The sequence below is a fragment of the Saccharopolyspora spinosa NRRL 18395 genome (genome assembly GCF_000194155.1).
In the GTDB taxonomy this organism is placed as follows: Bacteria; Actinomycetota; Actinomycetes; order Mycobacteriales; family Pseudonocardiaceae; genus Saccharopolyspora; species Saccharopolyspora spinosa.
Genome location: NZ_GL877879.1, coordinates 2262520 through 2319026, shown reverse-complemented (window position 1 = coordinate 2319026; position 56507 = coordinate 2262520). Strand labels below are relative to the sequence as shown.

The following is a 56507-nucleotide window of genomic DNA, read 5'->3' as shown; positions in this document are numbered from 1 at the left end:
GCGCAGCACGACCGCGGCGTCGCTGTGCTTGAGCACGCTGTTCCGGTAGGTCAGCCCGAGCTCGCTGGCGGGGACCGTGCGCACGCGTCCGGTGCTGCGGTCCAGCAGATCGACCGAGACCAGCAGCTCGGAGACCTCGACGCCGTAGGCGCCGACGTTCTGCACCGGCGTCGCACCGGTCAGGCCGGGGATGCCGGACAGGCATTCGAGCCCGCCCAGGCCGTGGCGGACCGTGTCGGCCACGACCTCGTCCCAGTCCTCGCCGGCCTCCGCGGTGAGCTGCACCAGCCCGTCGCCGACGCTGTCGTACTGGCGTCCCTTGGTCGCGATCCGCACCGCGTGCCCGGCGAAACCTTCGTCCGCCACCACGACGTTCGAACCTCCGCCGAGCACCAGCAGCCGCTGCCCGGCCGAATCGGCGGCCCGCACCGCGGCGGTCAGCTCTTCGGGGCGGCGGGCGATCACCAGTTCCGTCGCCGGGCCGCCCAGCCGCAGTGTGGTGTAGTCGGCCAGCGGCAGGTCACCACCGCGTTCACCGGCGTGCGCGCCCGACAACAGAGTGTCGTCGCGCACTTCTTCGGCACCGGAAGTGGAGGGTTTCACGGTTGCCAACGGTAACCTCCGCTGCATGGCACGCCGCATCGAGCACCGGAGCACCTCCGAGTGGCCCGCCGCCCGGGTGTACGAGGCGCTGATCGACATCGATTACCTCACCGACCGGCTGGCGGAGATCGGCGGGGCGAACGCGGCGCTGCTCCAGCACGTCGCCACCGAGGACGGCGCCCGGTTCCAGGTGCGCCAGGGGGTGCATGCCGACGCGTTGCCGTCGGTGGCCCGCACCGTCGTCGGTGGTGATCTGAAGATCGACCGCAGCGAGTCGTGGCGGCGGAAGGAGGACGGGCACTACACCGGCGAGATCGCCGCTGAGATCGCCGGGGCGCCCTGCTCGATCACCGGCTCGATGTGGCTGCGCGACCTGGCCGAACCGACCCGGTCGGCGGTCAGCGAGTTCGTGGTGTCCGGCAGTGTCCGGGTCAACGTGCCGTTCCTGGGCGGGAAGCTGGAGGACCTGATCGTCGACCAGGTGCAGAAGTTGCTGTCCGACGAGGAGAAGTTCACCACCGAGTGGCTGGCCCGCCGGGGATGAATTCGGCCCCGAAGAAGCGGGCGCCCCGGCTCGCGGCCGGTCGGGCCCGCGCCTTGGGCATGCCCACCCGGGGCACCACCAACCCGAACCGGCTGCGGCGCATCGACCGGTGGATCGCCGGCACCCCGTGGGTCGCTCGGGCGCTGCGCGAGGCCGCCGAGCCGGTCGTCATCGACCTCGGCTACGGCGCCACCCCGGTGACCACCGTGGAGCTGGCGGCCCGGCTCAGGCCGCTGCGCCCGGACGCGCGGGTGGTGGGGCTGGAGATCGACCCGGACCGGGTCGCGGCCGGCAAACTCGTCGCCGATCCTCCCGCGCTGGAGTTCCGCCGCGGCGGGTTCGAGCTGGCCGGGCTGGCCGCCGGGGTGCGCGACTTCCCGGGCCCCGCGCTGGTGCGGGCGCTGAACGTGCTGCGCCAGTACACCGAGCCCGAGGCGTGGAAGGCGTGGGACGAGCTGTGCTCCCGGCTCGCGCCGGACGGGTTGCTGGTGGAGGGCACCTGCGACGAGATCGGGCGGCGCTGCTGCTGGGTGACGTTGGACCGGGGCGGGCCGCGGACCCTGACGCTCGCCTGCCGGCCGGCCGACATCGAACGGCCTTCGGACCTCGCCGAGCGGCTGCCCAAGACCTTGATCCACCGCAACGTGCCGGGCGAGAAGGTGCACGCGATGCTGGGCGAGCTCGACGTGTGCTGGGCGAAGGCGGCCCCGATGGCCCCGTTCGGGCCGCGCGCCCGATGGGCGCACGCAGCGCAGTTGTTCGCCGAGCTGGGCTGGCCGGTGCTGGACCGGCGGCGGCGGTGGCGGTTGGGGGAGCTCACCGTCGGCTGGGCCGCGATCGCGCCCTGAAATTTCTCGATCCGATCACGCTCGGAGCTCTTACGGTTGGGGCATGGATAGCGACTTCCACATTCGCGCGTTCCAGGACCAGGCGGCCGCGTTCCGCAGCGCCGTCATGCAGGCCGGTCCCGACGCCGAGGTGCCGACCTGCCCGGGCTGGGACGTCCGGAAGCTCGTGCGGCACCTCGCCCGGCCGTACGCGATGGCGCGCCTCTCGCTGGCGCTGGGACCGGACAGCGACTGGCCGCAACCCCCACGTCCGCCCGCCGAGTTCGACGACGCGCTGGCCTGGTGGGAAGACCAGCTGGCGGCCCTGCTCCACGAACTGTCCACTTCGGACCCCGATCGCCCGGTGCGGGCGTTCTTCCCCGGCGGCACCCCCCGTGCCTGGGCCCGGCGGATGGCGCACGAGACGGCGATCCACCGGCTCGACGCGGAGCACGCGCTCGCCGGGCTCGGCCCGGACCACGTGCACGAGCTGATCTTCGATCCGGAGCTGGCCGCCGACGGCATCGACGAGCTGCTGACCGTGTTGCTGCAGGTGTCCAGCTGGGCGGAGCGGGAGAGCAAGGGGAGGGTGCTCTACCACGCTCCCGACGCTGGCCGCGCGTGGTTGGTCGAGTACCGGCCGGGCCTGCCGCCGCTGGCCGGGGCGCCGACGGACGCCGCACTGGAGGTCGACGCGACGGTGGCGGGCACCGCGGACGCGGTGTACCGGCGGGTCTGGGGCCGCCCGAGCACGGCCCTGGTCACCGGTGACGCCGCCCTCGCAGCCCTCACCACCGGTCTCTGACATCGGAGCACCATCTCCGCCGCTGGCGCCGCGAGTGCTGTCAAGTGCTCGGGCACCCGAACGCGCTCATAGCACCTGACCAGGTGAAACAGTGCATCCCAGTGGGTGTGCCACGGTTCGGCCGGTTGCCGGTACGGCCTTTGCTACCTGCGATAATGACCGACCGTGAGTCCTTCCGAGCGTCGTTTCGTCATCAGCCTGGGGTGCCCGGACCGCACCGGGATCGTCGCCCGCATCGCGACCTTCATCGCCGAGCACGGCGGTTGGATCGTCGAGGCCGGCTACCACACCGACATCAACACCGGCTGGTTCTTCACGCGGCAGGAGGTCTTGGCGAACTCGCTGCCGTTCGGCATCGACGAGCTGCGGCGCCGCTTCGCCACCGTCGCCGACGAACTCGGCAGCCGCACCGACTGGCGGGTCGCCGACACCGGCGAGCGGCGGCGCGTGGTGATCCTGGTGTCGAAGGAAGGCCACTGCCTGCACGACCTGCTCGGCCGCATCGGCTCCGGCGAGCTCGACGTTGACCTGCGCGCGGTGATCGGCAACCACCCGGACCTCGGCCCGATCACCGAGGCGCACGGCATCCCGTTCCACCACGTGCCGTTCCCCAAGGCCCCCGAGGCGAAGGTCGCGGCGTTCCAGGAGGTCCGGAAGCTGGTGGACGACCACGACCCGAACGCGATCGTGCTCGCCCGCTTCATGCAGGTGCTGCCGCCCGAGCTGTGCGGGGCGTGGGCCGGTCGGGCGCTGAACATCCACCACAGCTTCCTGCCGTCGTTCGCCGGAGCCCGCCCGTACCACCAGGCCTACGAGCGCGGCGTGAAGCTCATCGGCGCGACCTGCCACTACGTGACCGCAGAGCTCGACGCCGGGCCGATCGTCGAGCAGGACGTGATCCGCGTCGACCACACCGACGACGTGGCCGACATGGTCCGCAAGGGCCGCGACGCCGAAAAACTCGTGCTGGCCCGGGGTTTGCGCGCGCACCTCGAAGACCGGGTCCTGGTCCACGGCCGCCGCACCGTCGTCTTCTGATCCGGTGACCGGGCGCCCTGGGAGGGGAGGCCGGCGCCCGGCCACCGGGGTTGGGCCGCTACGGCGGGGTCGGGGGATGGGGCCGCCGTAGCGGCCCGGTCTGGGGGGGCGTTGGTCAGGTGCGCAGGTGGTGTCGGCCGGTGGGCTCGTCGGGGTCGCGCGTCAAGAACGCCGGTATGGGCGGAGGCTCCCGCTCGGCGCGGCGTTCGGCTTCGACGTCAGCGATCAGGTGCCAGACGGTGTACCCACCTTCGCCGCCTCCGGCGTGTTGGGCTGCGGACAGCGAGAACCTGGGCACCGGAACGCGACTGACCAGCCAGCATGGCCAGGATCAGCAGGTTGAAGAGGACGAAAGTGGCCAGCTGAAGCCAGAAAATGAGAGTTTTCTTCCGAAATCGATTGCGATATAAGGAAAATCCAGCCCTGTCGCGGTCGGCGAGGATTCGCCAGCAACGCATGCACGACTCCTCGCGTATCCAGTCCACTTCGGACCGATCGTGCAACTCCCCCGCGCCGGCTTCCACCCCGCAGTAGGCGGTGACGGCCACTCTCCGCGCATATAGCCTGGTTTTCGACCGGTTGCGCGGAACTGCGCTCAGTGACAGAGACACACTGGCCCTGGTCAACCGCGAGATCGAAGCACTTACCAAGGAGTGATCAAAGTTGCGTGGCTCGGACGAGATGATCTGGCGCGAAATCTAGCCGCAGCAACGGGGCCCAGGACTGCGTCGAAGTGGGCTGGCACAAGTCGAGCTGCTCGGCGGCGAACGGGAGCTGCGTCGAGGTCGGGCAGGTTGTCGTCGGAATGCGGGATTCGAAGCTTGGGGACGACAGTCCCGTGCTGACCGCTTCCCGGGCTCGGTGGGCCGACTTCGTCGCCGCCGTCAAGGGCGGGGCTTCCAGGGGGCGTGAGTGGTAATTCCGGTAAGAACCGGAATTACCACTCACGAGCGTCACCGCCCTAGGCCCACCAGGATCTCCGCTCCCGGGAGCCGGGCCAGGATCTCGCCCGGCGTGATGATCTTGCTGCGGCGCAGCCCGCTGCCGACGACCACCGCCGGGGCCTTGGCCACCTCGGGATCCACCAGGATCGGCCAGTCGGCGGGCAGCCCGAACGGCGTGATCCCGCCGTACTCCATGCCGCTGAGACGAACCGCGTCGTCCATCGACGCGAACGACGCCTTGCGCACGTCGAGCCGTCGCTTGACCACGCCGTTGACGTCGGCGCGGGTGGTGGCCAGCACGACGCACCCGGCGTAGCGCACCTCGCCGGCCCGCTTGCCCGCGACGACCACGCAGTTCGCCGACAGCTCCAGGGGCGAGCCGTACTGCTCGCAGAACGCGGCGGTGTCCGCCAGCTCCGGGTCGATCTCGGTGACCCCGACCCGTTCGTCGTCGAGCTCGCGCACCGCCGCCGCAACCGGCTCGGCGAGCAGTTCGAGGTGCTCCAGCGCCGAGCTCACGTCCAGCGTTCCGGCCGCCACAGACCAATCAACACCCATGCCCCGACAATACGAACCCGCCCGAACCCGTCGGACGCGGGTTCAGCGCAGGAAGTCCGCCAGCAGGCGGCGCAGCTCCCGGCGATGCGTGAGCATCGGCGCGGGCGAGGGCAGGATCTCCAGCCGGGCCCGGACGAAGGCCGCGGCTACCGCCTTGGCGACCTCGGCCGGGTGCAGCGGATCGTCGGTGGCGCCGATGACCAGCACCTCCGACCGGACGGCGGCCAGCGCGGCGGGGTCCGGGACCGGGACCTGCTCCGGCAGTTCGTGAAGCGCGTCTTCGAGCCGCAGCAACGCTTCGGCCCGGCGGTCGACGTAGTCGCCGACTTCAATACCTGCGGGGATGTCAGCGGCCACGATCTCGCGCAGCGCCTCAGGTCCATCGGCGACCGCGGCCGCAAGCCGCTCGAACGCCCAGGTCGCCGCCACTTCACGAGGCCGGTCCAACGCGGCGGGCAGCAGCAGCGCCAACCGCTCGAAACGGCCCGGATGATCCGCGGCGATGCGGGTCAATGCGCCCGCGCCGAGCGAGACACCGACGGCACGGGTCGCCTCGACCTCATTAGCCACGGCGAGGACGTCTGCCGCGACCGAGGCGTAGTTCCAGTAGCCCGGGGGCGCATCGGAAGCGTTGCCGTGGCCCGGCAGCGTGATCACGACGCGCGTCCCCGGAAGACCGGAGGCCGGGATGCGCGCTTCGCCTTCGGTCGCGCCCAGCCCGTGCACGACGAGCGTCACCGGGGCACCGCGGCCGTGCGCCGCCCAGCGAGCCCCCACTACCAGGACCGTCCCTGGATTTCCTTCACCTTGGGCCGGACGTCGACGAGGTAGACCAGTGAAGCGATTAGCCCAGCGATCCAGATGATCGTGTACGGGCCCTGCACGCTGAAGATCAGCACCAGCGCGGCGGCACCCGTGATGCCCATCCAGGCCAGCTTGTTCAGCTTGTCAACGGCGGTGAAAGCGTCCGCGCGCTGCAACGCCGCGTGCACGAAAGCGAATACCCCGACCGGGATGCCCGCAATCCAGATGATCGTCAGGATCCAAAGCGCCAGCTCCACGCCGTCTACCCTACGTGGTCGCCGGGGCCGCGGGCACCCGGTCGGACGGTCAGCTCTTGGTGGGCTCGCTGGTTGAGGACTTCTTCGCGGCGGTCGACTTGGTCGTGGTCTTGCGCGCAGTGGTCCTCGTGGCCGTGGTGCTCTTCGCCGCGGGCCCCTCCGCGGCCTTGGGGGCGGCGTTGGGCTCCTTGGCGGGCGCTTCCTCGGCCTTGCCGAATGGGCGGCTGACCTTGCCGAGCACGTCGTCGGCCAGGTCGCGGACCTCGTCGACGGTCTCCTCGACCTTGCCCTGCGCGGTCCCGACCTGGTCCCAGACCTTCTTGACCTGCGGCTGGTCCTGCAGCCGGTGCAGCGTCTCCTCGCCGCGCTCGGCCAGGTACTCGTAGAGCTGCTTCGCGGTCTGGCTGTAGGCGTCGACGCGCTTGCGCAACTCGGCCGGGTCGAGCTTGTCGCGCAGTTCGCCGAGGTCGCCCGGCAGTTCCTGGCGCGCGGCCTCGGCGCGATCGTTGAGCTGGCTGCGGACCTTGTTGACCGCCTCCAGCAGGGCGTGGGCGGCGAGGTCGCCGGCGCCGAGCGCGGCGAGCAGCGGGGTGCGGGCCTGCTCGACGGCTTCGCCGAGGGCCTGCGCGGCCTGCTCGCGCACCTTGGTCACGTCTTCGGTCTTCGGGAATGCCGGCATGGCGGTTACTCCTCGGGTTGCTCGGTGTCCCCGTCCGCCGCGGTTTCGTGTTCCCGCCGGAACGAGGCGTAGATGTCCAGAAGCACTTGTTTCTGCCGCTCGCTGAGCTCTTGGTCGGCGAGGATCGCGTCCACCACCGGCCCGCTCTCGCGGCGCTCCAAGATCCCGGCCTGCACGTAGAGCGCTTCGGCGGAGATCCGCAGCCCTTTGGCGATCTGCTGCAAGATCTCCGCGCTCGGCTTGCGCAGCCCGCGTTCCACCTGGCTCAGATACGGGTTCGACACGCCGGCGAGCTTCGCCAGCTGCCGCAACGAGATCTGAGCGTTGTTGCGTTGCGTCCGGATGTAGCTGCCGAGGTCGCTGACCGCTTGGTTCACGGCCTTGTTGACGGCTTTGTCCACACGTTCCATCGGGCTAGCACCTCTCCGGTCACCAACGACGATAACCACAAGTGCTAGCTCCTGCAAGCAGACTGCTTGCGCCCCTGACCGGAGAGCGCGCTCACTCCTCGCAGGCGCACATGCAGAACGGGTGACCATCGGGGTCGGCGTAGACGCGGAAGCTCGCGCCCTGCTGGTCGGGCGGCTGCGGCAGCGGCGTCGCACCCGCTGCGATCGCCCGCTCGTGCCCCTCCGCCAGCGCCTGCACCCTGATGTCCAGGTGCATCATCTGCGGCACATCCCGACTCGGCCAGGTCGGCGGGCGGTAGCCCGGGTCGCGCTGAAAGGCCAGTGCCGCGCCGCCGGCCGGATCCACGAGCTCGACCCAGTCGTCACCGGCCCCGGGGGCGAGCTCCCAGCCCAGCAACCGCCCGTAGAAGCCGGCCAGCGCCCGCGGGTCCGGGCAGTCGATCGCGAAGGCCGCCAATCGCAAGGTCGTCGTCATCGTCATCCCTCTCGTGATCAGTTGAAACAACCGCGCGGAGCCGGACCGGGGTCCACCGCAGCGCCGGACCGCAGCGCCTCCGTCGCCGAGGCCCACCGGTTGGCGAACGGTCGAGCCACTCCGGGCGGCGCCTGCCCCTTTCGCGCAGCGCCCGGTCGATCTCGGCACCCCGGACAGCCCTCGCGGTCAGCTCTCGGCTGCTCGCGGAATACCCGAACGGATCGACCTGGATCGGATTCATCGCCACATTGCTAACCTCTCAAACACGTTTACAGGTTACTAACCGGTGTCGTGATTATGTTGGTTATAGCGACCCGGCACAACCCCCTATTGGCTTACGATGGTGTTCGTGAACAGCAGAGCTGTCGCTCCGGAGGTGGATCGCCCGTCGTATCCGGACGGCGTCGAACTCGACTTCGACCACGACATCGCGCTGGTCCTGGCCTTCCTGAACACCTGCGACGCCGAGAAGTGCACCGAGATCCTCGACGATCCCGGGCAGTGGCAGCAGTGGTGCATCGACCAGGATCTCGGCAAAGCCCCCGGCGTAGATGCGGCGCGCGAGATCCGCAACGCTATGCGCACAGCGGTGTCCTGCGGCGTCCGACCGCATGCGGTGTTCGAAACGGCTTGGCCCGTGCAGGTCCGGTTGCACAACGGCATTCCGACGTTGACCGGCGGCGATGCAATCGGCAGCGTGCTCGTCGCGGCGGCCCGCCTGGTGCACACCGGGCGGTGGGATCGGATCAAGATCTGCCCGGCCGACGACTGCCTCTGGGCGTTCTACGACCGTTCCCGCAACCGCTCCCGGACCTGGTGCTCGATGCGCGTGTGCGGCAACCGCGAGAAGGCCCGCTCCTGGCGGGAACGCCACACCACCGCCTGAACAGCGAAAACGGCCCGCTCGCCGTAGGGCGAACGGGCCGTTTTCCTCGGCTGAGGTCGGTTCTCAGAGCATCAGCTGGGAGAAGGTGTAGATCAGCAGGCCGGCGAGGGCACCGACGACGGTGCCGTTGATGCGGATGAACTGCAGGTCCCGGCCGACCTGGAGCTCGATCTTGCGGGACGTCTCCTGCCCGTCCCAACGCTCCACGGTCTCCGTGATCAGCGTGGTCAGCTCGTCGCGGTAGTTGGACACCACATAGACCACGGCGCCCTCCAGCCAACCGTCGACCTTGGACTGCAGTTCCCGCTCCTCGACCAACCGGCGGCCGAGCGAGCGCAGTCCTTCGCGCACCCGGACCCGGAGCTCGCTCGACGGGTCCTCCGCGGCGTCCAACAGCATCTTCTTCGCCGTGCCCCACGCCGAGGAGACGAGGTTCTGCACCTCCGGGTGCTCCAGCACCTGCTGCTGGATCTGCTCGGCCTTGGCCATCGTCTTCGGGTCGTGCTGGAGGTCCGCCGCGAACTCCACCAGGAACCGGTCGACGGCCTTGCGCATCGAGTGCTCCGGGTCGGTCTTGACCGCCCACGCGAACGACAGCACCTCGGCGTAGATCTTGTCGGCCACGATGGTGTCGAAGAACTTCGGCGACCACGACGGCGCGCGCTGGCTGACCACCCGCAGCACCGTTTCGTGGTTGTCCCGCACCCAGTCGTAGGCCCGGTCGCAGATCAGGTCGACGAGCTTGTGGTGCGCGCCGTCGACGAAGACCTGCGAGAGGAGCCGGCCCAGCGGCGGCCCCCAGGGCTGCGAAAGCACCTTGCGCACGACCGCCTGTTCAAGCACGGCCTGCACGTCCTCGTCCCGCAGCACCTGCACGGCGCCGCGCACCGCGGTGGCCAGCTCCGAGGTGACCCGCTCCGCGTGGTCGGCGTCGTCGAGCCAGCCGCCGAGTCGACGGCTGACCTCCGCGCGGCGCAGCTTGTCCCGCACCACCTGCTCGGCCAGGAAGTTCGAGCCGACGAAGTCACCGAGACTGCGGCCGATCATGTCCTTGCGGGTCGGGATGATCGCGGTGTGCGGGATCGGCAGGCCCAGCGGCCGCCGGAACAGCGCGGTGACCGCGAACCAGTCCGCCAGCGCGCCGACCATGCCCGCCTCGGCGGCGGCCTGCACGTACCCCGCCCAGGCTCCGGCGCCGGCGCTCTCCTCCAGCAGGAATCCGCCGGCCACCGCCTTCATCCGCCGCAGACCACGGCGCTTGTCACTGTCGGAAACGGCTTGTCGGCTGCACATACCGATTGTGGCAGTGTCCGGAAACCACCGAAGCCGCCCGAACCGGACACGCCGGAAACCGTCCGCCCCGATCACCTCGCACCGGCACACGGAGACGAGCGATGCGCAGCTGGGAGGACGCGATCAGCAGTCCCTTCCAACACGCGCATGACCGCCACCGCGACGCGGAACGCGGCACGTCAGAGGCAGCCGCAAGCGGCACGGCCGCTTGGCCCGTCCTCGCAACTCGCACCGTCAGCGGGTTCTCAGAGGTCGCCTGGCGAGGACAGCCCCGGTCCACGCACAAGCCCGCGCTGTGAGGTTCCGCTACCGGCATCGGCCAAAGAGGTCTGGACATGGCCAAGAATCGACTACCCTCTGGAGGCGTGCGTAGTCCTGCCCTCACCAGCCGGTTGCGGCCCTTCACGTCCACGATCTTCGCCGAGATCACCGAGCTCGCCAGGCGGACCGGGGCGGTCAACCTCGGTCAAGGCTTCCCGGACACCGATGGCCCCGAGGGCATGCTGCGCGTCGCGCAGGAGGCGATCGCAAACGGCGTCAACCAGTACCCGCCGGGCGCCGGTGAACCGGATCTGCGGGCCGCGATCTCCGAGCACCGCCTGGCGCGCTACGGCGTCGAGCACCGGCCCGAGGACGAGGTGCTGGTCACCGTCGGTGCGACCGAGGCGCTGACCGCCGCGATGCTCGCCCTGGTCGAGCCCGGCGACGAGGTCGTGCTCATCGAGCCGTACTACGACTCCTATCCGGTCGCCGTCGCGATGGCCAGCGGCGTGCGCCGGACCGTCTCGCTGCGGCAAGGCCCCGACCACCGCTTCGAGCTCGACGTCGAGGCGCTGCGCGCCGCCGTCGGGCCGCAGACCCGCGCCCTGGTGCTGAACTCGCCGCACAACCCGACCGGCACCGTGTTCACCGATGCCGAGCTCGCCGTGATCGCCGAGGTTTGCCGCGAGAACGACGTGATCGCCATCACCGACGAGGTCTACGAACACCTGATCTTCGACGGCCGCGAGCACCACCCACTGGCCAACCTGCCCGGCATGGCCGAGCGGACGCTGTCGATCTCCAGCGTCGGCAAGAGCTTCAGCGCTACCGGCTGGAAGATCGGCTGGATCTGCGGTCCGGCCGAACTCGTCGCCGCCGTGCGCGCAGCGAAGCAGTTCATGACCTTCGTCGGCGGCGCACCGTTCCAACCTGCGGTCGCGCACGCCCTGCGCAACGAGCTCGACTGGGTCGAGCGGTTGCGCAAGGACCTGCAGCGCAAGCGGGACCGGCTCGCCGAGGGCTTGGCCGAGGCTGGCTTCGACGTGCTCGCCAGCGAGGGCACCTACTTCGTCTGCACCGACGTCCGGCCACTCGGCTTCGAGGACGGCGCGGAACTGTGCCGTTCGCTGCCGGAGCGGATCGGGCTCGCCGCGATCCCGGTGCAGGTCTTCTGCGACAACCCGGAAGACGCCAAGCACCTGGTGCGGTTCGCCTTCTGCAAGCGCGACGAGGTCCTGAACGAAGCGATCCGCCGCCTCCACAAGCTCCGTTGACGCGACCGAAGTACCTCCCGGCTCCCTGGGCCGTAGCCACGCGGCATGGGAGGGGTCGCCCGACGTCCTGGGGCGGTGCCGGGGCGCGGCTCCGATTCGCAGTGCGTAGCAGGCTTCCCGATCAGGCGAGTTGGGTGAGCGCCTCAGCTCAGGTGGTCGGTTGCTGTCATCGATCACCTCCGTATCCGAGGCAGACGAATCCGGCTTCGCCGTGTTCCGCTTGAGCCCCGGCCAGCGCAGCAGCCGCCGGGCGGCCCTCGCGGAGCGCTTGGTGCAGCGACACCATCACGCTGGCCGTGCGCTCGTCCGGGACCGGCACCACGCTGGCGATCACCGTCGCGGTGCCGCGCCCGAGGAAGGTCGTCGCCAGGCCGCTGAGCTGATCACCTCGGCTGACCGCCGACCGACCCACGTCGCAGGCCGAGAGCACCACCGTCGTCGGGCCGCGGTGCAGCCGGTCCAGGTCGTAGGCGTACAGCGGACCGTCGGCGAGGTCGAGGCAGGACAGCAGCGGTTGGTCGTCCCGGAACCGGCCGTGCGCGGCGATGTGCACGACCCCCGCCCCGTCCACAGTGGATAGCACTCGCTTCGAGATTGCGTCGGCGCCGACCAGCAGCCGCCCGCCCGCGACCGCGTGCAGCCCTTGGACCTCCCGCTCGGCGTGGTCCAGCCCGGGGCCTGCCACCCACACCGGTGCACCGACCCCATCCGCGGACCGGGCATCCGATGCACCGCGCAGCCAGCACCGCAGCGACGGGCTCACGGTCACGCTGCGCCCACGGCACGCGGGCAACGCCGCCCACGGCAGCACATGCAGGCACCCCGTCGGGATCACGACGAGCGACCGGCCTCGTTCGAGCGCCGGCAGCACCGGCGCAAGCAGCTGCGCCTGCAACTCCTCGGCCGCGCGGCGGACACCGGTCTCGAAGATCGGCACTGCGTGCCGCGCGACGCCCATCGCCTGCCGCGCGAGCAGGTGCCGAAGGCGGGCCGTGTGAGCCTCCGCGTTCGCCACCGGGCCCAGCACGTGCAGCCGAACATCACCGTCCACAATGGATATCGCGAACATTCGATCGCCGCGGGCGAAGAGGCTGAGCAGCACGGAATCGCCGAGCTCCGCTATGACGTCGTCGACGCCTCCCGGGACCCGCAGCCCGCTGGTGCGACCTCCCACCAGCATCGCGCGGTGGCGCACCTGCTCTTCCAGCTCGGCGATCGTCCCCAACGCCCGCTTCGGATCACGGCTGCCCTGCGCTTCCAGCACCGCAGCGCGCAGCCGCACCAATGCCGAGTTCAGCCTCGGATCCGCCGATGGCTGCAGCACCCGACGGTGCAGCGCGCTACACCGCGACCGCTCCGTCCAGCGCAGCACCAATCGCGGATCACCGATTCGCAGTGCGGCCCCAATCGCGGTGTCACCCAGTTCGCCCGCCAAACCGAGCGCATGCACGCGCAATTCGAAGGCCGCCATGCCAGCCGCCTGGCCGTCCACGGCCTGCAACCCGCCCCGGCACGCCTCGAACACCCGATCCGGATCCCCGTCATGATCGGCCAGCAAGGCCGCGGCCAACCACCCCAACGCACGGTGCTGCGGAGGCGCCGCGACCTCGTCGCGCAGCGGAACGCACAACGCGAGGAGCTTGCGGGACAACGTGCGCATCCCGGCTTGTGCAGCGCACCGACCAGCCGTGAGCCGCAACTCCGCCGCAGGCCCGATCCACCCGAACTCTTCGCACGCGGCAGCCGCTCGCCGCGCTGCTCCGAGCGCGTAGCGCGAGCACTGCCCCCCGCGCAGCTTCGCCTGCCACCCGATGGCCGTCGCCAACGCCGCCCATGCTGGCCGTCGCTGCACGCGGAACAGCTGCCGTGCGCTACCGGCGGCCTCCGCAGCGGCGACCACGTCGCCAGCCCGGAGCGCGCAACCGGCCAGCGCCAACCTGGTTTCGGCGAGCTGACCGGCCCGGCCGCAGGCGACCAGCCGGTCGGCCGCCTGCTCCATCGTCGCCCGCGCCTCGCCGATCAACCCGGCCGCCGCCAGTGCCTCCGCGCGGTCCACCAGCGCTTCCGGGTTCGACTTGACGTCCAGCCCGGCGGCAACCGCCTCCTCGAACAGCCGCAGCGCCCGCGGCAGATCACCGGCCCGGAACGCGACGCAACCGCGGTTGTGCCGACAGGCCGCCGCCCGCGCGGTTCGGCCGTCCGAGGCGAAAACCTCTTCTGCGGCGGCCAGATCCGCCTCCGCAGCGGTCAACCTGTTCGTGTACAGGTTCGCCAGCCCTCGCCCCAGCAAGGCGTTCGCCATCCAGCGCCGATCGTCATCCGCCGGCAGGCTCCGCAATGACCGGGTCAGCTCCGCTCGCGCCTCGCGGTGCTGACCGCCCTGGCAGTGCAGGAGTCCGCGCAGGCAAGCCGCCCGCGCCCGGTCCGCCGCGGGCAGCAGCGGCTCGGCAGCCACCAGGTGCGCCCAGCTCTCACCCGTCGCGCCTCGCTCCAACTCGATCCACGCGAGCGTCAGCCGCAGCTGCGCGGCCCGCTCCGGTTTCCCAGCGCGGTTCGCTGCGGCCAGCCCGAGGCGGGCGTGCCGCCGCGCCTGCCGGACCCGGCCGCGCTCCACCGATGCCACCGCCGCGATGTGCCGGGCAAGCACCCGGAGTTCGGCGTCACCGGTGTCCGACAGCAGTTGCTCTGCCTTGCGCATGGCCGTCTCCGGAGCTGCGTCGGCGTTATCCCGCCACCACAGCGCCGCAGTGATCGCATCCGGCGGTGCCACCGCCGTCCCGGCGCTCAACAGACCAACCAATCGGCAACGGCGGGCGCCGACCGAACCGGTCGGAACACCACGCTGAGCGGACCGCGAGGCACGTCGGCCACCCGGAAAGCGCCGTGCTCGTCCAGGGAACCCGCGCATTCCCCGGCGGGATGGCGAAGCGCGACCTCGCCTACCGGCGGTGCCTGACCCGCCCGGTTGAGCACCATCCCGGACGCCCGGTACAGACCGTCCACGGTCGGGACCAGGTCGACCTCCAGCACCCGTCCGGGCATCGCGAAGGTCAGCACCCGCGGCTCCGGCTGCCCGGACCGGACCCTGGCCAGCGACTCCGCCGAGTCGCCGACGAGCTTCAACACCACCGGGTCCTCGATCTGCGAGCGCCGGGCCACGGCCGCGTACGCGCCCGCAAGGGCCTGCTCAGGAATGGGGTCGCAGGACTCGAACAGGTCGCGCAACCCCCGCAGCTCCGCAGGAATCCGCTGGATCATCCCGCCACCTCCTCCGGCACCTCGGCGGCCAGCATGCGTCGCCGCAACTCCGCCAGGCAGCGGCTCTTCTTCGGCCCGATCGTCCCGCGCGGCATCCCCAGGGCCTGGCTGACCTGCGCATAACTCGCCTCCGGCGCGACCGCCAGCACCCGCAGCAACTGCTGGCAGCGCTGCGGCAACTGGGCGAACGACTGCGCCAGCCGCGAATTCGTCATCGCCCGCAGCACCTTGTGCTCCGGATCCTCGGCGTAGTCCGGCGGCCCGAGGTCACCGGAATCCAGCCCGACCGGCGATTCCCGTTGCCGCGCCCGGCGCAATCGCATCGACTCCCGCCGCGCGGTGGTCACCAGCCACCCGGACAACGACTCCGGTTCGCGCAGCCGCCCCAGGTTCTCCGCCAGCAGCAACCAGGTTGCCTGGTAGATGTCCTCGGCGTCCGCGGTGTTCGCGGTGAACGCCCGCGACACGCCCCAGACCACCGGCGCGTTGCGATCCACCAGTTCCCGCCACGCCCCCTGATCACCGGCCGCCGCACGGCGAAGCAGCACCGCGGACGTCCCGTCCTCCCCGATCTCGTGCACGACCAAGCACCTCTCACCGTTCGCGATCTTCGTCCTCCCGCGTAATAAGAGGAACGAGGGGTGCGAACAGATTCACTTCGCGCCAATTACCGCTCGAACGGGTAATGCCGACGGGCAAGATCGCGTGCCTCGTTCGGATCGCGGCCCTCGCGCAAAGCATTCGCAGCGGCGGCAGCCACCTGCGGCGCGGCGAAGGACGTTCCGCTCCAACGCGCATAGCCGAACCGACGCCCGCCGCCGGGTGCCAGCCGCACGAAGCTGCTCGTCACGTCCACCCCGGTCGCGGCGGCATCGACCCAAGTCCCGGAATTGGAGAACCCGGCGACCGCGCCGTCGTCACCGGTCGCCGCCACCGCGATCACCGACGGCAGCGCGGCAGGCCAGAAAGGCCTGGTCTGCGCGTGATTCCCGGCCGCCGCGACCACGACGGTGCCACGCCAGTTGCGCAGTTCGCCGCGCAAGATCGGAGGGCACTCGTCATCCGCGGTGTGGCATCCGGCCGTCAGCACGACGACACCGATGCGTTCGCCGCGGGCCTCGGCCGAACGTCGCAACGAACGCAGCCCTGCCGCGACGGTGTAGTCGTCGGTGAACCCGAGCGAAGAAAGCACCCGGCGCGCCCGGATCACCACACCCGGTGCATGTTGCAGCACAACGCCGCTGACGAACGTGCCGTGCCCCGCCTGGCGGTCCTGACCGGCGTCGCCGTCGGCGTCCAATTCCTCCGGCACGGCCTCGAACCAGGGCCGATCCCGGAACCACGGATGCGGATCGAACCCCGTGTCGAGCACGCCGACCACGACCGGCGGATCCCACTGCCGCACCGGCGGTTCCGGGAGCACCGGCGCGGGCAGCGCATCCGCCCCGGTCCCAAACATCACCGGCGTGCCAAACATGACCGGACAACCGAAGTGCACGTGGTTGACGGCGACGTTGGCCTCCCGGGCGAGCTCGACGCACCGGTCCCGCTCCGCGCCGCGCAGCCGAACCCTCGCCAGCAGCAACTCGTCGTCGTGCTGCACGTCGTCGACCCAACGGCGGTACCGGTCGAGCACCGGTTCCAGGACGCTCGCTGGCGCGATCAGCTCGCCCCGCCGCACCAGGCACTCGCCGCTCCCACCGGGATCGTGCAGCAGCAGATCATGCCCGTAGGCAGCCCACACCTGCTGGAGTTCGCCTACGCTGAGCCGAATTTCAGCTTCTTGATCCACAGCGGACACTGTGCCGGGCGGCCCGTCCGTCCACAGCGGACACGCCGCCGTCGGTAGCCGACTCACCCGTCCGACGGCGCGTGAGATCTTTCCCACTAGCCCGATTGCGTGGAGAATGCACGACCGACCACCGATCTCGTCGCTGTTGGTGGCCCGAAAAGGCCACCGCAGGTGGTTGAATGCCCATACAGCGCCGATCACCCCCGGCGCGCCCGACGCCGACGCCGCGCCCTGCCGCGCGGACCCGACCGACAGGCGGTGGTAACCGTGACGGGAACCTGCGCGAAGCGCGGTCCCTGGTCGCGGCTCAGCGCGCTCGCGGTTCGGGCCGCGTTCATCGGTGGCCTGAGCATCTCCGGATGGCTCGGTGCGGCTGCCGTGGCCGATGCCGTCGAACTGCCCGAGAACGACCACCTCCGGGTCGAGGTGGAGCAAATCGTCCTCGACCCGGTGGGCAGCCCCGCCCCCGCGAACCCCGTCCCCGCGTCGCCCGAACTCGCATCGCCCGAACTCGACCCGGTGCGGGCCCTGGTCGAGAAACCCGAGATCGAACCGCCCCGCATCGACGCCCCGGCGCAGCCGAACACCGACCCCGACCAGCCCGCCGCGGTCGCCGACGAAACCAACAGCGCCCCGCCGGTGCCGCCGCCACCCCCGCTGCCGGTCCAGCAGCGCACCGCCGCGCCGACCAGTGACGACCAGGCCGCGCCGCGGCCGAAGCAGTCCCCGGTCCCCGATGCGACCGTTCGGATCATCCCGAAGCCACGGGGCCCGGACGCGTCAGCCCCGTCCCACGTCACCCCGCCAACCGAACCGGCACCGGAGCCTCCGGTGTCCCCCGCACCGGCCACCACGCTGTCCGCAGGATCGACCTCCTGGGGCGGTGGGCTGCGCGGCCTGCTGGTGATCCTGCCGGCCGATCCGAGCCAGTCCGGACCGGTGTCCACCGGCGTCGACAACCGGCAAACCCGGCCGACGACCGGCATCTTGTCCTTCGAACCATCGAAGTCGCCCGACTGACGCTGCGCCGAGCCGCTGCGGCGGCAATCCTGGGAAACATCCGCACCCACCAGCTCCGAGCCGGCCGTCTGCGCCCGGCCGGATCGGAATCGGGGCGCCCCGGCCCATCCCGGCATCGTCAGTGACCAGACGCAACGCCGAGGACCGGGCCCGGTCCCCAAAGCCCCGGTGCCGCAATGCCCCTGCGGCACCGGGGCGGCGCCCGAAACCGCCCGTCGGCACGACGAGGGGCCGTGCCGACGGGCGGCTCGCCGTTCAGAGGTCGCGCAAATCATGTGGTGAGGTGGGCGTCAGGCAAGCGGCGAAGCCGCTTCCCGCCCCCTCACAACTTGCGCCGCCGCAGGTTCTCAGGCTGTGCCCACCCCGCGTCGCGGGGTTTTTGGCGAGGCCAATCCCCGATGCCGCGTATTGCACATTCATGAGTCGGGGATCCCGGAGTCCAGACAGCGTCCGAGGTTCCGCCACCCGCACCGCCACGCAAGCAAATTTGCCGCACACCTGTTCTCAGGCGATCGGCGCCGTCAGGATGGTGTTGCCGGGACCTTCGGGCACCGATGCCGTCGCCGCGGCGAGGCGGCGGACCGCCTCTTCCAGCTGATCGCCCGGCAACGTGTACGGCACTCGCATCCAGCGCTCCAGCGACCCGTACACCGAGAAACGCGCCCCCGGTGCCACCCGCACACCGTGCTGTTCCGCGGCCACCGAAAGCCGGCTGCTGACCGGTGCTCCGATGTCGCACCACAGGGCCAGTCCGCCGTCAGGGACGCGGTAGCGCCAGTGCGGCAGGTGCTCGCGCAATGCCGCGATGAGGCAGTCGCGGCGCTCGATCGACTCGACGCGCCGACGCTCCAGCACCTGGTCGGCGTCCTGCAGCAGCTCCGCCAGCGCCAGCTGTTCGAGGATCGGGCTGCCGAGGTCCACTGCGGCGCGGCCGATCACCATGCGCTGCACGAAGTCCTCGGACGCGCGGATCCAGCCGAGCCGGAGGCCACCCCAGAACGACTTGCTGGCCGACCCGACGAGGATCGCCCGATCGGTGAATCCGGCCATCGGTAGCGGCGCTTCGGCGCCGGTGAGGTCGATCTCGGCGAGCGTCTCGTCGATGACCGCTGTCGTGCAGGTGCGGGCCAGCGCCCTGGCGAGCTGGGCCCGGCCGCCCGCATCCAGCCGGACGCCGGTCGGGTTGTGGAAGTCCGGGATCAGGTACGCCAGCCGCGGTGATGTCTGCCGCAGGTTCGCGGCGAGCAGCTCCACGTCCCAGCCATCCTCGACCATCGGCACCGCGACGGGGGTCGCGTTGAGGCCGCGGATCGCCTCCAGCGCGTTCGGGTAAGTCGGGTGCTCGACGAGCACACGTTCGCCCGGCGACACCAGCATCCGCAGCAGGAGCGCGAAACCGTGCTGCGCTCCGTTGGTAACGAGGATCTGCTCCGGGCCGGTCGGTAGGCCCCGCTTCGCGTAGCGCTCGGCGATCCGCTCGCGCAGCATCGGCAGGCCTTGCGGCTGGTAGCCGTGACCGGACAGCTGCTCGACGAACCGCAAGCGCGCCCGATCCACCGCAGCGCACAGTTCCGGCGGCCCGCCCGGCGTGGCCTGCGCGAGGTTCAGCACCTCGGTGCCCGCGGTCGGGAACCAGCCGCCGTGGGATTCGTTGTCGCGCACCTGGTCCGGCAGCTTCACCCACGACCCGGCGCCGCGCCGACTGGCTGCGAAACCGTCTTCCCGGAGCCGGTCGAACGTCCGCGCGATCAGGGTCCGGCTGACCCCGAGAGCATCGGCGAGCTCGCGTTCCGCCGGAAGTCGAGTCCCCGGCGGCAGTCGGCCGTCCAACGCCAGCTGCCGCAGCGCCGCAGCCAACGCCTGGGACGACGGGCGTGCTGTTCCCTCCCAGGCCCCGAGCAGCTCGACGAGCTTGCGGCCGTGGATATGCGCAGACGGGGCGAAGACCATAAGGCCAATTGTAGGTCATTGGCTATCGACTTTAAGGCCAATCCTGTTCTAGAAAGTCGTCATGGCCTCGATCTCGACTCCTGTGGACCTGTCACCGCTCTCCATCCGGACCCGCCCGCTGCTCCGGCTCGGGCAGCTCATCGGCGGTCTGGTGCTCTACGGCGCCAGCATGGGATTCATGGTGCGGGCGCAACTCGGCCTGGACCCGTGGGACGTGCTGCACCAGGGCCTGGCACAACGCCTCGGCTGGAGCTTCGGGGCGGTCACCGCGCTGACCGGTGTCGCGGTCCTGCTCGCCTGGCTGCCGCTGCGACAGCGGCCCGGCATCGGGACGGTCGCCAACGTTGTCGTCATCGCCATCGCGGTGGACCTAACTCTGGCCCTCACCCCACCGATCGACGCGCTACCGGGGCAGATCTCGCTGATGATCGGCGCCATCGTGCTCAACGGCTTCGCGACGGCAGTTTACGTCGGCGCGCGGCTCGGCCCAGGCCCGAGGGACGGGCTGATGACCGGCCTGCACAACCGAACTGGCTGGTCGGTGCGCTCGGTCCGCACCTTGATCGAGCTCAGCGTCCTCGCTGCCGGGTGGCTGCTGGGCGGCACGGTGGGCGTCGGAACCGTGCTCTACGCGCTCACTATCGGGCCGCTGGCCCAGTTCTTCCTGCGATTCGCGGCGGTCCGGGAGAAAAAAGATCTCTGCCCCTAGAGACATCCGGGATACCACGAAGTAGCATGGACGCCGTCCACCTGACCCCCAGGGGTGGACCTTGACGCCCCCGCACTCCCGGTAACCCCCAGGCCGGTTGAGCGCGGGGGCGTCCCTAATTGGTATCCGCCTCGTCTTGCGCAGCGATGCAGGTGGCGGAACCTCAGACGCCGCCTGAACTCCAGGAACCCTTCCACGGTCGCGAACGCGACCGGCTCTCGGTCAGATCGCGGCGATCGTGCCGGGTGCGCGTTCGGCCCGGCTCAGCGCCCGCAGCACGGCCGTCTGCCCGTGCCGGCGCACGGCCAGCTGCGAAAGCAGCGCGAGCACCGGATCGTAGACCTCCGGCGGCAGCTCCGGTGTGGCGATGCCCACGCTCGTCGCCAGGTCGTCGGAGTGCACCGCCATCTCCATCATCCGGGTGATCAGGAAGTCGTCGACGAGCAGCGTCCGACCGGAGAAGCCCACCTCCCGATCCGCCGGCACAGCACGCAACGCGGAACGGAGCTCCCGCAGGGCCGAGTCGATCTCCTCGATCAGCGCCGGCGCGCCCTTGGCCGCGATACCCTCGCTGAACTCGCGGAGCCGGACGTTAACCTCCGCGTCGACGTCGGCACCGAGCCACGCGCTCTTGGCGTAGTAGTCGGCGAGGGCCGAGGGGGCTGCCTGCGGCGCGGCAGCGGCCAGCACCCGTGGAACGACGAGGACCTGGAAGGCCAGGTGCCCGGTCAGCCCGCGAACGCTGAACTCCGCCAACGCGCTGGGCCGGTCCCACGCCGCCGCGACCGCCGGATCGCGCACCAGCTCCGCAGTCGAAGCTGCCGCCTGTAGGTAAGCGTCTCGGATTGCGCTCATTCGGCCACCATCCCGTGTCGCTGCCGTCGATCAAGCTACCGCCTAGGCACGACAGGCATCAGGTCGGTCGAACGCCGTCTCGAGCCCGGTGACGGCGAACGTTTCCGGACCAGTGCTCCAACGTCGCAGGCTGCCGACGGGCGGGAGCACTCACAGCGAGGTCTCGGCGAGCTTGCCACCCGACATCTCCAGGCGGCGGGTGGTTCGCACCGCGTCGAGCATGCGGCGGTCGTGAGTCACCAGCAGGAGCGTGCCCGCATAGGAATCGAGGGCCGACTCCAGCTGTTCGATGGCGGGCAGGTCGAGGTGGTTCGTCGGCTCGTCCAGCACCAAGAGGTTGACCCCGCGCCCCTGGAGCAGGGCGAGTGCGGCCCGGGTGCGCTCGCCGGGCGACAGCGTGGCGGCCGAGCGCAGCACGTGGTCGGCCCTGAGGCCGAACTTGGCGAGCAGCGTGCGGACCTCAGCGGACTCGGTGTCGGGCACGGCTGCGCAGAACGCGTCGAGCAGCGACTCCGAACCGTGGAAGAGCGCGCGGGCCTGGTCGACCTCACCGACGACGACGCCGGAGCCGAGCGCCGCGGACCCCGCATCCAGCGGGACGCGCCCCAGCAGCGCCCCGAGCAGCGTCGACTTGCCTGAACCGTTGGCGCCGGTGATCGCCACGCGGTCGGCCCAGTCGACCTGCAGCGTCACCGGTCCGAAGGTGAAGTCGCCGCGCCGCACCTCCGCTTCGCGCAAGGTAGCGACGACCGCCCCGGAGCGGGGCGCCGCCGCGATCTCCATGCGCAGTTCCCACTCCTTGCGCGGCTCCTCGACGACCTCGAGCCGCTCGATGAGACGCTCGGTCTGCCGTGCTTTGGAGGCCTGCTTCTCGGTCGTCTCCGAACGGGCCTTGCGGCCGAGCTTGTCGTTGTCGGTGCCCTTGCGGCGGGCGTTCTTCACGCCCTTGTCCATCCAGGCGCGCTGCATGTGCGCACGCGCCTCCAGCCCGGACCGCTTGTCCGCGTACTCCTCGTACGCCTCCCGCGCGTGCCTGCGCGCGACCGCGCGCTCCTCCAGGTAAGCGTCGTAGCCGCCGCCGTAGAGGTTGATCTGCTGCTGGACCAGGTCGAGTTCGAGGACCTTGTTGACCGTGCGGGTGAGGAACTCGCGGTCGTGGCTGACGACGACGGTGCCAGCGCGCAGTCCGCGCACGAACCTTTCCAGGAGTTCGAGGCCCTCCAGGTCGAGGTCGTTGGTCGGCTCGTCCAGTAGGAACACGTCGTAGCGGGACAGCAGAAGCGAGGCGAGGCCCGCGCGGGCGGCCTGACCCCCCGAAAGCGAAGTCATGGCCTGGTCGAGCTCGACGAACAGGCCAAGCGAATCCACGACGCCTTCGGCGCGTTCCTCCAGGTCGGCACCGCCCAGGCTCAGCCAGCGATCCAGGCTCGCGGCGTACGCGTCGTCGGCCCCTGGCGTGCCCTCCGTGAGGGCCTGCGTCGCCTCGTCCATCGCGCGCTGCGCCGCAGCGACGCCGGTGCGGCGGGCGAGGAACTGGCTCACCGTCTCCCCGGGCCTGCGATCTGGCTCCTGCGGCAGGTAGCCGACGATCGCAGTGGCGGGGGAAAGGCGCAGCTCGCCGCGCTCCGGCGCGTCGAGCCCGGCCAGCAGTTTCAGCAGCGTGGACTTTCCGGCGCCGTTGGCGCCGACGAGCCCGATCACATCGCCGGGGGCGACGACGAGGTCGAGCCCGGTGAACAGGGAGCGGTCGCCGTGCCCGGCGGCGAGATCAGAGGCAACGAGAGTCGCAGACATCAGACCGCCGAGAATAACAACAGCCCCGGAAGCCCCCGCGGAAAGCAAACCGGCCCCTACCAGTCCCGGCAGGGGCCGAATTGACAGGTCTTCGCGGTGGCCAGGGGCGGAGTCGAAGCGCCGCCCCCCGCCTTTCCACGACACCTGTGCCGAACGCGCCGGAGACCGGGAGATCCACGTCTTCGTTCTCCCGCCCCGCTCCTGAGCGCGGGCCCGGTCGTTCGGCCGGGCCTAGGCTGGAATCGGGCAGCGGTGGGAGGAGCGTCGATGGGTTCCGGGGACAGATCACCGCGCGGCGGCTCGCGCAGGTGGCCCTATCCGCAGCGCAGCGCCATCGAGCAGCTCGGCGACATGGACCGCGACGACGCCCTCGCCTTCATGCGCCGGACCGGCGACCTGCTAATGGTGCACAAGTTCGGCGTCGACGAGCTCATGACCAAGCTGCGGATCTGGAGCGAGGAATTCGACTACGCCCACGAGCACGATCCGATCGAGCACATCACCTCGCGGATCAAGCGCCCCGAGGCCATCGCGGCCAAGCTCGCCCGGCGCGGGCTGCCGGTCGACCCGGTGTCGGCCCGCGAACACCTCACCGACATCGCCGGCGTGCGCGTCGTGTGCCCGTTCATCTCCGACGTCTACCTCGTCCGCGATCTCATCCGCCAGCACCAGATTGAGATCGTGCAAACCAAGGACTACATCGCCGCGCCGAAGCCGAACGGCTACCGAAGCCTGCACCTGATCATCAACGTGCCGGTGCACCTGTCCGACCGCACCGAGCAAGTGGCCGTCGAACTCCAGCTGCGAACCATCGCGATGGACTTCTGGGCCGCCGTAGAGCACGAGCTGCTCTACAAGAGCGGGGGCGAGGTGCCGGAGAGCTTCACCGCCGAGCTAAAAGCGGCGGCCGAGGCCGCTGCCGGACTCGACGCTCAGATGTCTTCGCTGCACGAACGCAGCGAGAGGGAGCCCGGCTAGAGCCGGGAGCTGGACCGCAGCGCCAGCATGTGACGGACACGAGCCCCGTTCGGGTCAGCGTGAAGACCGCCCCGCCAAGTTCAAGCGGGAGGTGTCTCGACACCTTGGATTTAGTCACCGGCCGCGGAGTTGATCGCGCGGTTCCTCGCCCTTCGGAGCACCGGGCCGGGGCGGGAGCACAAACCACTGTTCTCCCGCCCCGGATACCTGGCCCCGCTAGTCCAGCGCACCGCGTACCGCGGTGGCTACAACTCCCGGGGCACGTCACACATCGTAGGTCTTCCAAGGATTCCCATCATCGTAGTAGGAACCCTTGACCGCACCGTTGGCCACACACCAGATCTCCATACTCGTAGGAATACGCGAGAGTGCAGTAATCCCAGTCTCCACGTTGGCCGTTCCTAGAATGTGGTTATAGGTCGTCCAATCGTGGTCCTTCGGCTCTTGGTACCAGCAGGCACCTTTGACCGCACCGTCCGGCGCCACCCACCAGATCTCCATAGTATCGGGACGACGCGAGAGAGCAGCAATGTGCCCCTTCAGGGATGCGGATCCTACGGGCGCAATCTCGTAGAGTTTCCAAGGGGCCTTCGGCTCTTCGTACCAGTACGCACCCTTGACGGCACCGTCCGGCGTCACCCACCAGATCTCCATATGGTCGGGACGACGCGAGAGAGCAGCAATACCAGTCTCCGCGTTGGCCGAATTTGCGTCGGGTGCAATGTCATAGGTCTTCCAAAGCCCTCCACCATCATAGTGGTACGCACCCTTGACCGCACCGTTCGGCGTCACCCGCCAGATCTCCATATGGTCGGGACGACGCGAGAGAGCAGCAATGCCGCGCTGCGACGTTGCGCGGTTGTTGACCACTGGAGTCGTAGTAGTCATTGTTTCTCCTTATGAATGAGCTTAGGGACTTTAGCCGGGATTCCTGATCACAATATTTGCGCATGGCGAACGTCACGGATCCCGACAACTTAGACGGATCCCGGGCAGTAGCTGCGTAATCGAGATTAGGTACTATCAAATTACCCGCACAACTCGTGGGCACACCACAACCCCCGGCTGCCATTCGTGCACGGCCAGTAATTCGAATCGCCGTGATCCGGGGTTTCGCCCGTCAAACTGCGCAACGTGCATACGAACCAACCCTGCCAGGCGACAGGGTTCCTAAATATCTTGCGGTAACACCATCACCCCCTCGACGAGTACCGCAACCAAAAAACTATCAGGAGGCCACCCCGTACGAAATGGCCGAAAGACCCTTCTTGCCAACTCGCAGCATGCCCCCAGCCTCCGGCGCGCACCATCGCATTCGCAAATTCTTCAAAGCTTTCAACCGTCCGCAAGAGCGGGATACCTCGGACAATGAGCTCCCGGGGCGGTAGCTCGACGGCAACGGTTCCGACGGGTCGCCCCAACAGGCCGAATCACGTCGATCGAGCCCACAATGACCGTTGAAGCAACGCCGGATTGATGTCGATGGCGGGGTCATTCCTCCGGCTTGGCCCGCAGCTCGCGGATCTGCTCGCGAACCTGTTCGACATCCCAGCGGTAGTGTCCGCCAAGCGTCGTCTCCGTCGGCTTGAGCAGACCTTCGCGGACATAGCGGGCCACGGTGCGCGGGCTGATTCCAAGCTCCCGCGCCACCTCACCCGAGGCGACCAGCCGATTCCGCGTCACACGTTCGACTGTCGCAGTTGACGCGTTTGTCTTCCTGTCAGCAGACTCGTTCGCGTCGTACGACTTGATTAGCGCACTTGACCGGCACGGGGTCGGCCCGGCCGCCAGCAACCGGGACCGGAAGCTGGCCAAGGTGCTCGGCGAGCGGCAGATGACCGCCGATCGTAAGGCCGCCGAAAGCCACGGCTACAAGTCCGCCACCACCAACACCGCCCAGATCCGGCGGTGGTGGGTGCGGACGCCACGCGCCAACGACGGCATCGCCACCGTCCCGTCCGGGCTCGTGGTGCTCGAGCTTGATCGCAAGCCCAAACCCCGCGCCCGCCGCGCACGACGTGCCCGAGCTCGTCACCAACGGGTTGGGCGCCCTGCACGCCATCGCCACCGCCAAAGGTGTGCCGTGGCCGGACGCTTCGAGAAATTCTACCGGCGCAGGATTGAGTCAGGGCTGAAGCCCGCGACGGCTCACCAGGTGCACCGGACCGCACGAACGGCTTTCGGCGAGGCTTGAGCTTGTCCGCCGCAGTGCCTGCCGGACTGCACCGACCATGCCCGGTGGTGCCCGCGACGAACCGGCGGCTGATCATCAGGCACGAGAAGGCTCAGGCCGCCGAGCGGGAGCGTGCGGGCACGGAGTGGCACGACGGCGAGTGGATGTTCACCCAGCCCAACGGCAAGCCGATCGATCCACGTCAAGACCTCGACGAATGGAAGGCGATCCTTACGGAGGCCGGGGTCCGCAAGGCGCGGCTGCACGACGCACGGCACACCGCCGCCACCGTGCTATTGGTCCTCGGCGTGCCCGACCGCGTCGTGATGGAGCTGATGGGTTGGTCGTCCGTCACCATGAAGCAGCGGTACATGCACGTCATCGACTCCGTCCGGAACGACGTGGCTGACCGACTGAACACCTACTTCTGGGGCACCAACTGAGACCCAAAACGCCCCCGCCGATCTCGGCAGGGGCGTTTTGGCTGGTCTGAGCGGTGGCCAGGGGCGGGGTCGAACCGCCGACCTTCCGCTTTTCAGGCGGACGCTCGTACCAACTGAGCTACCTGGCCGATAGCGTCGGCTCAATGCCGTTCGCCTTGGCGACCCAGACGGGACTCGAACCCGCGACCTCCGCCGTGACAGGGCGGCGCGCTAACCAACTGCGCCACTGGGCCATGCTTCTATCTTCAGTTGTCGTACCCCCAACGGGATTCGAACCCGCGCTACCGCCTTGAAAGGGCGGCGTCCTAGGCCGCTAGACGATGGGGGCTTGGCCGATTCGAAACCGACCCGGCCTTGCCTCCAACCGGCTTTCCCCTTTTCGGAGCGCCCCGTTGGCAGTGATGAAAGCTTACGACATGCCTCCAGGGCCCCCAAGGCGGGGGGTCCTTTAAGTCGCACGGCACCCCCTCACGACGTCGATCCGACGCGGGCCCGCCGTCGATGATAGCCAGTTGACCTGCCGCTTTGTTAGATCTTGGCACGCCATCGCCCACGCGAGGCGACCAACACCCAGCACCCCGCGAGGCGAGGCTCGAACCCGAAAACCGAGCAAATCGGACAGATCGCGATTTTGTGATCCGCGCCTCAAGATCGATCCGTCGGTTCGGGGTTCGCGCGCCAGTCCTCCCGGGCAACCCCGGCGAGCACCACGCGCCAGATCTCGTCGAAGCGGTCGGCCAGCCCCACCGGTTCGTCGCCGACCGCGTACGCGCCCACCAACGCCGTGTAGAGCACCCTCGCCGCCTCGGCCGGATCGGTGCCGGGGCGCAGCTGCCCCGCCGCCGCGGATTTCCGCACCAGCTCGTCGAGCACCGCGTACCAGCCGTCGGACTCCGCCCCGATGCGCTGACCGGCCAGCCGCTGGCCGACGCGCAGGACCACGTCGTGCTCCAGCCTGCGGGCAGCCTCACCGCTCAGGCCGACCAGCGTCGACAGCGGGTCCAGGCTTCGGCCGAGCCACCGCTGCCGCATCTCGGCCAGGCTCACCAGGTACTGCCGGGCCAGCGCCTCAGCCACCGCCTCCTTGGCCGTGAAGTGGAAATAGAAGGCGCCCTTGGTGATGCCGGAGCGCCGCAGGATCGAGCTCAGCGTGGCGGCCCCGTAGCCGATCAGGTCGAACTCCTCCGCCGCGGCGGCCAGTATGGCGCGACGGGTGAGCTTGGCCCGGTGCTGCTGCGGCATGACACGACTCCGGCACGAAGAAGTCGTCCGCGATCCGCCGCCCGAGCGACGCGGTCCACGAACGGATGATCAACTACGCCACCGGAAGTTACCGCGAATCCGACCATCCCACCCACCGGGTTCGAGCCGGCGCCGACTTGCCGACACCGCTCGACGAACGCCCCGAAAGCGCACCTCGGCGGCACGGCGGACTCCCGGTCAGCGCGCGACCGGCGGCTGTCCGTCGTCGTCGGGCGCCAATCCCAGCATGTCCAGCAGGAGCTTGCAGTCCTCGGCGTTCTCCGCGCTGCGGGCGACCGCCATCCTGGCCCGGTGCACCTGCTCCGACGAGATCCGCGAGGGCTCGCCGGTGCGCGGCGCGGGCACCGCTGACGGCGGCCGCGAGGACCCGTCTTCTTGTTGCCACAAGAACTTCCGTACGTCCAGTGACCCGTACATGACGCCTCCCCGGCCTCGGGTTCCGGGCGCAATTTATCCACAGGTTGTCAACACCCGCAGCCCCCCAGAGAGTGATTTGACGTCGACGCAGAGTAATCACGTGGGGGAACTCGATCCACTTCGGATATTGCCCTGGTCACACCCCTCGGAGCCACCCCCGCCACGATCGTCCACACTGGACGTTCGGGACAGTTTGCGGCGGAATCCGCATCGAGTCGTGGCAGAAATCTGCCAGGAAGGAACTTTCATGAGCAGTCAAACGTTCGTCGTAGGCGGCATGACGTGTGGCCACTGCGCCAAGTCGGTCACCGAGGAGCTCTCGGAGCTGCCCGGCGTCAGCGACGTGCAGGTCTCGGTGGAGAGCGGGCAGGTCTCGGTGACCAGTGAGCAGGAGCTCAGCCGGGACGCAGTGGCGGCGGCCATCACCGAGTCCGGGTACACGATCGCGGAGTGGCCCAGCGCGAACTGAGCGGCCGACCGGGATGCCGCAATCCTGCGCCGAAAGCTCCCCACAACGGCCTGCGACGTGCCACAATCGGTCGGCTGACAGACCCCCGGTCAGCATCTGTGGAGATCCCCTCCGGCCCCCGCGTTCCTCCCCCTGGCGCGGGGGCCCTCCGCTTTCTCAGCACGATCGCGAAAGCGCAGGTGTGAGCACTTTTCTGCGACTCGGCGAGCGGTGATAGGGCTCACAGCGACTCGCGGGTCGCAACACAACCGTTATCGTGTGCCGGTGGCTCTAGGACGAACCAAGACCGGCCGACGGCAGCAGAAGTCTGCCCAGCCGGCCGAACCGGATCATGAGTTCGAGTCGTACCTGGCTGCGCTGGCCCCGGAGGAGAGCGTCGAATCCACCGGGTCCGGACGCCGCTTCGGTGCCTCACAGGTCTACCAGCTGCGGCTGCCCCTGATGGCCAACGAGCGCCTGCGGGAGCTCGCGTTCAAGCAGGGCACCTCGCCGGCAGCGCTGGCCCGTGACTGGGTGATGCAGCACCTGGCGGACGCCGACGAGGAGCCGGTGCAGAGCGGCCCTGCACCGAGCGGCCAGGGGCCGGTGTGGCCCGGCGAGGACACGCAGCAGGGCCTCCGGCCCGCGCCGGAGTACGACGCGCAGGCAGGCTACGACGCGCAGGCAGATTACGACACGCACGCCGATTACGACGCGCACGGCGATAACGACGCGCACGCCGATTACGACGTGCCGACCGGTTACCCCGGCATCGAGCAGACCGACGAGATCACCGTGCCGCAGAAGCGGTTCCGGCGCTGATCCCCCCGAAACCCGACCCAACCCCCGACCACTGACCTGATGGCTGGCGGAGGCCGCCCCCGAGGCCTCCGGCGGCCTTTTCTCTCAGGTCGGCAGGCCGAGTTCCCGGGCGATCAGCATGCGCTGGACCTCGCTGGTGCCCTCGCCGATCTCCAGGATCTTGGCGTCCCGGTAAAAACGCCCGACCGGCGTCTCGTTCATGAACCCGTAGCCGCCGAAGATCTGCGTGGCGTCCCGGGCGTTGTCCATCGCCGCGTTCGACGAGACGAGCTTGGCGATCGCGGCCTCCTTCTTGTACGGCTCGCCGCGCAGCATCCGCGATGCCGCGTCGTAGTAGGCCAGCCGCGCGGTGTGCGCGCGCAGCTCCATGTCGGCTACCTTGAACTGCATGGCCTGGTACTCGCCGATCTTGCGGCCGAAGGCCTCTCGTTCACCCAGGTAGCGCAGGCATTCGTCGACGCAGCCCTGAGCGAGGCCGACGCCGAGAGCGGCGATCGCGACCCGGCCCTCGGTGAGCGTCGCGAGGAACTGGGCGTAGCCGCGGCCGCGCTCGCCGAGAAGATTCGCGGCGGGCACCCGGCAGTCATCGAAGGACAACGCATGGGTGTCGGAGGCGTTCCAACCGACCTTCGAGTACTTCTTCGCGACAGTGAAGCCCGGGGTTCCGGCGGGCACGATGATCGTGGAGATCTCCTTGCCGCCGTTGGGCTTCTGCCCGGTGACGGCGGTGACCGTGACGAGGCCGGTGAGGTCCGTGCCGGAGTTGGTGATGAACGCCTTGGAGCCGTTGATCACCCACTCGTCGCCGTCGAGCACCGCCGTGGTGCGGGTGCTGCCCGCGTCGGAGCCGCCGCCGGGCTCGGTCAGGCCGAACGCGCCGAGGATCTCACCGGCCGCCAGGCGGGGCAGCCAGGTGCGCCGCTGCTCGTCGCTGCCGAACCGGTAGATCGGCATGACGCCCAGCGAGACCCCGGCCTCCAGGGTGATCGCGACGGACGAGTCGACGCGCGCCAACTCCTCCAGCGCCAGGCACAACGCGAAGTAGTCGCCGCCCATGCCGCCGTGCTCCTCGGGGATCGGCAGCCCGAACAGACCCATCCGCCCCATGACCTGCACCAGCGGGTATGGGAACTCCTCGCGTTCGTAGTAGTCGCCGATGACCGGGGCGACTTCCTTGCGGGCGAAGGTCTGCACGCTCTCGCGCAGGGCTTCGTGCTCTTCGCTGAGCCGGTGATCCACCATCGTTCAGGCCTCCTCTTGAGCGGCGAGGACAGCCAGCGGCTGGTCGAGTCCGACCGACTGCCCCTTCCTGGCGTGCACTTCGGTGACGACGCCGTCGATCGGCGCGGTGACGGTGTGTTCCATCTTCATCGCCTCGACGACGAACAACCTCTGTCCGCTGTGGACTTCCTGGCCGGGGCTCACATCGGCGACCAGCACAGTGCCCGGCATGGGGCTGGTCACCACGCCGTCCGACCGACCGGCGGCGCCGCCGCGCTCGGCGAGGAGGCGGTGCTCGGTGAGCGCCCAGGCGTGGCCGTCTGCGGCGAGCCAGGTGGTGCCGTCGACGTGCGCGTAGCGGTACCTGCGGGTGCGGCCCTGGTAGGTGACGGTCAGGGTGTCGCCGTGCGCTTCGACCGAGGCCCGGTGGACCGCAGTTTCAATTGAAACTGCCGTCGCCGGGGCACCTCTGGGCCCAGTTTCAATTGAAACTGCCGTTGATGGAGCACCCCCGGGCCCAGTTTCAATTGAAACTGCGGCGTCTTGGGCACGGCCTCGCAACCGGACGCGGACCTCCTCTGCCGGGCCGGCGAAGCGCCAGGTGCTCCAGGCCGGTTCGCCGAGCCGCCAGCCGGCGGGGATGTCCCACGGGTCGACGACCGGCTCGGTCGGTTCGGCTGCGAGCAGCCGCTCCAGGGCCGCGGCGACGTAGGCGTCCTCCGGTGTCGTGTTGCTCTCGGCGATGAGCGAGTCGAGATCGCGCTCGACCAGGCCGGTGTCCAGGCGGCCCGCCAGGACGTCGTCGTGCCTCAGCAGTGCGCGGAGGAACGCGACGTTGGTGTGCAGGCCCAGGACCGCCGTGTCGGCGAGGGCGGCGTCCAGTCGGCGTAGCGCATCGGCCCGGCTCGGCGCCCACGCGATGACCTTGGCCAGCATCGGGTCGTAGTCCGATCCCACACGCCCGCCCGCGCGCACCCCGGAATCGACCCGGACGCCGGGGCCGGACGGCTCGTGCACCGCCATGACGTCGCCGCCCGTCGGGAGGAAGTTGCGGGTCGGGTCCTCGGCGTAGACGCGGGCCTCGACGGCGTGACCGTCGATCGACAGGTCCTCCTGCGCCCAGGGCAACGGCTCTCCCCCGGCCACCCGGACCTGCTGTTCGACGAGGTCGACGCCGCGTTCCCCGCCGACGGAGGTGACGAGTTCGGTGACCGGGTGCTCGACCTGCAGGCGGGTGTTCATCTCCATGAAGAAGAACTCGTCCGGGCGGTCGGCGGAGACGATGAACTCGACGGTCCCCGCCCCGACGTAACCGACCGAACGCGCCGCGTCCACCGCGGCGGCACCGATACCGGCGCGCGTTTCGGCGTCCAGCAGCGGCGAAGGGGCCTCCTCGACGATCTTCTGGTGCCGCCGCTGCAGGCTGCACTCGCGCTCGCCGAGGTGCACCACATTGCCGTGCGCGTCCGCCAGCACTTGGACCTCGATGTGCCGCGGGCGGGTCACGAAGCGCTCGACGAACAGCGTGTCGTCGCCGAACGCCGAGCGGGCTTCGCGGCGCGCGGAGACGATCTGGTCGTCCAAGGCCGACTCGTCGTGGATCAGCCGCATGCCCTTGCCGCCGCCACCGGCGGATGGCTTCAGCAGTACCGGGAAACCGATCTCGATCGCCGCCGCGTGCAGATCGGCGTCGGTCATGTCCGGCTCGCTGCGGCCGGGCACCACCGGGACGCCGGCGGCGGACACCGTTTGCTTCGCGCGGATCTTGTCGCCCATCGACTCGATCGCGGTCGCCGGCGGGCCGATGAAGACGACGCCCGCCTGCGCGCACGCCTCGGCGAAGCCGGCGTTCTCGGCGAGGAACCCGTAGCCGGGGTGGATCGCCTGGGCTCCGGTGCCGCGCGCGGCGCCCAGGATGCGCTTGCCGTCGAGGTAGCTTTCGGTGGCCGGACTCGGTCCGATGTGGACGGCGGTGTCGGCCTCGGCGACGTGCCGCGCGCCGCGGTCGGCGTCGCTGAACACCGCGACGGAGCGGATGCCCAGCCGCCGCAGCGTCCGGATCACGCGCACCGCGATCTCGCCCCGGTTCGCCACCAGCACCGTGTCGAAGTGCTGCATCGTCACCCCTTCGCATTGCCGAACGGCAGGATCACAACGTTTCGCCTGGTCAACACCCGTGAACACGTTCGGTCGCCCCAGCGACCCAAAGCACACACGGCCTGCTTTTCTTCGTCTTCCAAGCACCGAAGGCACTTGGCCCACCTACCCAACGTGCACCGCCGCGGGTTCTCAGAAATCACATCCGGAACACGCCGTAGGAGACTGGTTCCAGCGGGGCGTTGGCCGCCGCCGAGATCGCGAGGCCCAGGACCGTCCGGGTCTGCTTCGGGTCGATCACGCCGTCGTCCCACAGCCGGGCCGTCGCGTAGTACGGGTGGCCCTGGTGCTCGTACTGGTCCCGGATCGGCTGCTTGAACGCCTCTTCGTCCTCGACCGACCAGTGCTCGCCGCGGGCGTCCAGCTGGTCGCGGCGCACCGTCGCCAGCACCGACGCCGCCTGCTCGCCACCCATCACCGAGATGCGGGCGTTCGGCCACATCCACAGGAACCGCGGCGAGTACGCCCGGCCGCACATCGAGTAGTTGCCCGCCCCGAACGAACCGCCGATGACGACGGTGAACTTCGGGACACGGGCGCAGGCCACCGCGGTGACCATCTTCGCGCCGTGCTTGGCGATGCCACCCGCCTCGTACTCCTTGCCGACCATGAACCCGGAGATGTTCTGCAGGAACACCAGCGGGATGGACCGCTTGTCGCACAGTTCGATGAAATGCGCGCCCTTGAGCGCCGACTCGCTGAACAGGATGCCGTTGTTGGCGATGACGCCGACCGGGTGCCCGTGGATGCGGGCGAAGCCGGTCACCAGTGTCTGGCCGTAGTCGTGCTTGAACTCCGCGAACCGGCTGCCGTCCACGATCCGCGCGATGACTTCCCGCACGTCATAGGGGGTGCGGCTGTCGGTCGGGACCGCGCCGTAAAGCTCGTCGGGGTCGACCGCCGGCGCCTCCACCGGCGCGACGTCCCACGGCCTGGCCTCGCGGGGCCCGAGCGTGCTGACGATCGAGCGGACGATGCGCAGCGCGTCCGCGTCGTCGGCAGCCAGGTGGTCGGTGACGCCGGAGGTGCGCGAGTGCAGCTCGCCGCCGCCAAGCTCCTCGGCGGTCACCTCGGCCCCGGTCGCGGCCTTCACCAGCGGCGGACCGCCCAGGAAAATGGTCCCCTGCTCACGGACGATCACGGCCTCGTCGCTCATCGCCGGGACGTAGGCACCACCCGCGGTGCACGAGCCCAGCACGGCGGCGATCTGCGGGATACCACGAGCGGACATCGTCGCCTGGTTGAAGAAGATCCGGCCGAAATGCTCCCGGTCCGGGAACACGTCGTCTTGCCTGGGCAGGAAGGCACCGCCGGAGTCCACCAGGTACAGACAGGGCAGGTTGTTGTGCAGCGCGACTTCCTGCGCGCGCAGGTGCTTCTTGACCGTGATCGGGTAATACGTGCCGCCCTTGACGGTTGCGTCGTTGGCGACAATCACGCATTCCCGCCCGGACACCCGGCCGATGCCGGTGATCATGCCCGCCGACGGTGCCTCGCCGTCATACAGGCCATGCGCGGCCAACGGCGAGAGCTCCAGAAACGGCGAGCCTCGGTCGAGCAGCGCGTCCACCCGGTCACGAGGCAGGAGCTTGCCCCGTTCGACGTGCCGGATGCGGGCCTTCTCGGGCCCGCCCAGCCGGGCGCGACGAAGCTGGGTGTTGAGGTCGTCGACGAGTTTCGCATGCTGCTCGGCGTAACGGGCGAAGTCCGCCGAGTCCGGGTCCACCGCCGTGCGCAGGGCGGGCGCATCCATGCGGGCACACCTTCCACCGGAGTTAGTCATCGTTAACGCGACCGATGTTAACGACAACTAACGCGTTTCGTCTAGCATCGACGTCGATGTCCACCGATGCAGCCAAGCCGTCCCGCCGCGAGCAGATCCTCACCGCCGCGGCGGAGAAGTTCGCACGCTTCGGCTTCCACGGGGTCGGCATCGACGACATCGGCGCGGCCGTGGGCATCTCCGGGCCCGCGCTGTACCGGCACTTCCGCAGCAAAGACGCGATGCTCGCGGAACTGCTCACCGGGATCAGCGACCGGCTGCTGCTTGGCGGCCAGGACCGGGTGGGCACCGCCGAGGACGCGCGCGACGCGCTGGACCGGCTGGTGCGCTGGCACGTCGAGTTCGCGCTGTCCAACCCGGCGCTGATCACCGTGCACATGCGCGACCTGGACAGCCTGGCCGACACCGACCGGCACAAGGTCCGCGAGCTGCAGCGCAGCTACGTCGAGGTCTGGGTGGACGTGCTGTGCCAGATCCGGCCGGACCTGGACCGCCCGACCGCCCGCGCCGCCGCGCACGCGGTGTTCGGCCTGATCAACTCGACCCCCTACAGCGCCCACCTGGACGTCGAAGCGATGTCCCTGCTGTTGCGCCAGATGGCGCTCGGCGCCATCGACAGCACGGCCTGACCGGCGGTTCCGTCGATTGCGGCCCACCGGGGCCGGGTTGAGACTGGGTGGATTCCGGCTCTGATGCCCTCGCGATGCCGCAGGAGACTGGCATGGCAACTGTCAGGATCGAACCCACCCAGGTTCCGACGCGGTCCCGGACCGCCAGGCGCCCGCTAAAAGGTCAGCGCCTGATCCCGTGGCTGCGCACCACGGATCCCAAGGACATCGGGATCCTCTACCTGATCGCCTCGTTCTTCTTCTTCATCGTCGGTGGCTCGATGGCGCTGCTGATCCGCGGCGAGCTGGCGCAACCGGGCCTGCAGTTCCTGTCGCAGGAGCAGTACAACCAGCTGTTCACCATGCACGGCACTGTCATGCTGCTGCTGTTCGCCACACCGATCGTGTTCGGCTTCGCCAACGTCGTGCTGCCGCTGCAGATCGGGGCGCCGGACGTGGCGTTCCCGCGGTTGAACGCGCTGTCGTTCTGGCTGTTCCTGTTCGGCGGGTTGATCGTGCTCAGCGGGTTCCTGCTGCCGGACGGCGCGGCCGACTTCGGCTGGACCGCCTACGCGCCGCTGTCGCGCGGGATGTTCAGCCAGGGCCTGGGTGGGGACGTGTGGGTCCTGTTCGGCGGGTTGATCGTGCTCAGCGGGTTCCTGCTGCCGGACGGCGCGGCCGACTTCGGCTGGACCGCCTACGCGCCGCTGTCGCGCGGGATGTTCAGCCAGGGCCTGGGTGGGGACGTGTGGGCGGCGGGGCTGATCCTCAGCGGTCTGGGCACGATCCTGGGCGCGGTCAACATGATCACCACGCTGGTGTGCCTGCGCTGTCCCGGTATGACGATGTGGCGGATGCCGATCTTCTGCTGGAACATCCTGGCCACCAGCCTGCTGGTGCTGATGGCGTTCCCGATCCTGGCTGCCGCGCTGTTCGGGCTCCTGATCGACCGGCACCTGGGCGGGCACGTGTTCGACCCGGCCAACGGCGGGGCCATCCTCTTCCAGCACCTGTTCTGGTTCTTCGGCCATCCGGAGGTCTACATCGTCGCGCTGCCGTTCTTCGGCATCGTGACCGAGATATTCCCGGTGTTCAGCCGGAAACCGCTGTTCGGCTACACCGGTCTGGTGTTCGCCACGCTGCTGATCATGGGCCTGTCGATGCTCGTGTGGGCGCACCACATGTTCGCCACCGGTGCGGTGCTGCTGCCGTTCTTCTCGTTCGCCACGTTCCTCATCGCGATCCCGACCGGGATCAAGTTCTTCAACTGGATCGGCACCATGTGGCGCGGCCACCTGACCTTCGAATCACCGATGCTGTTCGCGGTGGGGTTCATGGTGACGTTCCTGCTGGGCGGGCTGACGGGCGTCATCCTCGCGTCACCGCCGCTGGACTTCCACATCACCGACACCTACTTCGTGGTCGCGCACTTCCACTACGTGCTGTTCGGGACGATCGTGTTCGCGGTGTTCGCCGGGATGTACTTCTGGTTCCCGAAGATGACCGGCCGGATGATGGACGAGCGGCTCGGCAAGCTGCACTTCTGGCTGACCTTCATCGGGTTCCACGGCACATTCCTGGTGCAGCACTGGCTGGGCAACGAGGGCATGCCGCGGCGCTACGCCGACTACCTGACCTCCGACGGCTTCACCACGCTGAACGTGGTGTCGACCATCGGCTCGTTCATCTTGGGAGCCTCGATCCTGCCGTTCCTGTACAACGTCTTCACCAGCTACCGCTTCGGCGCGGTGGTGACCGTGGACGACCCGTGGGGACACGGGAACTCGCTGGAATGGGCCACGTCGTGCCCGCCTCCGCGGCACAACTTCACCGCGCTTCCGCGCGTCCGGTCGGTCCGGCCGGCGTTCGAGCTGCACTACCCGCATATGACCGAGCGCATGGACATCGAGGCGCACGCCAGCCTGCGCCGCGACACAAATCATTCGTAATTTGAACGATTCATGGTTGGTAGAGTATTCGGTGTGGCAGCAGAGATCCCCAAGGCAGGCGTCGCGTTCCTCCTCACCCAGCTGGGCACGCAGGCCGCAACGAAGTTCGCCGAGCGTGTCAGCGCGCTCGACCTGACCCCGCCCCAGGTCGGCATGCTGCGGATGATCGCCGCGCATCCGGGGCTGAGCCAGCAGACGCTGGCCGGGAATCTCGGGATGCTGCCCAGCAAGGTCGTCACGTTCGTCGACGACCTAGAGGGCCGCGGCCTGGTCACCCGCACCCGCAGCACCCGCGACCGCCGCGTCCACGAGCTGACCCTCACCGAGGAGGGCGCCGAGCTGCTGGACAAGATCCGCGCCGTGGCTGCCGCGCACGAGGCCGACTTCTGCGAGGCCCTCGACGCCGACGAACGCGCCCGGCTCCAGTCGCTCCTTGAACGCTTGACCGAGAGCCACGGCCTGACCCCGGGTGTCCACCCCGGTTACCGCACCATCCGCTGACGTACTACCAGCGCGGTACCGACCAGTACGCCCCAGGGCAGACGCGTCGGCGAGGACTCATCCGTACCGTGAGTGCGTGAACCAGCACGCGCGGCCCAGGCAGGTGTGGCTGGACGTCCTGCCCGCGGCGATCGTGTACGCGATCATCGTGGGCACGTCGATCGTGAACCGGCCGGCAGAGCTGCCGTGGACCGCCGGGTTCGGCGCTGTCCTGTGCGGCCTGCTCGTCTTCCGGCGGCGTTGGCCGATCCCGGTCCTGGTGTGCACCGGCCTCAGCTCGGCGGTCTACCTGGCGTTCGGCGCGTCGCCCAGGCCGCTCCTGCTCACCGCCTTGGTGGCGCTGTTCACAGTGGCGACGTTGTCCGAACGGCGAACGGCTTGGACGGCGGGGGCGATCACCGCGGCGGTGCTCGCCGGTACCTCGCTGCTGTCCGCCTCGTGGCCTTGGCTGCTCCCGGACGTGCTGGGCATGCTCGCCTGGTCGGGCATGGCCACCGCTGCCGGGGACGCAGTGCGCAGCCGCCGGGCTTACGTGGCGGAGATCGAGGAACGGGCGCGGCGCGCGGAGCAGAGCCGGGACGACGAAGCGCGACGGCGGGTCGTGGAGGAGCGGCTGCGCATCGCACGCGAGCTGCACGACGTGCTCGCCCACCACATCGCGTTGATCAACGTCCAAGCAGGCGTGGCCGCGCACATGCTCGACAGCGAGCCGCAGCAGAGCCGGACGGCGCTGGCGCACATCCGGACCGCGAGCCGCTCGGCGCTGGAGGGCCTGCGCACGACGGTCGGCCTGCTCCGGCAGGACGGCGAGTCGGCCGCGCCGACGGCACCGACCGCGGGGCTCGCGCAGCTCGACGACCTGATCGACGCTTTCCGCAGCGCCGGGCTGGTCGTCGAGACCACCGTCGAAGGCGCCGCCGCGACGCTGCCGGACGCGGTCGACCTGGCTGCTTACCGGGTGATCCAGGAATCGCTCACCAACGTGCGCAAGCACGCCGGGCCGGCGACCGCCACCGTGCGCCTCGGCTACCTCGGCACCGAGCTGCGGCTGTCCATCGTCGACGACGGCTGCGGGACGTCCGAGGCGAGCGCCGGGGCGGGACACGGCATCATCGGCATGCGGGAGAGGGTGACCGCGCTCGGCGGTCGGCTGGCCGCCGGTCCGCGCAGCGCAGGAGGTTTCCAAGTGCAGGCATGCCTGCCGTTGTCGAACGGCGGCCGGTCGTGACCATCCGCGTGCTGCTCGCCGACGACCAGTCGCTGGTGCGGGCCGGGTTCCGGGTGCTCATCGATTCGGCACCCGACCTGGCGGTCGTCGGCGAGGCAGCCACCGGGCGGGAAGCGGTCTCGCTGGCCCGCAGCACCCGCGCCGACGTGGTGCTGATGGACATCCGGATGCCCGACCTGGATGGGCTCGCCGCGACCCGCGAGATCACCGCCGACGAGGACCTGGCCGGGGTCCGGGTGCTGGTCCTGACGACCTTCGAGATCGACGATTACGTGTTCGCCGCGTTGCGGGCGGGCGCGAGCGGCTTCCTCGGCAAGGGCGTGGAACCCGAGGCGCTCATCGACGCGGTCCGCGTCGTCGCGGGCGGCGACGCCCTGCTCTCGCCGCTGGCGGTGCGCAGCCTGATCGCCCGGTTCCTGGCGCAGCCGGAGCGGCTGGTCGATGCCGATCCGCAACGGCTCGCGGTGCTGACCGCCCGGGAACGCGAAGTGCTGGCGCTGGTCGCCGCCGGGCTGTCCAACGAGGAGATCGCGGAGCGCCTTTTCGTCAGCCCGCTGACCGCGAAGACCCACGTCAACCGGTCGATGATGAAGCTCGGTGCGCGGGATCGCGCCCAACTGGTGGTGATCGCCTACGAAACCGGCCTGGTCCGCCCCGGCGGCGCCGGACCAGGCGGGACCTGACCCGGAAGTCCGCGATTTCAATGGAAACTGGATGTCGAATTTCCATTGAAATTGGGCTCTTGTGATCGATTAGTGGGCGTGTGGCCTGGGGTTGGGTCCGGAAGATGAAGGCACGCCGTCGCTTTGGGCTAGGTTGTTGGTTGCGAGATCAACAAGCTGATCAGGGAGCGAACGACGTGCCGGATGTCAGTGTATGGCGCGCGATGGCGGGTCTGGACGACAGGACCGTGATCGAGCGTGTGGCTTTCGAAGAAGGCCGTCCTGGCCGCACTGAGCGGGTAGTGCTGCATGTGCGGCCCAGCCGCCGTAAGGGCGAGCATGACCGGTGCGGCCGGTGCGGTCGGAGAAGCCCTGGATACGACGGCGGGAGGCGCCGTGAGTGGCGGAGTGTGGATTGCGGGCTGACGCAGATGTGGCTGGCAGCCGACGCGCCCAGGGTGCGCTGTGCCGAGCACGGGGTGACTGTGGCTCGGGTGCCCTGGGCTCGGCATGGTGCCGGGCACACGCTTGTCTTTGACGCCCAGGTGGCGTGGCTGGCGGTGCGAACCTCGAAGTCAACCGTGCGGGAGTTGCTGCGAATCGCATGGAAAACGGTCGGGTCGGTCATCGACCGGGTCTGGGCCGACATCTCCGCTGAGATCGACCTGCTCGACGGGGTCCGCAAGATCGGGATCGACGAGGTTTCCTATAAGAAGAACCATCGCTATCTGACGATCGTGGTCGACCACGACACCGGTCGGGTCATCTGGGCCGCGCCGGGCCTGGGCGCCGCCACGTTGAGCACGTTCTTCGACGAACTCGGACCCGAACGCACCGCGGCCTTGACCCACGTCAGCGCTGACGCGGCGCACTGGATCGCCTCGACGGTCACACAACGCGCCCCGCAAGCGATCTTGTGCGCCGACCCGTTTCACATCGTGGCCTGGGCCACCGACGCCATCGATACCGTCCGCCGCCAGGAATGGCGTGCCCTCAAAGCACTCGCCGACACCGAACGCGCAGAACAGGACCGTCGTGTCGGCCGCCCCACTGCCGATGATCCGAAGCCGGAAACCCCACGGCAGGACCTGGCCAGGGAGTTCAAAAACGCCCGCTACTCCCTGCTGAAAAATCCCGACAACCTCACCCAGGACCAAAGCCTCACCCTGAAGTGGATCACGGCTTCCAGCCCCCGCCTCCACGAGGCCTACGCGTTCAAAGAGAAACTCCGCATCGTCTTCCAAGCCAGGGGTAAGCAGGGCAAACGCATCCTCGACGCCTGGATCAAAGAGGCCGGGCGCAGCACCCTGGAACCCATCCAGAAGCTCTGCAAGTCCGTGGTCCGCATCCGCGCGTCCATCGAGGCCAGCCTGGAGCACGGGCTGTCTCAGGGCCTGATCGAGTCCACTAACACCAAGATCAGACTCTTCACCCGCATGGCCTTCGGGTTCCACACGCCCCAGGCCCTGATCGCCCTCGTCATGCTCAACCTCGGCGGCCCGACACTCACCCTCCCCGGGCGCACTTAACCCACACATACGTCAGGAGAGCCTGAAATTGCAGAAGTTGTCCACAAGTGTCGGGGTGTCGTGTGCGACACGCCGACTACCAGGGGTACTGCGTTCGCAGTACGTCGAGGTGTCCGCGTTGGGCGGACGCGAACTTCGTTCGGAACGACCATCGTGGACACCGGGCGACCGGCCACTGCCGCCTGGTCACCCGTGCTGCGCATGCCGCGGACCGACGCCGAGCGGTAGCGAGCGCTGCGGCGGCGCGGAGTGAGTCCCACACCGCGAGCGGACGACGCCGCTCCCGGAACCGAACCTGCGCGGATTCGGTGGTTCGGCCTGCCCAGCGGTTTGGCGGCGGGCGAACCGGTCCGCGCGCCCGCCGACTGAAGGAACACCCCCGACATGTCCGCACTGGCCAGGCTGAGCCTCGTCCACCGGAGCCTCGTGGCGCTTATCGCGCTCGTGGTGGCCGGGTTCGGGGCGGTCGCCGTACCCGCGCTCAAGCAGCAGCTGCTGCCGCCGATCGAACTCCCGATGGCCTCGGTGGTGGCCGCCTATCCGGGCGCCTCCCCCGAAGTGGTCGAGCAGCAGGTCACCGTGCCGCTGGAGGACAGCCTGCGCGGCGTTCCCGGCATCACCGGCACGACGTCGACCTCCCGCGAGTCGTCCGCCTCGGTGCGGGTGGAGTTCGAGTACGGCACCGACATCGACGCTGCGCTGGGGCAGCTGCAGCGTTCGGTGTCGCGGATCGAGTCGCAGCTGCCGGAAGGCGTCGAGCCGCAGGTCGTCGCGGGCAGCACAGCGGACCTGCCGGTCGTGACGCTGGCCGCCACCTCGCCCGGTGACCAGCAGCAACTCGCTGCCCGGTTGGACGGGCGGGTCGTGCCGGAGCTGGAGGGCATCGACGGGGTCCGGGACGCCTCCGTGTCCGGAACCCGGCAGCAGATCGTCACGATCGCCCCGGACAATGCGAAGCTCGCCGCCGCGGGGCTGTCCCCCAGCGCGCTCAGCACCGCTCTGCGCGCGGCCGGTTCGCCGGTGCCCGGCGGCACGTTGACCGAGCAGGGGCAGACGCTGATCGTGCAGACCGGACACGCGCCGAGCACCGTCGAGGACCTGCGGAACCTCTACCTCAGCCCCAGCCAGGCCGGGCCCAGACAGCAACCCGTGCGGCTGGGCGACGTCGCGGAGGTAACCGCCGAACTCGCCGCCCCGACGTCGCTGACCAGGACAAATGGCCAGCCGAGCCTGGGTGTGTCGGTGACCATGAAGCCCGACGGCAATGCGGTCACCATTTCGCACGAGGTGCGCGACCGGCTGCCGGAGCTGACCACCGCGCTCGGTCCGGGTGCCGCCCTGACCGTCGTCTTCGACCAGGCCCCGGCGATCGAGAAGTCGATCGAGAGCGTGACCACCGAGGGCCTGCTCGGGCTGGTCATGGCGGTCGTCGTGATCCTGGTGTTCCTGTTGTCGATCCGATCCACGCTGGTCACCGCGGTGTCGATCCCGCTGTCGGTGCTGATCGCGCTGATCGCGCTGTGGACCGGCGACCTGTCGCTGAACATGCTCACGCTCGGCGCACTGACCATCGCCGTCGGCCGCGTGGTGGACGACTCGATCGTGGTGCTGGAGAACATCAAGCGGCACCTCTCCTACGGCGAGGACAAGCGCCGGGCCGTGCTCGGCGCGGTGCGCGAGGTGGCCGGGGCGGTGACCGCCTCGACCCTGACCACGGTCGCCGTCTTCCTGCCGATAGCGCTGGTCGGGGGCATGGTCGGCCAGCTGTTCAACTCGTTCGCGATCACCGTCACCGTGGCGCTGCTGGCGTCGCTGCTGGTGTCGCTGACGGTGATCCCGGTGCTGGCGTACTGGTTCCTCCCAACGCCCGCGCGGCACGTCGACGCCGAAGCCGTTCGCCGCGAGGCCGAGGAGCGCGAGCAGCGCAGCCTGCTGCAACGCGTCTACGTCCCGGTGATCGCCTTCGCCACCCGTTTCCGCTGGAGCACAGTCGCGATCGCCGTGGTGATCCTGATCGGCACGCTCGGGTTGGTTCCGCTGCTGCAGACCAACTTCCTCAGCCCCGCCAACCAGAACACGCTGCGCATCAGCCAGCAGCTGCCCGCCGGGAGCAGCCTGGAAGCCACCGATGCGGCGGCGCAGCAGCTGGAGAACGTGCTCGCCGACTTCCCGGAGATCGAGTCCTACCAGGTCAGCATCGGCGGCGCGGGCGGACCGTTCGGCGCGATCGCCAGCCTCATGGGCGGCGGCAGCGGCGCCTCGACGGCCAGTTTCTCGCTGACGCTCGCCGAGGACGCCGACTCGACCGAACTGTCCGACGAGATCCGGAACCGGCTCGCCGGGCTGACCGACGCGGGCAAGATCACCCTCGACCAGGACGGCGGCGGCGTCGGAGGCACCAAGCTGCAGGTCATCGTGCAGGGCTCCGACCAGACCGAACTGGCTGCGGCGGCGGACGCGGTGCAGCGCGCGATGAGCCAAACCCCGGGCGTCAGCGATGTCAGCAACAACCTCGGCGACAGCGCGCCGCGCATCGACGTCAACGTCCGGGACGCCGACGCCGCGCGCTACGGGCTGACCGAGGCGACCATCGGGCAGGCGGTCGCGCAGGCGATGCAGGGCACCACGCTGACGCAGCTGACGATCGACGGCACGCCGCACGACGTGGTTCTCCGGGGCGGCGACGCGCCTGCCGGGCTCGATGAGCTGCGGGCGCTCCCGCTGCCTACCGCCACCGGCACGGTGCGACTCGACCGGGTCGCCGATGTCGGCCAGGTCGACGGGCCGCAGGAGCTCACCCGCACCGACCGCGACCGCAGCGTCACCGTCAGCGGCAACGTGACCGGAGCGGACCTCGGCGCGACCACCGCCGACCTCCGGGAACGGCTCGCCGGCCTCGACCTGCCAGCCGGGGCGACCTACGAGATGGGCGGCGTCAGCGCCGACCAGGAGGAGGCGTTCGGGCAGCTCGGCCTGGCCCTGGCGGCGGCCATCGCGATCGTCTTCCTGATCATGGTCGGCACTTTCCGCAGCCTGGTCCAACCGCTGGTACTGCTGGTGTCGGTGCCCTTCGCGGCGACCGGCGCGATCGGGTTGCTGCTGGTCACCGGAACCCCGCTGGGCGTGCCCGCGCTGATCGGCATGCTGATGCTGGTGGGCATCGTGGTCACCAACGCGATCGTGCTGGTGGACCTGATCAACCAGTACCGGGCGGACGGGGCGAGCATCCGGCAGGCCGTGATCGACGGTGGTCGGCGGCGGCTGCGCCCCATCCTGATGACCGCGGCGGCCACCATCTTCGCCCTGCTCCCGATGGCCATCGGGATCACCGGCGGCGACGGCGGGTTCATCGGCAAGCCGCTGGCCATCGTCGTCATCGGCGGGCTGGTCAGCTCCACGCTGCTGACCCTGGTGCTGGTGCCGACGCTGTACACCGTGGTCGAGACGGTCAAGGAGAACGCGCGGCACCGCCGCGAGCAGCGGCGGGCCCGTGCCGCGGCGAACGGCGCTGCCGAGCCGGCGGCCGTGCTGCTGGCGCAGCTCGAGCGGGAGAACGCCGAGCTCCGCCAGAGCAACGAATCGCTGAAGCAGGACTCCGTGCGGCTGACGAAGGAACTCGAAGGGCTCCGCCCGCAGGAGAAGTGATCGCGATGCCGTGCGCCGGGCGCGACCCGGCGCACGGCAGGTCACCCAGCGGAGACGGGTTCGGAGCGTTCGGAGCGGGCCTCGGGCCAAGGGCGGGATCGGTCCGCGAGCTTTGCCATCCTCCGGGCGGCTGGAGTTATCCGTCGGATTCCAACTAGCAACGCTAGTTGGCTGCTCCCCGGCGCCGGGGTTCCTGCTGCATAGACCCGCCCTACGACTGGAGGTCTCCACAGACGCCACGGGGCACAGCGGAACCGCCTCGCGGTTGTGCACCACGCACAGATAAATTCCATTGTGGACGAACGTTTTCCCCTGCCTGCTAGGCCAAATGAGCGGTTCCCGACGTGGCGCGGTTCATATCCACTTCGGGAACAGCGGGGCTCCGGACTACTGTTGAACCCGTCTGGGGAGCGCCAGTGACAACCGCTTCCTGAATCGTTCTCGAACACCGGAATGTGACGCGCACCGCTGTGCGCCCGGCCGACGAGAACGCGACAAACCGTCCGGCACGTTCGTTTCAAGGGGAGACTTCCTTGCCCATTGCCCTGTTGGCCCTGGCCATCGCCGCATTCGGGATTGGAACGACCGAGTTCGTGATGATGGGCCTGCTGCCCGAAGTCGCCACCGACCTGCAGGTGTCGATCCCGGACGCCGGAGGCTACATCTCGCTGTACGCGCTCGGCGTTGTCATCGGCGCACCGCTGCTGACCATGCTGGGCATGCGGTTCAAGCGCAAGACGTTGCTGCTCAGCATGCTGGTGCTGTTCACCGCCGGGAACCTCTGCTCGGCGTTCGCGCCGACGCACGACCTGCTGCTCGGCGCCCGGTTCCTCGCGGGCCTGCCGCACGGCGTGTTCTTCGGCATCGGTGCCGTGGTCGCCGCGAGCCTGGTCGCCACCGACAAGCGCGCCCAGGCCATCTCGATGATGTTCATCGGGCTCACCGTGGCGAACATCGTCGGCGTCCCGGTCGGCACACTGCTCGGCCAGGCACTCGGCTGGCGCTGGGCATTCGGCCTGGTCGCGGTGATCGGCGTCATCGCGCTGGCCGCGGTCGCGGCGCTGGTGCCCGACCAGCCCAAGCCCACCGACGTCAGCGTGCGCGGCGAGCTGCGCGCGTTCCGCCGCCCGCAGGTCTGGCTGGCGTTCGCCGTCGTCGTCTTCGGCTTCGCCGCGACCTTCTCCTTCTACAGCTACATCAAGCCGGTGCTGACCGACGTCACCGGCTACACGCCGACCGCGGTCACCCTGCTGCTGGCGCTGTTCGGCGTCGGGATGACCGTCGGCACCGCGGTCGGCGGGCGGCTCGCCGACCGGGCTCCGATGAAGACGCTTTACATCTTCCTCGGCGCGCTCGCGGCCTGCCTGGCGCTGTTCGTGGTCACCTCGCACAGCGCGGCGCTGGCGCCGATCACGGTGTTCCTGATCGGCGCGACCGGGTTCGCGGCGATCCCCAGCATCCAGGCGCGGATCCTGGACCAGGCCAAGGAGGCCCCGGCGCTGGGCTCGGCGAGCATCCAGTCGACCTTTAACATCGCCAACTCGCTGGGCGCCTACCTCGGCGGCGTGGTGATCGCCGCGGGCCTGGGGTTGACCGCGCCGAGCTGGGTGGGAGCCCTGCTGGCGGTGGTCGGCCTGGGCTTCGCGCTGGTGTCCGGCTGGCTTGACCGGCGGCCCCAGCGGTCCGAGGTCCTGGTCTCGCACCGCGCCGTGCAGTCCACCAAGTCGATCGAGGTCGGCTGAGGGCTTCCCGCTGGGCAGATCCGCTAGCCGGGGCTTACCGCACCGAATACGGTGACCGCAAGGCGAACACCAGCCCGCGATTCTCGGGACGAACAATCCGACATCGGTGGAGGAAGACACCCTCATGACACAGGTTCCGAACATCACGCTCAACACCGGCGCAGCGATGCCGCAGCTGGGCTACGGCGTCTTCCAGGTCCCGGCCGACCAGGTCGTCGAGCAGGTGCTGGCGGCACTGGAGGCCGGGTACCGCAGCATTGACACGGCCGCGATGTACGGCAACGAGGAGGGCGTGGGCAAGGCGATCGCCGAATCGGGTCTCAAGCGCGAGGAACTGTTCGTCACCACCAAGCTCTGGAACGACTCGCAGGGCTACGAAAGCACGCTGACGGCCTTCGACGAGAGCCTCACCAAGCTCGGGCTCGACTACGTCGACCTCTACCTGATCCACTGGCCGGTCCCGGCCAAGGACCGCTACGTCGAGACTTGGAAGGCGTTCCAGCAGCTGCACGCCGACGGCCGCGCCAAGGCGATCGGGGTATCGAACTTCCAGATCCCGCACCTGCGCCGGTTGTTCGAGGAGACCGACGAGGTGCCCGCGGTCAACCAGATCGAACTGCACCCGAACCTGCCGCAGGCCGAGCTGCGCGCATTCCACGCCGAGCACGGCATCGCCACCGAGGCGTGGAGCCCGCTGGGTCGGGGCAAGGGCCTGCTCGACGATGCGTCGCTGGGTGCGCTGGCCGAGAAGTACGACAAGAGCCCGGCGCAGATCGTGCTGCGCTGGCAGGTCCAGCTGGGCAACATCGCGATACCGAAGTCCGTCACGCCCTCGCGGATCAAGGAGAACATCGAGGTCTTCGACTTCGAGCTCGCCGATGATGACGTCGCGGCCATCACGGGGCTGAAGACCGGCGTCCGCATCGGCCCCGACCCGGACGTCTTCGGCGGCTGACCTGCAGCCCGGAAGCCCTCCTCGCCGACCGGGCGGGAAGGGCTTCTTACTGCCGCGAAATCGCCGACAGGTTCAGGCGACCTGGACCTGGGGTTGCCGGGCGAGGCGAAGGACATCGCTGCCGGAGCGCAGCGAGGCCACCTGGCTGCGCGTCGCCAGCCACCTCGGGAACCTCGCCAGGCGCTGCAACGGGGTGCTGCGCTGCGCCGAAGTCAGCGCCGCGGTGCGCGACACCTTCAGCGCGCGCGGTCGCCGCTCCTGCTCGTAGGCCCGCAGCAGCTCCGCCGGTTCGCGGTCCACATTGGACAAGAACTGGGTGAGCAACCAGGCGTCCTCCAACGTCTGGTTGGCCGCCTGCGCCACGGCGGGCGGCATCGCGTGCACCGCGTCGCCCAGCAGCGTGCTGCGCGGGCCGCCCCAGACCTGCGGCACCTTGTGCCGGATGTGCGGGAAGAACCCGAGGTCGTCGTCGGTGACCGAGGCCAGCAGTTCCTCAACCGGGTCCGGCCAGCCGCCGAAGACCTGCCGCAGATCGGCGACGGACAGCACCGGGTCGCCGTCCTTCCAGGGCATGTCGAACCACCAGTGGAGCAGCCCGTCGCTGGTCGGGATGAGGCCGCAGTGCGCGTTGCGGCCAGCGATGTTGAGCGTCTGGTGACCATGCGCGATCGGCAGGTCGCTGCGGGTCAGGCCCTGCCAGCTGGCCCAGCCGGTCGGCCGCGCCGGGTCACCGCCCAGCACCTCGCGGCGCACCACCGAACCCTGGCCGTCGGCGCCGATCAACACGTCCCCGGCGGCCGAGCCGCCGTCAGCGAACTCGACGACGACGTGGTCCGGGTGCTCGGTGACGCCGACGCATCGGCGGCCGAAGTGCAGCACACCCGGCGGCAGTGCGGCGGCCATCTCCGCGATCAGCGTGCGGCGGGGGATCTGCACCGTCGGCGAGCCCAAGCGCTCGGTGACCTCGCCGAGGTCGGCCTCCCAGAGCAGCCGACCGGTTTCGGTGACCGACCGGAGGCTGTGCAGCGGACGGCCCGCCGCCTCGATGTCGACGCCGAGTTCGCGCAGCGCAGCGGTTCCGTTGCTCCACACCGTGATGCCCGCACCGGTGGTCCGCAGGGCGTCCGCGTGCTCGAAGACCTGCACGTGGTGGCCCTTGTCGATCAATCCGTTGGCGATGGCGAGTCCCCCGACTCCGGCCCCGATCACGAGAACCCGCATCGTCTCCATCCGTCATCCCCGACGTCGGTTATCGAGCTCGAGTTTATCCACTCGACCGGAAATACCGAATTGTCCTTGCTCACACACAGCGAACATCCCGATTGCCTGGCCAGCGAAGATGGTTGAAATCACGACTAGGCACGATCGCATTCGCAAACTATGTTGCGTGCATGAGCCCGCGCGTCGCACCCCCGTTCCGCGCCGACCACGTCGGCAGCCTGCTCCGCCCGCAGCGTCTTCTCGACGCCCGTGACGAACACGCAGCAGGCCGCATCGACGACGCCGAACTGCGCCGGATCGAGGACGAGGCGATCACCGAAGTCGTCGCCATGCAGGAAGAGGTCGGCCTGCACGGCGCCACCGACGGCGAGTTCCGCCGCAGCTCGTGGCACATGGACTTCCTCTACCAGCTCGACGGCGTCGAGAAGGTGGCGGACTCCGACCTCAAGGTGCAGTTCCACAACGAGCAGGGCGACATCGAGTTCGCCACCCCCGGCCTGCGGGTGACCGACCGGATCGGGCTGAGCTCGACGATCTTCGCGGACGCGTTCACCGCGCTCGCCGAGCGCGTGACCACCGCAACACCGAAGCTGACCATCCCGTCCCCGGGCATGCTGCACTACCGCGGCGGCCGGGCGGCCATCGACGAGACCGCGTACCCGGGCCTGGCCGAGTTCCGCGCCGACCTCGCCGCGGCCTACCGCGCCGAGGTGCGCGCGCTGGCCGATCTCGGCTGCCACTACCTGCAGCTCGACGACACGAGCCTGGCGTACCTGAACGACCCGAAGCAGCGCGCGCAGCTGGCCGCGCGCGGCGACGACGCCGAGCACGCGCACCTGCAGACCATCGCGCTGATCAACGACTCGCTGCGTGGCCGGCCGGACACGCTGTCGGTCACCACCCACCTGTGCCGCGGGAACTTCCGGTCCTCGTGGGTCGCCGAGGGCGGCTACGACTTCGTCGCCGAGGCGCTGTTCAGCGAACTCGAGGTGGACGGGTTCTTCCTGGAGTTCGACGACGCGCGCTCCGGCGGCTTCGCGCCGCTGCGGTTCGTGCCGAAGGGCAAGGCCGTGGTGCTCGGGCTGATCACCACCAAGCGCGGCGAGCTGGAGTCGAAGGACGCGCTAAAGCGCCGGATCGAGGAGGCCGCCAAGTACGTCGACCTCGACCAGCTGTGCCTCTCGCCGCAGTGCGGCTTCGCCTCCACCAAGGACGGCAACGCGCTGAGCTACGAGGAGGAAGTGGCGAAGTTGCGACTGGTCGTGGAAACCGCCGCCGAGGTTTGGGGCTGAGCCCGCTCGGACCGGCAGGGGGCACTCCACAGTTTCAATTGAAACTGTGGACCCCGGGGTGGTCCGCGAGGTTTCAATTGAAACTGGGGACCACCCGCGGCCGGCGCGGGCGTCAGGCGGCTTCCAGAAATCTGCCTGCGACCAGGCCGGGATCGTCGGCTCCGTCGAACCGCACCCAGAGGACCGGACCGCCGAAGACTTCAGGGAGACCGGTGGCGGTCTCCACCACCGTGCCGACCTGATCACGGAACCGGCCGAACGTGGCGCGCACCCGCGTGCCTGGTTCAAACGGGCTCGATGATTGCTCCATGAGGGGGGACGTTACGTGGCCGCGGCCCACAACGGAAATCGCCACCTCCTCGAGCCCGGATCACCGCGCTGACCTGCACAGTTTCCGGAATGGGAGGATGCCCCGGAGCGCGCTGCGCCGCCGTGGCGGGCGTCACTGGACAAGGGAGACCGATGCGGACGATCAAGCGGCCGGGTGAGCACGAGCTGGAGGTGAAGAAGTCTCGTTTCCTGTGCGCGCTCGCGCGGGTGACCACCGAGGCGGAAGCGCGGGAATTCATCCAGCAGCGCCGCCGGCTGCACCACGACGCGCGGCACCACTGCTCCGCGTTCGTCCTCGGCGACTCCGGGGAGTTTCAGAAGTCCAGCGACGACGGCGAGCCGGCGGGCACGGCGGGTGTGCCGATGCTGGAAGTGCTGCGCCGCAACGAGATCACCAACGCGGTCGCGGTGGTGACCCGCTACTTCGGCGGGATGCTGCTCGGCGCGGGCGGCCTGGTGCGCGCCTACGGCGGCGCGGTGTCGGCCGCGCTGGACCACGTGGGCCTGCTCGAACGCCGCCCGGTCCGCACCGTGACGACCACGGTGGACTACCTGCTGGCCGGAAGGCTGGACAACGACCTGCGCTCGGCGGGATACCAGGTGGCGGACACGGACTACCAAGCCGAGGTCCGCTTCCGCATCAACGTCCCGGAGTCCGAAGTGGACACCTTCCGGACCTGGCTGGCGGAAGCCACGGGCGGGGCCGCCGAAGGAGAGCTGGGCGACCTCACCTACGCCGAAATGGAACCCTGATCCCGTACCGCCGTTCGGCCTAATATTTTGGCGACGCGTACCGGGGCCCGTTCGAAGAAAGCGTGGCTCGGCTGCGGGAAGAACACCCCGAACTCGCGCAAGCTGAAACGCAGCGTTCAACGCCTCGAACAGCGCAAGTTGTTCATTGCGATCGTCGCCGTCGGCCACCGCTGTTACTCGAGATCATGATTCGCGATCTGGTGCTGTGCCCGCAGGCTGATCGTGGCCGTCGAAACCGGAGACAGAGTTGCGTAGTCATGAACGTTACGGCCCCTCGATCTGAGCGCGAAACCCAGCAAGTCGCTCAGTCCACTGTGTACGTTCCGAAGAGGCGGTCCAGGTGATAGTCGATCGATCTGATCGCTTCTTCGCTAGTGCGTTGCCCCAGGAGCAGGCCCACCGATAGGCCGTCCGGGATCAGGAGCAGGGCTTCGGCTTCTCTTTCCGGGTTCCGGTCGGCCGGCAGTTCTCCGGCTTCCTGCGCGAACCGGAGCTCGCCAGCCACCCATGCTTCCAGTCGCGGCCACTGCTCGCGGTAGTGCTCCGCCAATTCCGGCGACGCCAGTGCTCGCAGGAAGAACGCCACGTGCGTCAGGTACTCCATGCGGCTGTCGTCGGACAACGCCAGCATCTCGAGCATCAGCGTCCGCATCACCACCCGCGCCTCCGGCCGCGTCGGCATGCTCGTCAGCTGCCCCACGATCCGCTGCTCGGCGCGTTTGTTCACGTGGTTCATCGCGAAGGTCAGCATCTCGTCCTTCGACTTGAAGTAGTGCTGCACCGCGCCCATCGAGACGCCTGCTTCCGCCGCGACGTCACGCAGGCTCACCGCTTCCAGGCCGCCTCGGCTGGCCAGCCGCATCAGCGCCTCGGCGATCTGGATCCGCCGGGCCTCGTGGTCCACCTGCTTGGGCACGCTCCTGCACCTTTCCAATGCGACCGCATTGCAAACCGACCGATCAACGGTTTACCATGCACTTGCATCGTAACGCTCCGTAACAGCGGAGGCGAGTTCGTACGACTGGGGAATCCATGACCGACCTACAGCAAGCACCCACCTCCAGAAGGATCACCGCGATAGACGTCATCCGCGGCGTCGCCATCCTAGGCACGCTGGGTACCAACATCTGGATCTTCACCGACCCAGAAGGACCCGCCGGCTCGCTGACCGCGGTGGCCACCGGGACGATCCCCGCGAACATCGAGGCGGCCATCCGCTTCCTCGCCAACGGCAAGTTCCTGGCGCTGCTCACGCTGCTGTTCGGCATCGGCCTGGAACTGCAGTACCGGTCGGCGCTGCGGCGGCGCGGGCGCTGGCCCGGCTGGTACCTGTGGCGGGCGGCGCTGCTGTTCACCGAGGGCCTGCTGCACTACGTGCTGATCTTCGAGTTCGACGTGCTGATGAGCTACGCGGTGACGTCGATGCTGGTCGCGTACCTGATCGGCCGCAGCGAGCGGGCGATCAGGGGCTGGACGATCACGATGGCCTCGCTGCACGTCGCGTTCATCGGCGTGTGCACGTTCGGCCTCCTGAGCGGACACGCATCAACCGGCGGTGGCGGCGAGCCGTCGCAGCTGTACGCCTCCGGCAGCTACCTCGACCAACTCTCGTCGCGGATCGCCGACTGGGGGACCTACCGGAGCGAAGCGATCTTCATCATCCCGATGTCCACGGCGCTGTTCCTGATCGGCGCCCGGCTGTACCGCGCAGGTGTGTTCGCGCCCGAGGGGCAACGGCTGCGGAACCGGCTGATGCTGTTCGGGTTCGGCCTCGGCGTGCCGTTGAACCTGGTCACCGTTTACGCGGGGCACGGCTGGTTCATGGTGGACCGCTACATCCTGCCGCCGATCATCGCGCTGGGCCTGCTCGGCCTGATCCCCTCGGTGGTCGGCGCTATGCGCGGTGCCCCCGGGCCGCTGCACCGGGGACTGACCTCGGTCGGCCGAACGGCGTTGTCCTGCTACGTCTTCCAGAACCTCGTGGCGACGATCCTGTGCTACGGCTGGGGATTCGGCCTGGCAACGCGCTTCGACTGGGCCCGCCCGTGGTGGGTCCTGGTGATCTGGGCGGCGATCTGCGCAACGTTCATGGCCCTGTCGACGTGGTGGCTCCGGCACTTCGAACGAGGCCCCCTCGAAGCGGCCTGGAACTGGGCCTACAAGCTCCCCCAACGGTGACCACGGGGCCGTGAGTCTTGGTCAGCCATAGCAGGCAGCTATGGCTGACCAACAGACTCACGGCTTTTGACCGGCCAAAACGTCCGTCACCTGCGGAAGTGATCCGCCTTCACAACAGCGAGGAACCGCGCCCAAGCCCCCGAGACACGGCTAACGTCCCACCGTCCCGATCCTTCGTGTCCCTGACGCCCACCAGCCCCGGGGCGAAGCCGACCTCGACGCAACCCGTGTTGCGGCCGTTGTAGGTGCTCTTGCGCCAGCTTGCTAACGGGTATGTCATGCCGTCTCGCTTTCGAACCTCACCGCGTAGTTAGCGATGAGCCGCGCCGACTGCTCCGGGCTCATCGCTACGTCTCCGAGCTTGCTGATTGTCGCTCGGAACGGGGGGGTCTTCGGCAGGCTCGTTCAGCAGCAATCCTGAGTTGTGCGCCCCGACATATATGTTCGCGTTGCCCCGGACGAACTCCTAGCAACCCAAAAGACCAAGACCGGGGTGGCCAGGTCCACCTTGCGCCGTGGCGCTGCCGACCAGCATCGTCACAGCTCCGGGGACTTCCGTTGGAATCGCAGGGCATTGCAGGCGAAGACGCTCGCGGCTCCCAGGACCGCACCAAGGAGGTACCCCGCCAAGACGTCGTGCGGGTAGTGGACGCCGACGAAGATCCGCGAAAACCCTTCGAGCAGCGCGAGAAGCACCACGATCGCCGTGATGCGGCGCCACAGCATCGCCAGCGCCACGGCGACGGCTGCGGCCGTCGCCGAGTGGCCGCTCGGCAAGGACCAGATGCTAACGTCGGCGCAGTTCTCGACCGTGCCGCCCGGGATCGTCATCGCCCGGCACGGCCGGTCCTGCCTGCTGAAAGACGTCCTTGACCAACCCGGCGGCCACCCAGGCGGCCCCGCCCGCCAGCAGCGGCGCGACCAGGACCGCCAGCCGCCGGTCCGCTCGCCACCACGCGACCAGCGTCAGCAGCGCGAACACCGCCAGCAGCGCCTGGGTGCCGAACAGCGCGAGGGCGTGCACCCAGTGCGGTGTCGAAGTCGCCCACTCCGCGATCGCCAGGTACCACTCCGCGCTCAGTTCCAGCAGACTCCGCACCAATCCGACATTACCGACCGGCGGCCGCCCCGTTGGCTACGGATCATGATAAGGATTGCGCGACGGTGTGGACATGTTCGGTGAGACGGTTGAAAGTTGCTGTCTTCGCCTGCTTTCCGACGGTTGGTGTGCCTTACCCTGACTCGGCTGGGTAGTCGACTAGGAGGTGGTCGTGCGTTCACTTCTCCTCGTCAGCACCATCATCGCCACGCTCGCATCCCCGGCCCACACCAGCGAACGGGAGTCGCTGGATCCGCTACTCCGGTCGGCCGCCGAGCGCGTCACCACATCGGACACGGTGGCGGAGGCCAAGTGGGGCACCGGCCAGCCGATCGACGACCCGGCGCGGGAGCAGCAGGTACTCGACGCCGTCGCCCGCAAGTCGCTGGAGCTGGGCATCGACCCGGAGGAAGCGAAGCGGGTCTTCCGGGACCAGATCGAGGCCAGCAAGCTCGTCCAACGCGCCCTGCACGAACGCTGGGCGGCGCACCCCGACGAACGGCCGGCCGAACGCCCCGACCTGGGCGAGATCCGGCCGATCATCGACCGGCTGAACGACGAGATTCTGCTGGAACTGCGCGATACCCGGCAACTGCGCGAACGTCCGGCCTGCGACGGTCAGCTGACCAGCGCCTTCCAGCACGCCCGGACCGACCTGCGGCTGAACTGCCTGCACCAACTCGGCCTGACCCGGGCGATCCCGTCGATCTGCACCCGCCCCTGACCCCAACACCTGCTCCCGGCGCCTGGTCCCAACACCTGGTCCAGTGCCTGGTCCCGGTGCCTGGTCCCGGTGCTATGACCGCAATTTCAGGCTCTCCTGACGTATGTGTGGGTTAAGTGCGCCCGGGGAGGGTGAGTGTCGGGCCGCCGAGGTTGAGCATGACGAGGGCGATCAGGGCCTGGGGCGTGTGGAACCCGAAGGCCATGCGGGTGAAGAGTCTGATCTTGGTGTTAGTGGACTCGATCAGGCCCTGAGACAGCCCGTGCTCCAGGCTGGCCTCGATGGACGCGCGGATGCGGACCACGGACTTGCAGAGCTTCTGGATGGGTTCCAGGGTGCTGCGCCCGGCCTCTTTGATCCAGGCGTCGAGGATGCGTTTGCCCTGCTTACCCCTGGCTTGGAAGACGATGCGGAGTTTCTCTTTGAACGCGTAGGCCTCGTGGAGGCGGGGGCTGGAAGCCGTGATCCACTTCAGGGTGAGGCTTTGGTCCTGGGTGAGGTTGTCGGGATTTTTCAGCAGGGAGTAGCGGGCGTTTTTGAACTCCCTGGCCAGGTCCTGCCGTGGGGTTTCCGGCTTCGGATCATCGGCAGTGGGGCGGCCGACACGACGGTCCTGTTCTGCGCGTTCGGTGTCGGCGAGTGCTTTGAGGGCACGCCATTCCTGGCGGCGGACGGTATCGATGGCGTCGGTGGCCCAGGCCACGATGTGAAACGGGTCGGCGCACAAGATCGCTTGCGGGGCGCGTTGTGTGACCGTCGAGGCGATCCAGTGCGCCGCGTCAGCGCTGACGTGGGTCAAGGCCGCGGTGCGTTCGGGTCCGAGTTCGTCGAAGAACGTGCTCAACGTGGCGGCGCCCAGGCCCGGCGCGGCCCAGATGACCCGACCGGTGTCGTGGTCGACCACGATCGTCAGATAGCGATGGTTCTTCTTATAGGAAACCTCGTCGATCCCGATCTTGCGGACCCCGTCGAGCAGGTCGATCTCAGCGGAGATGTCGGCCCAGACCCGGTCGATGACCGACCCGACCGTTTTCCATGCGATTCGCAGCAACTCCCGCACGGTTGACTTCGAGGTTCGCACCGCCAGCCACGCCACCTGGGCGTCAAAGACAAGCGTGTGCCCGGCACCATGCCGAGCCCAGGGCACCCGAGCCACAGTCACCCCGTGCTCGGCACAGCGCACCCTGGGCGCGTCGGCTGCCAGCCACATCTGCGTCAGCCCGCAATCCACACTCCGCCACTCACGGCGCCTCCCGCCGTCGTATCCAGGGCTTCTCCGACCGCACCGGCCGCACCGGTCATGCTCGCCCTTACGGCGGCTGGGCCGCACATGCAGCACTACCCGCTCAG

Annotated in this window: 54 protein-coding genes, 3 tRNA genes and 2 pseudogenes (1 of these 59 running past the window's edge); 27 read left to right on the top strand and 32 right to left on the bottom strand. The window is 69.2% G+C overall.

The window, feature by feature from the left end:
- A protein-coding gene (locus SSPN_RS0130030) for a UDP-N-acetylmuramate dehydrogenase (protein ID WP_085982156.1) crosses the window boundary here: on the bottom strand, positions 1–642 show its 5' portion. It extends 534 nt beyond the left edge of the window; the window shows 642 of its 1176 coding nt (coding positions 1–642); its start codon is at positions 640–642; its stop codon lies off the left edge, out of view.
- On the opposite strand from SSPN_RS0130030, the gene SSPN_RS0130025 reads away from it, so the two are divergent.
- The 5 genes from SSPN_RS0130025 to SSPN_RS0130000 all read left to right on the top strand — a co-directional run bounded on the left by SSPN_RS0130025 (position 629) and on the right by SSPN_RS0130000 (position 4736).
- Positions 629–1147: a DUF2505 domain-containing protein gene (locus SSPN_RS0130025; RefSeq protein ID WP_010312323.1), complete on the top strand. Its 519-nt coding sequence runs from the start codon at positions 629–631 to the stop codon at positions 1145–1147. The genes SSPN_RS0130030 and SSPN_RS0130025 overlap by 14 nt on opposite strands.
- Positions 1144–1995 carry a class I SAM-dependent methyltransferase gene (locus SSPN_RS0130020; protein ID WP_029535857.1) on the top strand — a complete coding sequence of 284 codons (852 nt, stop codon included), beginning with the start codon at positions 1144–1146 and terminating at the stop codon, positions 1993–1995. Before SSPN_RS0130025 ends, SSPN_RS0130020 begins: the two co-directional genes overlap by 4 nt.
- A gap of 43 nt (positions 1996–2038) precedes the next feature.
- Positions 2039–2779 (top strand): maleylpyruvate isomerase family mycothiol-dependent enzyme, encoded by a 741-nt coding sequence (locus tag SSPN_RS0130015; protein WP_010312321.1) that lies wholly within the window; start codon positions 2039–2041, stop codon positions 2777–2779.
- Positions 2780–2944: 165 nt separating this feature from the next.
- Complete coding sequence (gene purU / locus SSPN_RS0130010; protein ID WP_010312320.1) at positions 2945–3817, top strand: formyltetrahydrofolate deformylase; 873 nt, start codon at positions 2945–2947, stop codon at positions 3815–3817.
- Positions 3818–4550: 733 nt separating this feature from the next.
- Entirely contained in the window at positions 4551–4736 is a 186-nt protein-coding gene (locus SSPN_RS0130000; RefSeq protein ID WP_010312318.1) for a DUF397 domain-containing protein, read from the top strand.
- Positions 4737–4770: 34 nt separating this feature from the next.
- Here SSPN_RS0130000 and SSPN_RS0129995 read toward each other — a convergent pair whose 3' ends face one another.
- The 6 genes from SSPN_RS0129995 to SSPN_RS0129970 form a co-directional block, all read right to left on the bottom strand.
- Positions 4771–5319: a YbaK/EbsC family protein gene (locus tag SSPN_RS0129995; protein ID WP_029535856.1), complete on the bottom strand. Its 549-nt coding sequence runs from the start codon at positions 5317–5319 to the stop codon at positions 4771–4773.
- A 42-nt stretch (positions 5320–5361) separates the two neighbouring features.
- Positions 5362–6057: an alpha/beta fold hydrolase gene (locus SSPN_RS0129990; RefSeq protein ID WP_237710787.1), complete on the bottom strand. Its 696-nt coding sequence runs from the start codon at positions 6055–6057 to the stop codon at positions 5362–5364.
- 38 nt (positions 6058–6095) lie between these two features.
- A complete protein-coding gene (locus tag SSPN_RS0129985; RefSeq protein ID WP_010312313.1) occupies positions 6096–6380 on the bottom strand; it encodes a DUF2516 family protein in 285 nt (94 codons plus the stop codon).
- 49 nt (positions 6381–6429) lie between these two features.
- Positions 6430–7059 carry a hypothetical protein gene (locus tag SSPN_RS0129980; RefSeq protein WP_010312311.1) on the bottom strand — a complete coding sequence of 210 codons (630 nt, stop codon included), beginning with the start codon at positions 7057–7059 and terminating at the stop codon, positions 6430–6432.
- A 5-nt stretch (positions 7060–7064) separates the two neighbouring features.
- Complete coding sequence (locus tag SSPN_RS0129975) at positions 7065–7469, bottom strand: helix-turn-helix domain-containing protein (protein WP_010312308.1); 405 nt, start codon at positions 7467–7469, stop codon at positions 7065–7067.
- Between the two features lie 91 nt (positions 7470–7560).
- Positions 7561–7944 (bottom strand): VOC family protein, encoded by a 384-nt coding sequence (locus tag SSPN_RS0129970; protein ID WP_029535855.1) that lies wholly within the window; start codon positions 7942–7944, stop codon positions 7561–7563.
- 340 nt (positions 7945–8284) lie between these two features.
- Here SSPN_RS0129970 and SSPN_RS0129965 point away from each other — a divergent pair, with 340 nt between their 5' ends.
- Positions 8285–8830: a CGNR zinc finger domain-containing protein gene (locus SSPN_RS0129965; RefSeq protein WP_010312303.1), complete on the top strand. Its 546-nt coding sequence runs from the start codon at positions 8285–8287 to the stop codon at positions 8828–8830.
- A gap of 63 nt (positions 8831–8893) precedes the next feature.
- Here SSPN_RS0129965 and SSPN_RS0129960 read toward each other — a convergent pair whose 3' ends face one another.
- Positions 8894–10123: a DUF445 domain-containing protein gene (locus tag SSPN_RS0129960; protein ID WP_029535854.1), complete on the bottom strand. Its 1230-nt coding sequence runs from the start codon at positions 10121–10123 to the stop codon at positions 8894–8896.
- Positions 10124–10488: 365 nt separating this feature from the next.
- Here SSPN_RS0129960 and SSPN_RS0129955 point away from each other — a divergent pair, with 365 nt between their 5' ends.
- Complete coding sequence (locus SSPN_RS0129955; protein WP_029535853.1) at positions 10489–11658, top strand: pyridoxal phosphate-dependent aminotransferase; 1170 nt, start codon at positions 10489–10491, stop codon at positions 11656–11658.
- Between the two features lie 166 nt (positions 11659–11824).
- Here SSPN_RS0129955 and SSPN_RS0129950 read toward each other — a convergent pair whose 3' ends face one another.
- The 4 genes from SSPN_RS0129950 to SSPN_RS0129935 form a co-directional block, all read right to left on the bottom strand.
- Positions 11825–14446: a CHAT domain-containing protein gene (locus tag SSPN_RS0129950; protein WP_029535852.1), complete on the bottom strand. Its 2622-nt coding sequence runs from the start codon at positions 14444–14446 to the stop codon at positions 11825–11827.
- The gene (locus SSPN_RS0129945) at positions 14443–14916 is read right to left on the bottom strand and encodes a hypothetical protein (RefSeq protein WP_010312292.1); all 474 of its coding nucleotides are present in this window, start codon (positions 14914–14916) and stop codon (positions 14443–14445) included. The genes SSPN_RS0129950 and SSPN_RS0129945 overlap by 4 nt, the downstream gene beginning before the upstream one ends.
- On the bottom strand, positions 14913–15497 hold the full coding sequence (locus SSPN_RS0129940) for an RNA polymerase sigma factor (protein ID WP_010312290.1): 585 nt from the start codon (positions 15495–15497) through the stop codon (positions 14913–14915). Before SSPN_RS0129940 ends, SSPN_RS0129945 begins: the two co-directional genes overlap by 4 nt.
- A gap of 86 nt (positions 15498–15583) precedes the next feature.
- Entirely contained in the window at positions 15584–16708 is a 1125-nt protein-coding gene (locus SSPN_RS0129935) for a S8 family peptidase (RefSeq protein ID WP_237710786.1), read from the bottom strand.
- A 267-nt stretch (positions 16709–16975) separates the two neighbouring features.
- On the opposite strand from SSPN_RS0129935, the gene SSPN_RS53970 reads away from it, so the two are divergent.
- Entirely contained in the window at positions 16976–17728 is a 753-nt protein-coding gene (locus SSPN_RS53970) for a hypothetical protein (RefSeq protein ID WP_029535849.1), read from the top strand.
- Positions 17729–18232: 504 nt separating this feature from the next.
- Here the strand turns inward: SSPN_RS53970 and yczR are convergent.
- Positions 18233–19678, bottom strand: coding sequence for a MocR-like transcription factor YczR (yczR, locus tag SSPN_RS0129925; RefSeq protein WP_010312284.1), 1446 nt, complete (start codon positions 19676–19678; stop codon positions 18233–18235).
- Between the two features lie 61 nt (positions 19679–19739).
- Between yczR and yczE the strand changes: the two genes are divergently transcribed.
- Positions 19740–20387 (top strand): membrane protein YczE, encoded by a 648-nt coding sequence (yczE, locus tag SSPN_RS57170; RefSeq protein WP_044575098.1) that lies wholly within the window; start codon positions 19740–19742, stop codon positions 20385–20387.
- Positions 20388–20609: 222 nt separating this feature from the next.
- Here the strand turns inward: yczE and SSPN_RS0129915 are convergent, their stop codons facing one another.
- Positions 20610–21242, bottom strand: a complete 633-nt coding sequence (locus SSPN_RS0129915; protein WP_029535848.1) for a maleylpyruvate isomerase N-terminal domain-containing protein — start codon at positions 21240–21242, stop codon at positions 20610–20612.
- A 150-nt stretch (positions 21243–21392) separates the two neighbouring features.
- On the bottom strand, positions 21393–23036 hold the full coding sequence (locus tag SSPN_RS0129910; protein WP_010312280.1) for an ABC-F family ATP-binding cassette domain-containing protein: 1644 nt from the start codon (positions 23034–23036) through the stop codon (positions 21393–21395).
- 267 nt (positions 23037–23303) lie between these two features.
- Here SSPN_RS0129910 and SSPN_RS0129905 point away from each other — a divergent pair, with 267 nt between their 5' ends.
- Positions 23304–24014: a GTP pyrophosphokinase gene (locus tag SSPN_RS0129905; RefSeq protein WP_010312279.1), complete on the top strand. Its 711-nt coding sequence runs from the start codon at positions 23304–23306 to the stop codon at positions 24012–24014.
- A 264-nt stretch (positions 24015–24278) separates the two neighbouring features.
- Here the strand turns inward: SSPN_RS0129905 and SSPN_RS55640 are convergent, their stop codons facing one another.
- Positions 24279–24902 (bottom strand): hypothetical protein, encoded by a 624-nt coding sequence (locus SSPN_RS55640; RefSeq protein ID WP_143539428.1) that lies wholly within the window; start codon positions 24900–24902, stop codon positions 24279–24281.
- Between the two features lie 603 nt (positions 24903–25505).
- Complete coding sequence (locus SSPN_RS0129895; RefSeq protein ID WP_010312277.1) at positions 25506–25697, bottom strand: MerR family DNA-binding transcriptional regulator; 192 nt, start codon at positions 25695–25697, stop codon at positions 25506–25508.
- A gap of 151 nt (positions 25698–25848) precedes the next feature.
- Here SSPN_RS0129895 and SSPN_RS63045 point away from each other — a divergent pair.
- Positions 25849–26058: pseudogene (locus SSPN_RS63045) on the top strand (bifunctional DNA primase/polymerase); the annotation flags it as partial.
- Between the two features lie 51 nt (positions 26059–26109).
- A pseudogene (locus SSPN_RS46540) lies at positions 26110–26630 on the top strand (tyrosine-type recombinase/integrase); the annotation flags it as partial.
- A 54-nt stretch (positions 26631–26684) separates the two neighbouring features.
- Here the strand turns inward: SSPN_RS46540 and SSPN_RS0129880 are convergent.
- The 5 genes from SSPN_RS0129880 to SSPN_RS0129860 form a co-directional block, all read right to left on the bottom strand.
- A tRNA-Phe gene (locus SSPN_RS0129880) sits at positions 26685–26758 on the bottom strand.
- Between the two features lie 28 nt (positions 26759–26786).
- Positions 26787–26863 (bottom strand) — tRNA-Asp (locus SSPN_RS0129875).
- Positions 26864–26885: 22 nt separating this feature from the next.
- A tRNA-Glu gene (locus tag SSPN_RS0129870) sits at positions 26886–26958 on the bottom strand.
- 317 nt (positions 26959–27275) lie between these two features.
- Positions 27276–27872 (bottom strand): TetR/AcrR family transcriptional regulator, encoded by a 597-nt coding sequence (locus SSPN_RS0129865; protein ID WP_010312270.1) that lies wholly within the window; start codon positions 27870–27872, stop codon positions 27276–27278.
- 198 nt (positions 27873–28070) lie between these two features.
- Complete coding sequence (locus tag SSPN_RS0129860) at positions 28071–28310, bottom strand: hypothetical protein (RefSeq protein ID WP_010312268.1); 240 nt, start codon at positions 28308–28310, stop codon at positions 28071–28073.
- Between the two features lie 247 nt (positions 28311–28557).
- Between SSPN_RS0129860 and SSPN_RS0129855 the strand changes: the two genes are divergently transcribed.
- Positions 28558–28779, top strand: coding sequence for a heavy-metal-associated domain-containing protein (locus tag SSPN_RS0129855; protein ID WP_010312266.1), 222 nt, complete (start codon positions 28558–28560; stop codon positions 28777–28779).
- 264 nt (positions 28780–29043) lie between these two features.
- Positions 29044–29580 (top strand): hypothetical protein, encoded by a 537-nt coding sequence (locus SSPN_RS60600; RefSeq protein WP_083822215.1) that lies wholly within the window; start codon positions 29044–29046, stop codon positions 29578–29580.
- Positions 29581–29664: 84 nt separating this feature from the next.
- On the opposite strand, the gene SSPN_RS0129845 is transcribed toward SSPN_RS60600, so the two are convergent.
- From SSPN_RS0129845 to SSPN_RS0129835, 3 genes are all read right to left on the bottom strand, one after another.
- Positions 29665–30822 (bottom strand): acyl-CoA dehydrogenase family protein, encoded by a 1158-nt coding sequence (locus SSPN_RS0129845; RefSeq protein WP_029535847.1) that lies wholly within the window; start codon positions 30820–30822, stop codon positions 29665–29667.
- Positions 30823–30825: 3 nt separating this feature from the next.
- Complete coding sequence (locus SSPN_RS0129840; RefSeq protein ID WP_029535846.1) at positions 30826–32919, bottom strand: acetyl-CoA carboxylase biotin carboxylase subunit; 2094 nt, start codon at positions 32917–32919, stop codon at positions 30826–30828.
- Positions 32920–33097: 178 nt separating this feature from the next.
- On the bottom strand, positions 33098–34711 hold the full coding sequence (locus tag SSPN_RS0129835; protein WP_010312260.1) for a carboxyl transferase domain-containing protein: 1614 nt from the start codon (positions 34709–34711) through the stop codon (positions 33098–33100).
- An 86-nt stretch (positions 34712–34797) separates the two neighbouring features.
- Between SSPN_RS0129835 and SSPN_RS0129830 the strand changes: the two genes are divergently transcribed.
- From SSPN_RS0129830 to SSPN_RS0129790, 9 genes are all read left to right on the top strand, one after another.
- Positions 34798–35370: an SACE_7040 family transcriptional regulator gene (locus SSPN_RS0129830; protein ID WP_010312257.1), complete on the top strand. Its 573-nt coding sequence runs from the start codon at positions 34798–34800 to the stop codon at positions 35368–35370.
- Between the two features lie 92 nt (positions 35371–35462).
- Positions 35463–37298, top strand: a complete 1836-nt coding sequence (locus SSPN_RS0129825) for a cytochrome c oxidase subunit I (RefSeq protein ID WP_010312255.1) — start codon at positions 35463–35465, stop codon at positions 37296–37298.
- A gap of 33 nt (positions 37299–37331) precedes the next feature.
- A complete protein-coding gene (locus SSPN_RS0129820) occupies positions 37332–37799 on the top strand; it encodes a MarR family winged helix-turn-helix transcriptional regulator (protein ID WP_010312253.1) in 468 nt (155 codons plus the stop codon).
- Between the two features lie 76 nt (positions 37800–37875).
- Positions 37876–39027, top strand: a complete 1152-nt coding sequence (locus tag SSPN_RS46530) for a sensor histidine kinase (protein ID WP_010312251.1) — start codon at positions 37876–37878, stop codon at positions 39025–39027.
- Positions 38994–39710, top strand: a complete 717-nt coding sequence (locus tag SSPN_RS0129810; RefSeq protein WP_010312249.1) for a response regulator — start codon at positions 38994–38996, stop codon at positions 39708–39710. Before SSPN_RS46530 ends, SSPN_RS0129810 begins: the two co-directional genes overlap by 34 nt.
- Positions 39711–39886: 176 nt before the next feature.
- A complete protein-coding gene (locus SSPN_RS0129805) occupies positions 39887–41218 on the top strand; it encodes an ISL3 family transposase (RefSeq protein WP_029535844.1) in 1332 nt (443 codons plus the stop codon).
- Positions 41219–41602: 384 nt separating this feature from the next.
- Positions 41603–44863 carry an efflux RND transporter permease subunit gene (locus tag SSPN_RS46525; protein WP_010312244.1) on the top strand — a complete coding sequence of 1087 codons (3261 nt, stop codon included), beginning with the start codon at positions 41603–41605 and terminating at the stop codon, positions 44861–44863.
- A gap of 533 nt (positions 44864–45396) precedes the next feature.
- On the top strand, positions 45397–46605 hold the full coding sequence (locus tag SSPN_RS0129795) for an MFS transporter (RefSeq protein ID WP_029535843.1): 1209 nt from the start codon (positions 45397–45399) through the stop codon (positions 46603–46605).
- A gap of 124 nt (positions 46606–46729) precedes the next feature.
- Positions 46730–47560, top strand: coding sequence for an aldo/keto reductase (locus SSPN_RS0129790; RefSeq protein WP_029535842.1), 831 nt, complete (start codon positions 46730–46732; stop codon positions 47558–47560).
- A gap of 72 nt (positions 47561–47632) precedes the next feature.
- Here the strand turns inward: SSPN_RS0129790 and SSPN_RS0129785 are convergent, their stop codons facing one another.
- Positions 47633–48790: an FAD-dependent monooxygenase gene (locus SSPN_RS0129785; protein ID WP_010312237.1), complete on the bottom strand. Its 1158-nt coding sequence runs from the start codon at positions 48788–48790 to the stop codon at positions 47633–47635.
- 161 nt (positions 48791–48951) lie between these two features.
- Between SSPN_RS0129785 and SSPN_RS0129780 the strand changes: the two genes are divergently transcribed.
- Positions 48952–50073: a 5-methyltetrahydropteroyltriglutamate--homocysteine S-methyltransferase gene (locus tag SSPN_RS0129780; protein ID WP_010312235.1), complete on the top strand. Its 1122-nt coding sequence runs from the start codon at positions 48952–48954 to the stop codon at positions 50071–50073.
- 112 nt (positions 50074–50185) lie between these two features.
- On the opposite strand, the gene SSPN_RS0129775 is transcribed toward SSPN_RS0129780, so the two are convergent.
- Complete coding sequence (locus tag SSPN_RS0129775; RefSeq protein WP_010312232.1) at positions 50186–50344, bottom strand: hypothetical protein; 159 nt, start codon at positions 50342–50344, stop codon at positions 50186–50188.
- A gap of 191 nt (positions 50345–50535) precedes the next feature.
- On the opposite strand from SSPN_RS0129775, the gene SSPN_RS0129770 reads away from it, so the two are divergent.
- Positions 50536–51156 carry a YigZ family protein gene (locus SSPN_RS0129770; RefSeq protein ID WP_010312229.1) on the top strand — a complete coding sequence of 207 codons (621 nt, stop codon included), beginning with the start codon at positions 50536–50538 and terminating at the stop codon, positions 51154–51156.
- A 304-nt stretch (positions 51157–51460) separates the two neighbouring features.
- Here SSPN_RS0129770 and SSPN_RS0129765 read toward each other — a convergent pair whose 3' ends face one another.
- Positions 51461–52072 carry a TetR/AcrR family transcriptional regulator gene (locus SSPN_RS0129765; RefSeq protein WP_010312226.1) on the bottom strand — a complete coding sequence of 204 codons (612 nt, stop codon included), beginning with the start codon at positions 52070–52072 and terminating at the stop codon, positions 51461–51463.
- Positions 52073–52188: 116 nt separating this feature from the next.
- Here SSPN_RS0129765 and SSPN_RS0129760 point away from each other — a divergent pair, with 116 nt between their 5' ends.
- Complete coding sequence (locus SSPN_RS0129760; protein ID WP_010312225.1) at positions 52189–53334, top strand: DUF418 domain-containing protein; 1146 nt, start codon at positions 52189–52191, stop codon at positions 53332–53334.
- A 109-nt stretch (positions 53335–53443) separates the two neighbouring features.
- Here the strand turns inward: SSPN_RS0129760 and SSPN_RS52335 are convergent, their stop codons facing one another.
- The 3 genes from SSPN_RS52335 to SSPN_RS49440 form a co-directional block, all read right to left on the bottom strand.
- Positions 53444–53614 (bottom strand): DUF397 domain-containing protein, encoded by a 171-nt coding sequence (locus SSPN_RS52335; protein WP_337466364.1) that lies wholly within the window; start codon positions 53612–53614, stop codon positions 53444–53446.
- 257 nt (positions 53615–53871) lie between these two features.
- Complete coding sequence (locus tag SSPN_RS49445; RefSeq protein WP_010312223.1) at positions 53872–54165, bottom strand: phosphatase PAP2 family protein; 294 nt, start codon at positions 54163–54165, stop codon at positions 53872–53874.
- The gene (locus tag SSPN_RS49440) at positions 54122–54433 is read right to left on the bottom strand and encodes a hypothetical protein (RefSeq protein WP_148272054.1); all 312 of its coding nucleotides are present in this window, start codon (positions 54431–54433) and stop codon (positions 54122–54124) included. The genes SSPN_RS49445 and SSPN_RS49440 overlap by 44 nt, the downstream gene beginning before the upstream one ends.
- 172 nt (positions 54434–54605) lie before the next feature.
- Here SSPN_RS49440 and SSPN_RS0129750 point away from each other — a divergent pair, with 172 nt between their 5' ends.
- The gene (locus SSPN_RS0129750; protein WP_237710785.1) at positions 54606–55157 is read left to right on the top strand and encodes a chorismate mutase; all 552 of its coding nucleotides are present in this window, start codon (positions 54606–54608) and stop codon (positions 55155–55157) included.
- A gap of 112 nt (positions 55158–55269) precedes the next feature.
- Here SSPN_RS0129750 and SSPN_RS46515 read toward each other — a convergent pair.
- The coding region (locus SSPN_RS46515) for an ISL3 family transposase (protein ID WP_044575041.1) at positions 55270–56507 on the bottom strand (1238 nt) is incomplete at its 5' end.

Bases quoted from the DNA above. Each gene is read 5' to 3' on its own strand.
- SSPN_RS0129960 (WP_029535854.1), bottom strand. From the start codon at position 10,123: ATGTGCAGCCGACAAGCCGTTTCCGACAGTGACAAGCGCCGTGGTCTG.
- yczE (WP_044575098.1), top strand. From the start codon at position 19,740: ATGGCCTCGATCTCGACTCCTGTGGACCTGTCACCGCTCTCCATCCGG.
- SSPN_RS0129780 (WP_010312235.1), top strand. From the start codon at position 48,952: ATGAGCCCGCGCGTCGCACCCCCGTTCCGCGCCGACCACGTCGGCAGC.
- SSPN_RS0129915 (WP_029535848.1), bottom strand. From the start codon at position 21,242: ATGAGCGCAATCCGAGACGCTTACCTACAGGCGGCAGCTTCGACTGCG.
- SSPN_RS0129855 (WP_010312266.1), top strand. From the start codon at position 28,558: ATGAGCAGTCAAACGTTCGTCGTAGGCGGCATGACGTGTGGCCACTGC.
- SSPN_RS0129860 (WP_010312268.1), bottom strand. From the start codon at position 28,310: ATGTACGGGTCACTGGACGTACGGAAGTTCTTGTGGCAACAAGAAGAC.
- SSPN_RS0129845 (WP_029535847.1), bottom strand. From the start codon at position 30,822: ATGGTGGATCACCGGCTCAGCGAAGAGCACGAAGCCCTGCGCGAGAGC.
- SSPN_RS0129835 (WP_010312260.1), bottom strand. From the start codon at position 34,711: ATGGATGCGCCCGCCCTGCGCACGGCGGTGGACCCGGACTCGGCGGAC.
- SSPN_RS0129865 (WP_010312270.1), bottom strand. From the start codon at position 27,872: ATGCCGCAGCAGCACCGGGCCAAGCTCACCCGTCGCGCCATACTGGCC.
- SSPN_RS0129830 (WP_010312257.1), top strand. From the start codon at position 34,798: ATGTCCACCGATGCAGCCAAGCCGTCCCGCCGCGAGCAGATCCTCACC.
- SSPN_RS0129970 (WP_029535855.1), bottom strand. From the start codon at position 7,944: ATGACGACGACCTTGCGATTGGCGGCCTTCGCGATCGACTGCCCGGAC.
- yczR (WP_010312284.1), bottom strand. From the start codon at position 19,678: ATGGTCTTCGCCCCGTCTGCGCATATCCACGGCCGCAAGCTCGTCGAG.
- SSPN_RS46525 (WP_010312244.1), top strand. From the start codon at position 41,603: ATGTCCGCACTGGCCAGGCTGAGCCTCGTCCACCGGAGCCTCGTGGCG.
- SSPN_RS0129840 (WP_029535846.1), bottom strand. From the start codon at position 32,919: ATGCAGCACTTCGACACGGTGCTGGTGGCGAACCGGGGCGAGATCGCG.
- SSPN_RS0129910 (WP_010312280.1), bottom strand. From the start codon at position 23,036: ATGTCTGCGACTCTCGTTGCCTCTGATCTCGCCGCCGGGCACGGCGAC.
- SSPN_RS0129810 (WP_010312249.1), top strand. From the start codon at position 38,994: ATGCCTGCCGTTGTCGAACGGCGGCCGGTCGTGACCATCCGCGTGCTG.
- SSPN_RS55640 (WP_143539428.1), bottom strand. From the start codon at position 24,902: ATGACTACTACGACTCCAGTGGTCAACAACCGCGCAACGTCGCAGCGC.
- SSPN_RS0129995 (WP_029535856.1), bottom strand. From the start codon at position 5,319: ATGGGTGTTGATTGGTCTGTGGCGGCCGGAACGCTGGACGTGAGCTCG.
- SSPN_RS0129905 (WP_010312279.1), top strand. From the start codon at position 23,304: ATGGGTTCCGGGGACAGATCACCGCGCGGCGGCTCGCGCAGGTGGCCC.
- SSPN_RS0129825 (WP_010312255.1), top strand. From the start codon at position 35,463: ATGGCAACTGTCAGGATCGAACCCACCCAGGTTCCGACGCGGTCCCGG.
- SSPN_RS0129770 (WP_010312229.1), top strand. From the start codon at position 50,536: ATGCGGACGATCAAGCGGCCGGGTGAGCACGAGCTGGAGGTGAAGAAG.
- SSPN_RS0129965 (WP_010312303.1), top strand. From the start codon at position 8,285: ATGGTGTTCGTGAACAGCAGAGCTGTCGCTCCGGAGGTGGATCGCCCG.
- SSPN_RS0129785 (WP_010312237.1), bottom strand. From the start codon at position 48,790: ATGGAGACGATGCGGGTTCTCGTGATCGGGGCCGGAGTCGGGGGACTC.
- SSPN_RS49445 (WP_010312223.1), bottom strand. From the start codon at position 54,165: ATGACGATCCCGGGCGGCACGGTCGAGAACTGCGCCGACGTTAGCATC.
- SSPN_RS0130025 (WP_010312323.1), top strand. From the start codon at position 629: ATGGCACGCCGCATCGAGCACCGGAGCACCTCCGAGTGGCCCGCCGCC.
- SSPN_RS0130020 (WP_029535857.1), top strand. From the start codon at position 1,144: ATGAATTCGGCCCCGAAGAAGCGGGCGCCCCGGCTCGCGGCCGGTCGG.
- SSPN_RS52335 (WP_337466364.1), bottom strand. From the start codon at position 53,614: ATGACATACCCGTTAGCAAGCTGGCGCAAGAGCACCTACAACGGCCGC.
- SSPN_RS0129790 (WP_029535842.1), top strand. From the start codon at position 46,730: ATGACACAGGTTCCGAACATCACGCTCAACACCGGCGCAGCGATGCCG.
- SSPN_RS0129980 (WP_010312311.1), bottom strand. From the start codon at position 7,059: ATGCCGGCATTCCCGAAGACCGAAGACGTGACCAAGGTGCGCGAGCAG.
- SSPN_RS0129975 (WP_010312308.1), bottom strand. From the start codon at position 7,469: ATGGAACGTGTGGACAAAGCCGTCAACAAGGCCGTGAACCAAGCGGTC.
- SSPN_RS0129760 (WP_010312225.1), top strand. From the start codon at position 52,189: ATGACCGACCTACAGCAAGCACCCACCTCCAGAAGGATCACCGCGATA.
- SSPN_RS0130015 (WP_010312321.1), top strand. From the start codon at position 2,039: ATGGATAGCGACTTCCACATTCGCGCGTTCCAGGACCAGGCGGCCGCG.
- SSPN_RS0129945 (WP_010312292.1), bottom strand. From the start codon at position 14,916: ATGATCCAGCGGATTCCTGCGGAGCTGCGGGGGTTGCGCGACCTGTTC.